Source organism: Paenibacillus sp. F024, from assembly GCF_057814255.1.
Genome location: NZ_JBVASZ010000027.1, coordinates 1 through 52,198, shown reverse-complemented (window position 1 = coordinate 52,198; position 52,198 = coordinate 1). Strand labels below are relative to the sequence as shown.

Here is a 52,198-nt window from a genome sequence, read left to right as displayed (position 1 = left end):
AAAATGTATGGACTAAAGACGCTTTTGTAAATCGCATGCGCATGAATGACGAACATCGGAAAGCCGTATGAGGGAAAACTTCACGTACGGTTTGATGAGGAGGGGCTGAAAAAAAAAAAAAAAAAAAAAATTCAGTCCTTTACTCTAGAAAACGGGAATAGCCAGCCAGACAAGGATAATCTTCGAAGATTCTGCTATAATTAGCTCCAGCTGCTCGTCCGAAAAGCTATTACCTGACGAGAACTCCATTCTGGGTTTTGGGAGCGCGAGGAATGAAAAGCCATGTGACGACGAATCACTTATATACATTTGCATGCCATGAAGATGAACAACCGCTGTGCCGAATGGAGCTGAATGCGCTGTTCGGAGCCGAACTACGGGAGGGTTGGTTCGAAAGTCCGATGAACATGGATGTAAGCCGCAGTCCTTTTGTCAAGGCGCGAATCGATATCCTTTATGAAGGCTTTAGTTTGGAAGAAATTGCGGAGCAGGTAGGGGAGCTGGAGCTCAACGGGGCTTCTTTCAAAATCTTGTTCGTCCAGACGGACGATCGTCTGGATTACGGCGGGAGACGCTTGGTGGAGCGGGACATCGGCGCCCGAATCCGTGGAAGGGCCGATGTCCGAAGACCGGAGGTGGTGTTTGGTCTGGCGAATCCGGAAGGGCGCTGGCTGTTCGGCTTGTACGCCAAAAGTGAAGCGGTATGGCTCAAGCACAAGGCCAAGCCGCAGCATTACTCTACTGCGCTCAGCACCCGCGTGGCCAGAGCGATTGCCAATATTGCGGTTCCGCAGCCGGAAGGCCGGAAGGCTGTCGACCCCTGCTGCGGCATCGGCACGGTCCTTGTTGAAGCGCTGTCGATGGGGATCGATATCGTCGGTTTTGATATCAATCCGCTGGCCGTCAGAGGCGCTCGCGTGAATCTTGCCCACTTCGGTATGCCCGATGTCGTGGCGCTGTCCGACATTGGCAGGGTCACAGGAAGCTACGATGCGGCGATGATCGATCTTCCTTATAATCTGTGCTCCCGCATCTCGGAAGAGGATCAGCTTTTGCTGCTTGGACATGCCCGAAGGCTTGCAGATACAGCGGTCATCATCTCGACGGAGACGATCGATCAACAGCTCGGGCAGGCGGGTTTTAGCATCGTTGACCGGTGCGTTTTGAACAAAGGCTCATTCGCAAGACAAGTGATTTTGTGCCGCTAGCGGAGCAGGATGCTTATACCCGCAGAAACGGACACAAATCATGGATATCGCCGCGGGGAATCGTGGAAGGAGCGCGTCATGCTGGGACTGGGTTACATGAAACAGGTATACCAAGCTTGGATCGATTATCCGTGGAGGGACGGCCTGCTGCTGGCGGACAGATACGAAATCATTCATTTTCTCGGTGAAGGAAGCTATGGCTTGACCTACTTGTGTTTGGACACGGTCAGTGATGACAAGGTGGTTGTGAAGCAGGCCAAGCCGAGTAAAGGGAAGCGGAGCACGCGACTGCTTGAGCGGGAGATGGACATGCTTGAACGGCTTCGCCATCCGAACATTCCGGGGTTCCGCGGCTCGTTTTTGCACAACAAGCACCTGTGTATGGTATTAGAGTGGGTGGAAGGTCATACGGTAGAGGACCTCATCTTTGAACAGGAGCGCGGATTTTCCGAAAGGGAAAGCCTGGAGTGGATCGTTCGTTTGATGGGGATTGTCCGGTTTGTCCATGCACAGGGCTACGTTCACCTGGATATCCGGATACCGAATGTGATCATTAGAAGCGGTCAGCCCGTGTTGATCGATTTTGGTTTGGCAAGGCACATTGGGGATGCGGAAGCTGCAGATACGGATCGGAATGAAGCATCCGGACGGTGGAGAACGCCGGAGGCCAAAAGCGACTTTTATGCCGTCGGCCATTTCCTGCTGTTTATGCTCTATTCGTCTTACGAAGAGCGGCCCGACCAGGTGGAGAAGGACTGGCAAGAGGAACTGCGCCTTACGGCGCCTACGAGAAATATTCTACGGCGGCTGCTGCAGGTCGAGCCGCCGTATGAAGATGCGTCATCGCTCATTTCCGACTTGGAGCAGGCGCTTCAAGCGTTATGAACTGGAGCGGCTTTTATTTTTATAGTATTTGTGCCCGTATTGGGAGCGGCCATAACCGGAACGGGGTGAAGAAGAATATTTGCGCGGGCGATGGTATTTGTCCGAGCTGTTGGCATAGCGGTATCCGCCGTGCTTGGGCTTACGGAGCGAATAAATAATTTTCCTCAGCAAATTTTTGAACATAGGTTTCCCTCCCTTGCTTTGTCCGGTATTACGAAGAAAATCATAGAAGGTTTCGCCCGTAAAGGTTTCATGGTAAGGGAATCAGATTCGTCTATGACGGTATGATCATGCAATTGTTGTTCATGATTTGTTCATTAATATCATGTAAATCTTGTTTATATTTGGTTATAAAGAGTAAGGGGAGAATTTTATGATGCCTCTACTCTTTTTTTGTTCGTCTACAATAGATTTGATGGTGGAAAAAGTTCCATTTTATGACTTTCAGTTCATTTTCAGCTTAAATTAATGTTTGTCATTTACAATAGCTTAATAATGATATGCCGCTGTAGAGAAGCGGGCTGATAGGAGTGTGAGAAACGATGCGTCCCTTGGCGCCTAGAGGACAGCTTAAGTCATCACGATCAGCGCAAGCCCGCGCGGTACAAAACAGAGTCATCGCATTGTCTTTGCTCATTGTTCCGTTCCTGCTTGTGTTTGGAATGGAATTTATTCAAAGGGGTACCGTGCAAGATACCTGGGCTTGGCTCATGGCCAGTCCCAAGCTTTTCGCTTTGAATGCTTTGCTTGCGTTTTTTGTATTTTTACTTATTTATTGTTTGATCGGATCGCTGGTCCTTTCTATTGGATTTAGTACTCTGCTGCTGATGCTGGTGTCACTTGTCAGCTTCTTTAAGCAGAAGCTGATCGGGGAACCTTTTTTTCCATGGGATATTTTCCTGAAAAAAGAGAGTATGAACATTCTTCCCTTAGTCACCAGTAAAGAGGCGTTGGTTCGCTTGGCGGTGATCTTTGTGATCACGGCGGGGATTTTTCTGCTGAGGATATGGATGCCGCGCTGGCCGATGAAGCTGTGGGTACGCATGACATTAGGCCTGGTGTGTGTTCTGGCGCTTTATTCCTTTGGCGTGAGGGTGCCTTGGGCGGAGAAAATCATGGCACAGGCGGGGGCTAATGAAATTGTTTGGAACCAGCAGCAAAATTACGGGGAAAACGGGATTTCATTGGCCTTTACCATGAATGTGAAAAATACGATCGTTCCCAAACCTCCAGGCTACAGTGAGCTCTCCATAGCCAGCTTGGCGGAAAGCTTGAATGAACTGGTCGGTACACCGAAGGCGTCCGCTTCGAACGACCAAAAGCCGAACGTGATCTTCATCATGAATGAAGCGTTTTGGGATCCGACGTTGCTTCCGGACGTCCAATTCAATGAAGACCCCATCCCGACGGTCCGCCGTCTGCAGAAGGAATCGACATCGGGTTACCTTTTGTCTCCTCAATTCGGGGGAGGTACAAGCAACGTGGAGTTTGAAGCGCTGACCGGACTATCGATGAGCAACCTTCCTGCAGGATCGGTGCCTTATCAACAGTATATCAGCAAGCCGATTCCAAGTATGGCCAGCTATTTCAAAAACCAGGGCTACCGGAGCGTAGCGATTCATTCTTACGAAGGCTGGTTTTGGAACCGGGAAGAAGTATATAAGCATATGGGCTTCGATGATTTCAAAAGCAAAGAGGATTTTGACAATCCGGAATATCGGGGCGCTTTCATCTCCGACGATGAGGTATCGCGCAGTATTATCAACGAAGTGGAAGCTAACGACAATCCGACGTTTATCTATGCCGTAACGATGGAGAATCACGGGCCCTATGACGACAAACGATACGGACAGACCGAGATCAAAGCGGAGGGAAATCTGACTGAACAGGCGCGGAGTACGCTGGAAACGTATGCGCAGGGAGCGCATTACGCGGACCGGAGCCTGCAGATGCTGATCGATCATTTCGAGAAGTCGGATGAACCGACGGTCATCGTTTTTTACGGGGACCATCTGCCGATGCTTGGTTATGATTATGATGTGTATGCCCAATCCGGCTTTGTGCATACGGGAAAATCCGATCAATGGTCGTTAGAGGAACAGATGCGGATTCACAGCGTGCCGTTTGTCATGTGGTCCAATATGGACCTGCCTAAGGAGCATGTGCCGATTCTGAGCTATTCCTTCTTGAACGCTTATGTGCTTGACCGGCTGGAGCTGGAGAAGCCGGCGGCCTGGGCATACAACTTTGAGCTTTCTAAGAAGGTGCCGGGTCTGCTGCGCGGCATGGTGGTTGATTCCGATCAGGATTTGTACGCCTCGCCTCCGCCTTCCGTAGCCGAAGATGTAGAAAAGTACCGAGAGCTGCAGTATGACGAATTGTTCGGCGGGCAGTATCTTGCCAAATATTTGGATTCCCATTGGTTTACCCGCAGCCATGGCCATGAACAGCTTGGCGATTTTGACCAGGTGAATATCGCTAGTGAAGAGGACGCCGCTCAATGAGCGGCGTTTCTTGTTGGTTAACGCATACGCGTTTGCGGAGGTCGGCAGTCCCTTTTCATTGGAGAAACAAGTATGCTACAATTTCCTGAAGATGACGCATGCTAATGTGGGAACGGATCTTACAGGGAACATTAGAGGCCAGGAGGAAAGCTTATGGATCTGCGAAAGTTTCGATTGGATGAGCCGGCGCATGGCACTTTCAGCGAGGAACGAGACGAGGTTGAACGGGATTATGCCAGGTTGATTCAATCCCCGGCCTTCCGCCGCCTGCAGGGCAAGTCGCAGGTGTTCGGAGCAGGCTCGGGCGATTACTATCGGACGCGGCTCACCCATTCTCTGGAAGTGTCGCAAATCGCCCGTGAAACGGCCCGCCGTATGGGCAAGCAGTACTCTTTTCTCGCGCGAAAAGAGCATCCGGGGCTGATGCTGGACCCGGCGGTGGTGGAATGCGCCTCGCTTGCGCATGATTTGGGGCATCCGCCGTTTGGGCATAAGGGCGAAGAAGTGCTGAACCAGCTGCTCATGGAGGAGCACGGTTTGAAATACGAAGGGAATGCGCAAAATTTCCGCATCCTAATGTTTTTGGAGAAGCGGGCAGGCAGCGACAGCGGACTCGATTTAACCGCCGCCGTACTGCTGGCCATTAATAAATATCCGTATGGTCTTGAAGACCCCGGCCGGCATAAAGGCGTATACTCCATGGAATGGGATGGGGGAATCGCCGAGCTCCGGGAACGGTGGAAGATGCCCGAGGGCTGCTCTACATTAGAGGCTCAATTGATGGACCTTTCCGACGATATCGCTTATTCCACCCATGATATTGAGGACGGCATTCGTGCAGGCAAAATTCAGATGAACCGGACATTCTTTGAGGATGACAGACTTGTGGAGCATCTCATTCAGGAGATCGTCAACGACCAAGGCAATCTGGAGGTTGGTTGGGATCAGGTGGATATCGGAGCGATGGTCAGACGCGTGCTGGATACATACCTGGAGCAGTGGGAGGCTATCTATGCGGAATGCGGCAAGGAGGCTTCCAGGACCCGAAGAGAGATGAAAGCCCGATGGGTCAGCACGTTTGCGGGGCGTGTCGGCATCATAGAGGATCCCAAGAAGGGGTGGAAGCGGGTTACGTTTGTACGGGACGGACAGCAGGATCTGGAGCTGCTGAGAACAATGGAGATACTAAAGAAGCTCGCCTGGGTTACGCTGATTAAAGATTTTCGCGTACAGCGGCTGCAGAAGCGCAGCGAGATCATGATCCGGCGCCTGTGGGACAGCTTTAAGGTGCCGGATCACGGCCGGCTTATTATTCCGCCGGATTGGGTGGCCAGCTACGAGCAGCATAAGGCTCAGTGGTTTTGGCCGCGTTTTGTGGCTGATTATATCTCCGGTATGACGGATGCATATGCCGAGAAAGTGTACGCCGAGCTGTTCGCCAGCAAATCCGGTTCAATTTACGAGATGGACTGATTCGTCGGTCTGCAATGGGACCTCCGCGGCATATAATGGATCGAGCGATCGAATCGCGAGACTGGGGCCAGGGAGGTAGCAGCATGATCATCGTAGCAGGGGGGAGCGTCCCCGTCGACATGGTTGGAATGACTCGGCTTGAGCGGGAGATCGCGGAGCAAAAGATGCGCAGCGAAACACCGTTCCATTATGAATCCATGGAATCGCTGCGGTTTGAGCTCAGACTGAGAGCGGCGACCGTAGATACTTCCATCGCTATGCAGAGGAGCGATGCCGTTTTCAGAACGTTCAAGAGGTCATTTTGTAACGAGGCCTTTTGGACACGTACCGAGAGTGGGGCATTTCAGCAAAATCCGTTTGTGAGGCCTTCCGATGCGATCAGAGATATTTTTATAAACGGTCATTTGTACGGCTTTGAATGCGCAACGGCGGTGATCATCGTTTTATATAAAGCTGTGCTCGAAACGATCGGTTCAGACGCCTTCGATCGGCTGTTTGCCGACATGTATTTGTACTCATGGCACCATGACAGCGACCTTCGGCTGATTACGGTCTATAGGAAACAGGAGATTTATCCGGGGGATATCGTGTACTTCAAGAACCCCGATGTAGATCCGGAGGTGATCCATTGGCAGGGAGAGAATGCCGTTAAGCTGCAGCACGACCTGTACTTTGGTCATGGGATCGGGATTACGAATGCGGATGGGATCATTGCCAGATTGAACCGTTTCCGAAAACCGGGCAGCACAGAGTCAGCCTACCTGCTGGATGAGGCGACGTATCCGAATTTTTTCTATTTGCAGCAGGCAGCGGCCTCCCCTGATCGCGCCGGGGCACTGTCGATGGATTCATCCATAGACAGGTCGGACTGTATTGTAGCGCATATCGGCCGGCGGATAGGGATTTATGCCGTATGACTTTCTCTGCTGCGCAGAGTGGGTATGTTTTTTGATATGAAGGAGCGTATCCGGTCGGATGCGGCCTTTTTTGTTCAATGATACATCTTTTTCCATGCGGGTAGCAGTCAACAAAAGCAAAAAGCTGTAATCGATTATTCTGTGGTTTATACTCCTCGTTTTCGGGTAATGATCGTTTTATGGATATCATACCCCCAAAGGAGAGGCGATGAAGGATTGTGAGCTATACCGGATCAAAGCGCTTAAAGGCACTCGTACTTACAGTATGGTGCTTGCTTCTGGCGGTGGCGATGACGGGCTGCAAAGGCTCCGGCCAAGAGAGCGTACCGCCTGCTGCAGAAGAGCGTGAGCTGCAGCAGCCGGCCAAGGACCCGATTCACGAACGGATCGAGCGGATGACGCAGGATGAGAAGATCGGACAAATGATGCTTGTCGGACTGGATGGCTATGAGATCGGGGAGAACGCCAAAGCCATGATCGGTACGTACCATGTGGGCGGATTTATATTTTATAAGGACAATATCCAAAACAGCAAGCAGTTAATAGAGCTGATTAATTCGTTGAAAACGGCCAATCAGGACAAGGGTGCGCCGCCGCTCTGGCTCAGTGTGGATGAGGAGGGAGGCCGAGTGACCCGTATGCCGCCGGAGCTTGCGAAAGTACCGGCAGCGGCAAAAATTGGAAAACCGGACAAGCCGGAGCTTGCACTGCACATCGGACAAGCCCTCGGTGAAGGACTTGCCGCGTTCGGACTGAACATGAACTTCGCGCCGGTGCTCGACGTGAACAGCAATCCCAACAACCCCGTGATTGGGGACCGGGCTTATGGCGTGAAGGGCGAACGCGTTGCGGCGATTGGCACTCAGGTGATGAAGGGGCTGCAAAAGAGTCAGGTGGTTCCGGTGGTGAAGCATTTTCCGGGCCACGGGGATACATCAGTCGATTCCCATATCGGCTTGCCGGTAGTGCCTCATGACATAGACCGGCTTAAATCGCTGGAGCTGAAGCCATTTGCCGAGGCGGTTCAAAACGGGGCGGATGCGGTGATGACCGCTCATCTTTTACTGCCCAAGCTGGACAAAGAGGTTCCTGCTACCTTCTCCAAAGCTGTGATCGCCGATTTGCTGCGCAAGGAGCTTGGATTCACAGGAGTTGTCATCACGGATGACCTTACGATGGGCGCGATTGTCGAGCATTACGATATAGGCCAGGCAGCTGTCCGGTCGGTGAGCGCGGGATGTGATGTTCTGCTCGTAGGACACGGCTTTGCCGCGGCCAAAAATGTATTTGAGGCCGTACAGCAGGCGCTTCGTGATGGTATACTGTCGGAAGAACAGATTGACCAAGGTGTCGCCCGTATTCTTCGGTTGAAGGAAAAGTATCGGTTAAGCGATGCCCAGACGCAAGTTCCTGACCTGACACCCGTTAATGACGCAATCAGGAAGGCGGTTACGGCTTTAACTCCATAGCCGGATGGCTTACTCTACAATTTAAGAAAGTTTTAAGCTGAGCCTAAGGGATTTCTAACGTTTTTTTGTTTAATATAAATAAATACAGAGAGAAAAGAAACGAATCCTCATATAGGGGGCTTTAACATGGCGGTGAATAACAAACGAAATACGGGGGCTCGGGCATTGGTGCTTTCAGGAGATCTGGGGGACGGTCATCGTCAAGCGGCCCGTGCATTGGCGGAAGTATGCAATGAAGGAACTCTGCCTTGGATGCAGGCGGAAACCGTCGATTTTTTGCAGCAAATTCATCCTCATCTTCATCCGTTCGTGAGATACGGCTTTCTCAAAGGAGTAGAGATCGCTCCGGCCGTCTACGGTTACATATATAAGAAAACCAGAGCAAGCGAAGGGCTGTCGCTCCCTTTTCAATGCTTTCTGGAGATGGGGCTGCGGCGGCTGGCCGCAATGGTGAAGGAAAAGCAGCCGGATGTCATCATATGCACATTTCCCTTGGCCGCAGCGGCCGTATCGCTTTTGAAATCAAGAACGGGCCTTCGGATACCCTTGGTAACGGTAATCACTGACCATACCGATCACAGCCTGTGGTTAAATCCGCATACAGATCTGTATTTGGTCGGATCAGAGCCTGTATCGGCAGCTTTGCGGAAACGGGGTATCCCGCAGACCGGCATACGCGTGACCGGCATTCCGGTGCGTTCCTGTTTTCATGAAGTGAAGGACCGCGGGGCTTTGAAGCGGAAATTAGGACTGAACCCGGATCTGCCGGTGGTCATGGTGATGGGCGGCGGCTGCGGCCTGATTAGTGAGGAGACCCGGGGACTGATCCGTTCGTCCGTATTGCGGCGGCACGTGCAGCTTGCTCTCATCTGCGGCAGCAATGATGCGGCCCGGTTGCAGCTGGAAAAGGAGCTGGAGCAGAACCCGACGCCGAATATCCGGATTACCGGCTTTATTGATAATATTCATGAATGGATGGCTGCGGCCGATTTGCTGGTCACCAAGCCCGGAGGCTTAACGACATCGGAAGCGACTGCTGCAGGACTGCCGATGCTGTTGTATAAGCCCATTCCGGGCCAAGAAGAGGACAATGCTTCGGTTCTGGAGAGGGCGGGGATCGCCGTGATCGCATCAAAAGAACGGAAGCTTCGGGATCAGCTTCTGGAGCTGGTGGAGAACCGCGCGGCGTTATCGGCCATGAGAGCCAGGGCCGGGCAGTTTCGGAGCAGCCGGCCCGTGGAGCAGGCATGGGATGCGATCATGAAGCTCCATCCCGCAGATCAGCTGAATAGAGAAGCCCGGCAGACGCTTGCCGTCAGGGGGGCGCAGGCCGGGACATAGCAAAAAAACGCCCCTGCTTCAGGGGCGTTAACGATGTGTGAGATTTGTGATTTATTTGCCTGCCGTTCCAGTGGCGAAGCCTTCGGCAGGGCTGAGCGGATAGAAGGTTACGCCCTTGCATTGAGGGCAAGTAGAGCTGTAGCAGTCGGCCAATTCTTCCAGCGTTTCTCCGCAAGTATCGCAGCATTTCAACGGCAGACCTTCGTAAAACTCGGTAGTACGCATCAGCATGCGAATCATTCCCTTCCTTCATGATATCTCTACTATACACTAATACAGATCAAAATGTAAGCGCTTTTTTAATATTTTATATTCCCTTTTCCAGGCAATAGGAGTCTTATAAAGAATCGCTACTTTATGGTACGGCCTTAAGGTATAATAGTTATAGATGCATATATCGGTTTACGCGTTTACCGGAGGATGAGATGCAATTTTCCAAGGTCTTTTTTACAAATATCAGCTTGCTGATTACATTGGCCTTTTTGATTAATTTAGGCTACAAGTATGTATTTAAGGAGCTTGCTTTAATCAAACGGATCCCCTCGCGTCTAAAAACGATGATACTCCTTGTCGTGCTGGTATTTGCCGGCTGGCTGACGATGATGTTTGGACTCCGCATAAATGAAACGGTAATTTACGATCTTCGCTATATGCCTCTGATTGTCGGGATTTTCTTATTTTCTAAGCCATTTCCACTATTTTTGGTTGGGACGGGCATCGGACTTGCCCGCTTTATGTTAGGCATCAATGAAGCGGCGGCGGCAGGCTTTTACAGTATGGTCCTTCTCGGCGTAACCGCGGCGCTGCTTAATGTCTGGTTTAAGAAGACGACGTCTATCTCGCAGTTAAGCCAATTGGCAACGGCCGTTTTGATTATCAACATACAGAACGCCATCAATACTCTGGTGTTGGGCGTAGTCCCTTTTTGGACCGCACTGAAGGTTACTTCCATTACCCTCCCCTTAGGTTTAGTGTTAAGCTGTTTTTTCTTATTCATCCTGCGCGATTTTTATTTGGAATTGAAGCGAACCGAACAGCTGGAAAGCACCAACTTGCTTCTTCGTGAGCAGACCAAAGAGCTTCAGCTGGCCAAGGCGGCATTGGAGGAAAAGGCGCGGCAGGTGGTGATGGCTTCTCAGATTAAATCGGAGTTTTTGGCCAACATGTCCCATGAGCTGAAAACCCCGCTGAACAGCATTATTCTGCTATCTCAGCTGCTTAGAGATCAGCATGAAGGACGCTATACCGAGGAAGAGCTGGGGTATCTCGATATTATCCATACTTCGGGTGAAGAACTGCTCCGGCAAATTAATGATATTCTCGACTTATCCAAGGTGGAAGCGGGAAAAATGGAAATTTACAAAGAGGACGTCAGCGTTCAAGAAATTCCGCAGATCCTTCAGCATCAATTCCAATGGATAGCCGACCAAAAGGGCATTGCATTTGAAATCCATATGGGTGAAAATCTGCCGGATTTGATTCGGACGGACGGCATGAGGGTGCATCAAATTATTAAAAATCTATTATCCAACGCATTCAAATTTACTTCAGAAGGAAAAGTCGTATTGAATATAAGCAGAGCTGTTGAGGATCTGAATGACCGGTCGGGGGAATGGGCGGTTTTTTCCGTATCGGATACGGGGATCGGGATCGCTGAGGAAAAGCATCGCCTCATCTTTGAATCATTCCGTCAGGCGGACGGATCCATCAGCCGCAAATACGGGGGAACCGGCCTTGGACTCTCTATAAGCCTGGAGCTTGCGAAGCTTCTCGGGGGACATCTTACTTTATCCAGCCGCGAAGGGCGCGGAAGCACGTTCACCCTGTACTTGCCCATTGAATAAAAGCCGACATGAAAAAGTGTACGGGTAAAGGATGCCGTTTCGCGGCATCCTTTTGTCATTTGTTTCTGCATGGGATGCTCCTGTGCTTAAGCGGAGAACATAAGCGAAGAACGATCTATATTCAGTAAACTTTACAAAAGTAAGTAAATTGTTATAATATATAGAATATAAAAAGATAATGGGAGTGGATTAGCATGAATCAACTCGAACAAAAACAAGAAGCGCTTGAAGTGATGTTATCCCGTCATTCTGTGCGTCAGTATGAGAAAGGTTTTGTGATACCGGAGGCCGAGCTGAATGAAATTCTTCAGGCAGCGGCCAGCGCGCCGTCCTCTTGGAATTTACAGCATTGGCGTTTTCTTGTCATCCGTGAGCAGGCCAATAAAGACCGGTTGCTTCCGATCGCCTTCGGGCAGCAGCAAGTATCCGACGCTTCGGTTGTCGTCATCGTGCTTGGAGATCTGCAGGCTAACTTGGCTGCACCTGTCGTATACGAGAAGGCCGCTCCGGAAATCCGTGAGATGATGCTGAAGCAAATTGAAGGTGCTTATGCCGGCAATCCGGTAGGGGCGCGGGACGAGGCGATCCGCAACGCTTCGCTGGCTGCCATGCAGCTCATGCTGGCCGCCAAAGCCAAAGGCTACGATAGCGTGCCAATGGGCGGCTATAATCAGGCTGCTTTGATTAAGGAGTTCAACATACCCGAGCGTTATGTGCCTGTGGTCATGCTTCCGATCGGCAAAGCTGCCAGTCCGGGACGTCCTACCGAACGCCTGCCGCTTGAAAATGTAGTCATCCGGGAAGGCTTCTAAGAAGCAAATTCCATCATGAGGCCCCGGCCTTCTGGCAAGCTGCCATGGAGGTCGGGGCCTTATCCTTTCTATTGACCATACCAGCGTTCATACTGTTCCCGAAGGTTAGTACGGGTGACCTTTTTGCGGTGAAGAGTCAAGCTGGGAGCCTGATGGTTCAGCTCCGCAATTTGCTTGTTCGTATCGGCAAGCAGCGCATCAATCTCAGGATCGCCGGGGCTTTTCTCAAGCCGATCCATGGCCGCCTCCATATTAGCGCGAATCTCCTTGCGCAGTACAAGCCAGGGCGGTTGAACGTTGGCCTGCCGCAAGATCGACGACAATATATCTTCGGTGGGAACCTTAAGCGGCTTGCCTATCCCTGGCAAACGTTCAAGACCGCCGTTGCGGACAAATTCCTCATAGGCTTCATCCGCCTTCCGCTGCAATTCCGATTGCGCGGCGGCCATCACATCCCGGTCCTCCAAGGTCTCTTTTGGCAAAGGGATGATCGGCCGCTGCGGATGCTCGTACTCATGGTCGTCCCCGTTTCCGTAAGGAACGTTTGGGGTCTTGGGCGGTCTATTGTACACCGGCGAACACTCCTTCCGCAGATTTCATTTGGTAACAGCGTAACGAAAGGAAAGCAAGGGAGTCAAGAGGAGAAAAAGGGGCTTTCGTTTATGAGGCGCTGGTGCATGGTATTACAATACAGCTCTACGGCTGTGTCATCGATTTCGTAAGCTCCGGATATCCTTGTCCATTGGTGTGAAACGTCAAGGCTTGTTATAATAATAAGGCAGGTATATCCATGCAAGTCATTGTTCCTATAGGAGGTAGTAGCTATGCAATATCATCGTATAACCGATATTAACGACCCTTATTTCCGTCAAATGCATCAATTGATGCAAAACGTGTTTCCACCGGAAGAGGTTCTCGAATATGAGCTTTGGGCAGAACCGCTTCGCGATCCCGGTATCCGCGTATTTGTCGCCATTCTGGATGGCGAGGTCGTGGGCGCTACGGAGTACCGCTATTATGAGGATCTTCAAGTGGCGATGACGGATTTTACCATCATCGGCAGGGAAGGGCTTGGTGTCGGACCGTTCTTGGCAAACCGCCGCATGGCGGATTTGCGTTCTGTCGTTTCCGCTTGCGGAGGAACCCTTTTAGGGATGTTCGCCGAAATTTACAATCCTTATTTGTCCGATCAATTGGAGTTCGGTGGAGTCAAAGCGATGAATCCGTTTGTGCGCCGTGAAGTGCTGGCTCATCTCGGCTACCGGAAGCTCGATTTTGACTACGTACACCCATCCTGGCACAATGACGGAGAAGCGGTTCACGGACTCGACCTCTGCTTTATGGCCATTGCCGATGCAGAGCTGGAGGCTGTTCCGGCATCCTTGGTATCCCGTTTTCTGGAAAAATATTATGCCGTCCTGCCGCAAAAGCCGGAGGCCTGGTATGAAATGGTACAAAAGCTCAAGCAGCGCGAGTCTGTACGGCTGCTGCCGATATAAATTTAAATGTGAAATAGCGGACTCAGGCGAGTCCGCTATTTTGATATGGCAGATTATTTTGCGTCATCCTTTAATGCCAGCTCCAGTTCATCCAGCGCTCTTTCAAGCCCATAGTTCAGCAGCAGCGTTTTGAAGCCCTTGCTCCGGTGCTCTGCTAGCCCATTTAGTCTTTTCTTGAGATCCTTTCGGATATAGACGCGGTTGGGTTCATGGGTTTCGTTGCGCTCCTTTTTCTTCAACGGGCCTTTCAGCAGCTGAAGCAATGCGCCTTGTGTTTTTATGGGCGCTGCCGGAGGTTCTTCGGCCGGAATATCCTCGGTAATATCGACGGATGCCGCGATTCCCGGCTCCGACATTGGAGTACCGGCGTTAACAGGGACCGATTGGTGTGCGGCCCGCTTCTTAAGCTTTGCGGCGGGTTCGTTACTCTCTAACACTGCCGGCAGGATCCCGCCAGCCTTAGGAGCTTCCGTTTCAGAAGAACCTTTTTTGCGTCGCGATCGCTTTGTCCGTAAGGCCTCCTTCCGGTCTGAAGCAGTCGGTTCCTGCAGTATCGTTGCCGTTTCTGTCGTAACCATGCCTTCGAGCTGTTCTTTTTCTTTTGGCGGCATTTCGTATACCTCCTTGATCAACTCAGAATAGGCGGTGCATTTCCTTATATTGTAACACAGGTATTTGTATAGAAATATAGGTATGAGCAATCAATTATTCCCTTATGATACATCCGGCTAGTCAAACCAACCGACGAAGTCGAGGCCATAAACTGAACCGACGGCCATGAGTACCGTCCATATCAGCAGACTGTTCGTCATCCACAACATCACCCAGCGGCGGGAGGAACCAAAAGAGAGCGCCAGCAAGGTGGCGATGTCGGTGCCGACAAGGGCCGGGGCCAATAAGGCGAGTCCGGGAACGCCGTATCTTTCCCAGATTTGTCTGGCGCGGAGATACTTTTTGGAGCTGCCGGCCAAATCTGAGGAAACGGTCTCAACAGAGTCTTCCGCAGCTGCGGCGCTTTCACCTGAAGCTTCCATGGCCTGTTGCCGCTTCAATGCTTTACGGGCTTTAACGCGTGCTCTCCATGCTGTAAATTCACGAAAAAACAAGGCCAGCAGCAAAAGCGGAATCCAGTTGCCGACAAACGCGACAATAGATACTCCGAATGGGTTTAATCCCCAAGCGACCCCGAGTGGTACAACAACAAACACATCCAGCCATGGTGCAGCCGCCATCAAAAACATGACGACGTAATGCCATGCCGCTCCCCCATCGTTTTGCATCATATCCATTTTTTCTTCATTCCTTTCTGTCGTGTTTTATCTGTGCCATTTGCAGCTCCCGCCAATAAAGCAGGTAAGGAACCATACCGATTAACGTCAATAATGCAATGGGAACGATCGGATTCGATTTACTTAAGGTGATCGCAGCCCTTTTTCAATTGTTGTCATCGATGATCCCTATCTTTCCCTTCCATTCCATCTGCATTTTCCAAATAAAACACTTCTTCTACGGTCATTCCAAAGGCGGCGGCAATTTTCAGCGCAAGAACAATCGATGGGGCGTAGTCGCCCTTTTCAATCATGCCGATCGTTTGCCGGGTAGCCCCAACCCTGCGGCCAAGATCCTCCTGAGACCAGTCGAATCGTGCCCGCAGCTCCTTGACTCGGGTTCGAAGCATAGGGTTATTCCTTTCCAGTAACTGTATTTATTGTTAAGTAAATATAACATATTGTAAGTTTTACTTAACATTTAGTCAATAATATTCAACAATTGTTACTTATGGGCGGTTTCCCTTTGCATGAATTTTCGGTATAGTGTCTAGTAGGAAGAAACGGGAGAGCGAGGAGAGCGGGAATGGATCGGCAGCCGCTGGTATCCGTGATTATACCGACCTATAACCGGCCGGATTTTTTGTGCGAATTGATCGAGTCACTGTGGAGACAGACATACCGGCGGCTGCAGCTTATCATTGTTAATGACTGCGGAGAAGCCGTTGATTTTGTAACAGACCTATACCCGGAGCTGGATATTACGGTTATCAGCCTGGAAAGCAACCAAAAGCATGTGCATGCGCGAAACCAAGGGCTTGCATTCGTACGGGGTGAGTATATTATGCTTTGCGACGACGACGATTTGCTGCTTCCGGGCCATGTGGAACGAATGCTCGTAGAGTTGAAAGATAGCGATATGGTTTATTCCGATGTTGAAATTTTCGATTACGTGCTGGAAGAAACGGGTGCACGCAGGGCGACGAACCGTTTTGTATTCGCCTATGCTTATGTTCCGGAAGAGATGCGCCGGTTTTCAACGTTTTTTTCATCCGGCTGCATGTATCGGAAAGCGCTGCAGGATCGTTTGGGGTTATTCGATACGGAGATGTATCATTATTGGGATTGGGATTTTTACCTGCGGACGGCGGCGCATTATCGGGTCAAAAGGGTACCGGTGGCCAGTGCGCTGTATGCATTTGCACAAAGCGGCAGCCGCAATATGTCCGGAGATTTGGAAGATATGCGTCCCTTTTTGGACAAGCTGTCGGCCAAGCACGGATTGGGGGAGCTGCCGGCCAAAAACTTTTTTCTGCTGCTGGAGGAGCCGGAGGTCAAGGCGCGTGAAGCAGCTACGGAATTGCTGTGGGATGGAGAGCCGATCGTCTCGAGATGGGCGGGCAGGCTAAAGGAGGGCTGAGAATTCATGCTGGGGATGAGTGAAAACAGGCGGCGATCTATGCCTTCAGCTGCAATGACGCAAGCGCGGGAGCTGCTGCGGAAGTACTACGGGTATCCCGATTTTCGCGAGGGACAGAAAAAAGTGATCGCCAGCGTCCTGGATGGGAGCGATACGCTGGGCATTATGCCGACCGGCGGAGGGAAATCGATCTGCTATCAGATTCCGGCGATGCTCATGAGCGGAACGACCATCGTCATATCGCCGTTGATCTCTCTGATGAAGGACCAGGTCGATGGGCTGGACAGCATCGGTGTGCCGGCGGCTTACATCAACAGCTCGCTTTCGTATGCCCAGGTCGAGCAGCGCATACGCAAAGCGGAGCGCGGGGAATACAAGCTGCTCTATGTGGCGCCGGAGCGTCTGGAGTCGGAACGGTTTCTCGAGCTGCTGTCCGGCCTGGTTGTGCCGATGGTGGCGGTCGATGAAGCGCACTGCGTATCGCAATGGGGACACGATTTCAGACCGAGCTATATGCGTATTGCCCAGCTTGTAGCGCATCTGCCCGAGAAACCGCTGCTTGCTGCTTTCACGGCGACGGCGACCGACCAGGTCCGCGAGGATATCGTCAAGCACTTGAAGCTAAAGGAGCCTCAAGTGTTCGTTACCGGATTTGCGCGGGAAAACTTATCGTTCTCTGTTGTAAAGGGAGAGAACAAGCGGGATGTACTGATGAGATATATCCGGGAGCACGCCGAGGAAGCGGGCATTGTTTACGCAGCTACGCGCAAGGAGGTTGACCAGCTGTGTGAATTTTTGAGCCGTCAGGGAATGGCGGCCGGCAGATATCATGCCGGTATGACGGATAAGGAACGGGCGGAAGCCCAGGAGCAGTTCCTGTATGACGAGGTACGCGTGATGGTGGCGAGCAATGCGTTCGGAATGGGGATCGACAAATCGAATGTGCGCTATGTCGTGCACTTCAACATGCCGAAAAACATGGAGGCTTACTATCAGGAGGCCGGCCGGGCGGGCCGTGACGGCGAACCAAGCGACTGCATGCTGTTGTTTAGTCCGCAGGACATTCATATTCAGAAGTTTCTGATCGAGCAATCCGTCGGTGATCCCGAGCGGCAGTCCCAGGAATACCGCAGGCTGCAGCAAATGGCCGATTACTGCCATACCCCGCAGTGTTTGCAGCGGTATATCGTCCGGTATTTCGGCGGCGATACGGAGAAGGACTGCGGGCAGTGCAGCAACTGTGTCAGCACGGATCTGGAGCTGACCGACATTACGCTGGAGGCGCAGCAAATTTTCTCCTGCGTGCGGCGCATGCGTGAACGGTTCGGTATGACGCTGGTCGCGTCGGTATTGAAGGGCTCGAGGAATAAGAAGGTGCTGGAGCTCGGGTTTGATAGTCTAAGCACATATGGTTTGATGAAAAGCAGAACGGAGAAGGAGATCATTGATCTGATCCAGCTGCTGACTGCCGAGGGCTACCTGCAGCTGACTGAAGGAAAATACCCGGTGCTGAAGCTGGCGGCAAAGGCGTCCGGCGTGCTTGCGGGAACGGATCAGGTCGTGCAGCGCGTCAGGAAGACCGCGGCGCCGACGGTCAAGGATGTGGAGACGGAGCTGTTCGATGAGCTGAGGCGGCTGCGCACAGAGATTGCAAAGCGAGAGGGTATTCCGCCTTATATCGTGTTCCCGGACAGCACGCTTCGCGAGATGTGCGGGGTAAAGCCGACCAACCCGGCGGCGATGCTGAAGATCAAGGGTGTCGGGGAAGCGAAGTTTTTCAAGTATGGCGCTTATTTTATCGAATTTTTCAAGCAGCGGCAGGGGCAGCAGCACTGAAAAATGTTGAATAGGTATTGTCCGGATGAGAGTTGACGGAATCAAGGAGGAGCAGCGTGGCGAAATCGAAGTTTTATGTGGTTTGGGAGGGGCGTCAACCCGGCATTTACAGGAGCTGGGCCGAATGCCAGGCACAGACGGACGGTTACCCGCAGGCGAAGTTTAAGTCCTACGAAAGCGAAGCGGAAGCCAAGGGAGCGTTCGCGGCCGGATGGAAAAAAGCGTTCGGCGCCGCATCCCGTACTCAAGCGGGCGGGTCAGCCAAGAGCGGAGGCGGACTAGAGCCGTCCGGCGTTCTGCCGACAGAGGTGGAGCTGGACAGCCTGTCTGTGGATGTCGGCTGCAGCGGCAATCCCGGTATTGTCGAATACAAGGGTGTCTATACGCGGACTGGCGAAGTGGTGTTTCAGCATCCGCCGATTTCCAAGGGGACGAATAACATGGGAGAGTTCCTTGCGATTGTTCACGGGCTTGCCTATTTGAAGAAGCAAGGAAGCGCCATGACCATCTATAGCGATTCGATGACCGCGATCAGCTGGGTACGGAAGAAAACCGCTGCCTCCACATTGGTGCGCGACGCCTCCACAAAGGAAATTTGGACGTTGGTCGATCGTGCGGAAGCATGGCTTAGACAGAATACCTACCCGAACAAAATTGTGAAGTGGAATACGAAGGCGTGGGGCGAGATCAAAGCCGATTACGGGCGAAAATAATCCAAAGACATGAAAGCGCCAAGAGCGCCTGTTCCTTCATTAAGAGGAATGGGCGCTCTTGTCTTCGTCCTACTTGTCCTGCCGGTCAATGTGTAAGCGCGGTTTGGTGTTGTGAGAGGTATCCTTGTACATTTCCTGTTCCTGGGTTTCGAGCGGCAAGCTTACCAGCTGCCACTCGGTTTGGCCCATCATCGGGTCGTACGGAAATTCGTCCCCGCGTTTTAGCGTCTCCTCGCGTCCCCATTCATTTTCATAAATGCCGTCGGTTTCGACTTCCTCGCTCGATACGGGGTCCATCCTCTTGTCTTCTGCCATGATGGCCAAAGCCCTCCCTTTTGTTAGTTTCGCTTATTAGTATGCCCGTAGTACTCCGATACCATGAAACTCTGTCATTGAATGAAAGCCAAATTGCAAAATGGCCGGTATATTGATCTCCGTCAGGGTAATAATAAGTAGCTTTCCCGTAGATTGATTAAAGGAGGCTCTACATCGTATGGTTCGTCGGCGTTATGCAAATATGGATGGAATTCTGCACAAAAAAAAGCTGATTCATATGCGCGAATGGCGCAAGGAACGTAAGGCCAAAATCAAGGATTTATCGTATAACGTTCCGCAGTGCGAGGACAAACAGCTGGAGTTTTTAAAAAATAACCGGACGGAGACGTCCATGACATGGATTGGGCACTCTACCTTTGTACTGCAGATCGGCGGGATGAATCTGATCACCGATCCGGTCTGGGCTCAGAGGATCGGCATTGAAAGGCGGCTTACATCTCCCGGGCTTCAGATGAACGAGCTGCCTTTCATCGACGCGGTGCTGCTTTCCCATAGTCATTATGATCATATGCATCTTCCTACACTGCGGGCTCTTTATAGAGCAAACGCCAGGCTGCGATTTTTCGTTCCTGAGGGACTTGGCAGAAAGCTGCGGTCAATCGGCTTTGATCGCATAACTGAGCTCAAATGGTGGGGGCAGGAAAATTTGGACGGGTTGGAGCTGCATTTTGTGCCGGCACAGCATGGGACCCGCCGCACCTTATTCGACACGAATAGCTCGCATTGGGGCGGCTGGGTGATCCGCCCCGCCGGACATGGAGGAGAGCGGAATGCGATGTATTTTGCAGGTGATACCGCATATTTTGAAGGATTTAAGCTGATCGGCGATCGTTATCCCATTCAATGGGCGCTCATGCCTATTGGCGCTTACGAGCCGGAGTGGCATATGTCAAAACAGCATGTCAATCCGGAGCAGGCCATACAGGCCTTCATCGATTGCAAAGCCGAGATGTTCGTTCCGATGCATTACGGAGCCTTCCGGATATCGGATGATACGCCGCGTGAGGCGCTGGACAGGCTGCTGGCAGAATGGGGAAGAAGGGAGCTTGCGCCGGAACGCCTCAAAGTTTTGTGTCACGGAGAGACGTTCCGGGTATGATCTTCGCACAGTTATGAACGGCTACGGCGCGCCATTTGCTGCCAAACGGAGCCTTCCGCCGTCTGGCCGCCCTCGATTCGCTCCAGCGCCATGCGTACCTGCATTCGAACTTCAAATTCCGGATCATCCTGGGCCTGACGCAGCGCTTGAAGGGCTTGATCATCGCCGACCTCGTACAGGAAGCGGGCGGCACGCCAGCGGACCAGCTTGTTGGGATCCTGCAGTGCGCCAATCATGGCCTCTTGCGCTGCGGGGTCTCCCAAATCAGACAAGGTATCGCCAGCCGTACGGCGTACGGATGATGACACATCCCGTAAAGCGCGATACAAGTAAGGGAGTACTTCAGAATCTTTCAGATCCCCCAGGTAAACCGTAGCCAAGCGGCGGACATTGGCTTGATCGTCCTCAAGCGCCTTCAGCAGCAGCGGAAGTGTGGATGCGGAAGGCTTGATCTGCTGCAAAGCGGCGTAACGCAGTTTCCAATCAGACGCATTGAGCTGCTGCTCCGTTTCTTCATAGCTTAGGATTTTACGACCGGTTTTAGCCAGCTCCCGCGCTTCTCCCTGGGCCGGCCCTTCCTGAGCCTGACCGATCAGCTGTTCCAGCTGCTCGTCACTGTATGCGGCATCCAGCTCTTGAACGACATCGTTCAATACTTCTTGAAGCTCGCCGTAACGGGTATCCCAATCGTCGAGCGAGCGTTCCTTAATCAGGTTGGGCGAGGCCGCTGCGGCACGAATGGCAGCATCGCTGAAACGCTGCGGCAGGGCGTCGCGGAGCTCCTCCAAACCGTTGGATACTCTTACCTGCAGCGGGATGCCACGAAAGTGCTGGAGCCGTACCTGGATTTCGCCGAAAGCGGCGCCTTCAGCATCTTCTGCCGGGATACCGCTCCCAGGCTGACCTGTTCCGGCTGGTGCGCCAGCGGAGGATGCATCGGAACCTGCATCACCCAAGATCGCCCGTGCCTCTGCCAAGATGCTTGGCCAATCGCCTTTGGGTGTTCGGTCCAAAGCGATGAAATCTGCCGCACGATATAAGGATTTCACTCCCTCGATCGCAAGCAGCCGCTGCAGCTTGGGTTCCGGAGCTTCTGCCGCTTTATCCCGCGTAAATGTCTGACGCACCCCGTCGGGGAGCTTTTCCGTCACATTGATTTTCATGGTATTCGGGCTTGGCGTAGGTTCAATAGATATAATGTTCATGAATGGTCCTCCTATTTCTTTTAGCTTTGACTAGCAAAAAGGACCGCGAGCCCTTAGGGACAAACCGGTCCTTGTGTTTTATTCGATTTTAATCGCTTTACTTAGTCAAGATCAAGCAAATTGCGGTGAAGGTAATGATCGTCAAGCGTCTTCGTCAAATCGAAAACGGTGTGTGCCAGATCAATGTTCTCGAACGCGTGCTCACAGGAGTCTTTATAAGCCATTTCTTCATCATAATGAGACATATAACGGCTGATCAGCTCTGGCGAATCTCCTCGCTCCTGCTCTCTGCGCAGGACGGTATCGCGGTCGGCATAGATACAGATACGAACGGCGCGGTCACCATAAAGCTTCTTTAACATTTCCGTACCGATACGGTTCAGGATAAGGTAAATGGCCCCATGCTTTTGCAGCATTTGCGCGACATCGGTATCCTTGATGCCGTATCGGTTGCCGTCAATTTCCACGACCTCAATGAATTCATGGTTTGCCTCGGCTGCCGCAAATTGCTCCCGCGACACAAAATAATAATCCTGTCCATCAACTTCGGAAGAACGTGGAGGGCGTGTCGTGTACGAGAGAACCTGTTTTATACCCAGCGTGCTGCCGGACATTTGGGCTACGGTTCTTCTTCCGGCTCCGTTGGGGCCGGTAAAAATAAAAATAAGTTCTTTATCTTTCAACTCGTACATGGAAACCCTCCTTCAAGTGAACTATAGTTTGTTAACTTATTTCTTATCCCATATTTTACATGTTATGAGAACCGAGGTAAAGCTTGAAGCGGTAAACCATCGATTTTTCCTGGTTTAGCGACCGCGCCGTCTGCCGCTGTTTTGAGGTTTCTGCTTTTGTGCCTGCCCGCGCGCGCTGCGTCCGGCCTTCTGAGATGCTTGCTTGCCCCTTGCGGACGTAAGTCCGCGTCCTTGAGCCGGGCGTTCACCCGCAGCCGAATTGCGTCCGCGTCCTTGAGCCGGGCGTTCACCCGCAGCCGAATTACGTCCGCGTCCTTGAGCCGAACGTTCACCCGCGTCCGAATTGCGTCCGCGTCCTTGAGCGGAACGTTCACCCGCGTCCGAATTGCGTCCGCGTCCTTGAGCGGAACGTTCACCCGCAGCCGAATTGCGTCCGCGTCCTTGAGCGGAACGTTCACCCGCGTCCGAATTGCGTCCGCGTCCTTGAGCCGGGCGTTCACCCGCGTCCGAATTACGTCCGCGTCCTTGAGCCGGGCGTTCACCCGCAGCCGAATTGCGTCCGCGTCCTTGAGCCGAGCGTTCACCCGCGTCCGAATTGCGTCCGCGTCCTTGAGCGGAACGTTCGCCCGCAGCCGAATTACGTCCGCGTCCTTGAGCGGAACGTTCGGCCGCCGATCGGCTGCGGCCTTCCGGTGCCGGTTCTTGGCTTTGCACTCTACCCGACTGCTTCGGCAATGTATTTTTAATGCCTTTCTCGATCAGTTCGAGATACCCGGCATCTCGTGGTGCGGCGAACGTAATCGCTTTGCCTCTTTGGCCGGCCCGGCCTGTTCGGCCGATTCGATGGATATAGCTCTCCGCATCGTGAGGAATGTCGTAATTGAATACATGCGTGACGCCTTCGACGTCCAACCCTCTGGCAGCTACATCGGTAGCAACCAAATATTGAATTTTGGCTTCGCGAAACCGTTTCATGACCTGCTCGCGCTTGGCTTGAGTAAGGTCGCCATGCAGCTCGTCGGAGGCATAACCGCGTGCGTTAAGCTCTTGATTCAGCTTGCTTGCCCGCAGCTTTGTCCGGCAAAAAATCATTGCCAAATAAGGATTTTCTTCATCGATCATTTTGCATAACGAATCAAGCTTGCCACGATCCGTGGTTCGGATAACCCATTGTTCGATGTCATCTAACGTAATTCGCTTGGCCTTGATTTCAATTTCCACAGGCTTACGCATATACTCTTTGGCCAATTCCCGGATACGCTGCGGCATCGTTGCCGAGAAAAGCAGCGTCTGCCGGCGGGACGGGGTAGCCGCTATGATCTCCTCGACCTCCGGTAAAAATCCCATATGCAGCATTTGATCGGCTTCATCCAAAACAAGGATGGAAAGCTTGTGGAGTTGAACCGTACCCCGACGCAGATGATCCAATAGTCGTCCGGGTGTTGCTACAACGATATGTATGCTTCCTTCGAGCTTTCGGATCTGCCGTTCCACATCCTGCCCGCCGTATGCCGAAAGCACACGAATGCCTTTAAGCGGTGCCCAACGTTTGACTTCTTCGGAAATTTGTATCGCAAGCTCCCGGGTAGGAGTGACGATCAAAGCCTGAACATGCGGCCGTCCGGGATCAATCGTTTCGAGAATCGGCAGTACAAAAGCAAGTGTTTTCCCCGTACCCGTCTGTGCTTGGGCAATGATATCACTGCCGGACAGCGCTGAAGGTATTGCTTCCCTTTGTATGGGAGTAGGCTCCGAAAACCCTTGTTTTTGAAGCGACTCGGCCAGGTCTTGGCTGACGCCAAGCAGAGCGAAATCATTTTTCTTCATTATAATATCTCCTCAGTGGTTAAATTATTCTACTTATTAATAATGCATTCTACAGGAAGAGCTTGCAAAAAGAAACCAAAGCCTCAAAAGAAGCCGAATCTTGTCTAAAACGGTCTGCACTTTGGCACTTTGGGCATATGGGCTTAGACCTAAGAAAACCCGGCATGAAATAGCCGGGCATCAAGGTAATGGAAAGAACTTAATATTCCCGTCCGTTGGATTCCGATTGCGTGGGAATGGTTGGAGCCGTTCCGAAGGTCGCTTCCATCATTTCCGTAAAATGCTCCTTATAGGGTTCAAGAGGACGGCCAAGCCAGCTTTGTTGTGCTAAACGGGTAAACTCATTTACGATATTCCGGTTCGCCGTAATGTAAACATCCGTAACTGTCGGCTGCAGAGATCTGATTTTTTCAGCAATTTTTTGTTTGAACAGATGGGTTAAATGCTCGTGGTGCATTTCCGTTTCGGCACCGTTGGCTCCGCTGATGAGCTGGGTTGGGTCGGCGTAATCGCTTTGAGGCGTATACGTATTGTAAAGCCCTCTGACCAGTCCGTAATTATTAGTTTCCGAGCCGTGGACTTCGCCGCCGCGCGTTCCGGTAGCCGTATTATCAATGGTAATGGCCGTATAGGCGGCGTTGTCGCCCATCATCACGATGGCGCTGCTGACGCCGTACATCGCTGCCACCTGATCAGAAAGAAATTGGTTCATTTCCAGCTTGGTTATTTTATGGGAAACGGGGGCATACTGCTGTTGTGTTTGGTATGCCCGCGACGTATCCTGCCGTGGCGCATCCCTTTTACTTCCGTAGTTATTGGCGCTGTTGTAATCATACCACGAAAAACAGCCCGTCAGCGCCGTGACGATGCCAAGTGCCAGTAAGCCTGTGAATAATCGACATGCGCGCATCAAGCTTCCCTCCTTATTGATTCATCGACGAATTCGGTCTCCGCCTGCCACACGATTGATGGTGTCCCTTTCTTTCTCTTAGGATTGATTTTAATGCGGGATTTATGCGCCCTTGAACAAAGCCAAAAAAATGCATAAAGACACCGCAAAATGGAAATAACCTAATAGGGAACCCAAGGTGAAAACTCTTGAAAATCCTGAGTTCCGAACAATTTGTGAACTTCCTGAGATTCATTGACAAAAAACAGGTCCGAATTTATAGTTAATATGGTGATTAGGTTCATTGACAAGAAATGACCTTTTTTTTGATCGAAAAATATTTGCTTTATAAGGTGGGATTGATAAGATGATTCGATGGCAAAATCTGTGGCGTTTCATCCCTCTTTTCGGGTTGATGGCACTGTTAACGGGGTGTGGAGACAATACAATTTCCACCTTGAAGCCAAGAGGTCCAGTAGCCGAAGACCAGCTGTTCTTGATGAAACTCAGCTTCGGAATTATGCTGCTGGTCGTTGTGGTCGTTTTTGTTCTTTATTTGTATGTCTTGGTCCGCTTTAGAAAGAAAAAAGGCGACAAAGACATTATTCCGAAGCAAGTCGAAGGCAGCCATACGCTGGAGATCATATGGACGGTTATTCCGATCATCTTGCTTCTGATTTTGGCAGTTCCGACAGTGCAGTACACATTCAAAGTGCTGGAAGATCACAGAGAGAATCAAGACGCGCTTCACGTAAAAGTTACGGCGCATGCGTTCTGGTGGCAGTTTGAATACCCGAGCTTGGGTATCTCCACAGCGCAGGATCTTGTTATTCCTACGAATAAAAAGATTGCTTTTGAATTAACCGCTTCCGATGTTAAGCACTCCTTCTGGGTACCGTCGCTCGGCGGTAAAATGGATACGAACCCGGGCTTGACGAACGTTTACTATTTGGAAGCGTCTGATGTAGATGTATTTAAAGGAAAGTGTGCGGAGCTTTGCGGCGCGTCTCACGCCTTGATGGACTTTAAAGTGGTATCCATGGAACAAGCGAATTTCGATCAATGGGTATCCAAGATGAAAACGCCTGCTGCTGTTCCTGCAGATGCACAGCGTGGCGAAGAGCTCTTTAAAAACAACTGCTTGGCCTGTCACGCCGTTAATGCACAAGGACTCGGCGCCGGCCCGAACTTGAACGGTTTTGCTTCCCGTGAGCTTGTTGCCGGAATTCTGCCTCATACGGACGAGAGCTTGAAAAAATGGATCTCGGATCCTCATGCTGTGAAACCGGGCAACAAAATGCCGGCCTTCAGCGAGAATGCACCGAATCCGATGGCTCCTTTGAAGGATCAGGAGATCGACGAAATCATCAAATATTTGAATTCGCTGAAGTAACGAGCATCAGGGAAAAAGGAGGTTAAAACGGTGGCGCACGCACACTCGGCAAAACGGTACACTGGGCTAATGGATTGGCTTACCACGGTGGACCATAAAAAGATCGGTATTTTATATATGATCGCAGGCGGTATCTTCTTCCTGCTTGGCGGTATTGAAGCGATCCTCATTCGGATTCAGCTGGCGTATCCCGACCAGCAAATATTTATCGGCGACACGTTTAACGAATTGACTACAATGCATGGTACAACGATGATTTTCTTCGCGGCCATGCCGCTTATCTTCGCTTTTATGAACGCCATCGTGCCGCTTCAAATCGGGGCGCGCGACGTAGCTTTCCCGTTTGTTAATGCATTGGGCTTTTGGTTGTTTTTCTTCGGGGGCGTACTCCTGAATACATCCTGGTTCTTGGGTGGCGCGCCGGCTGCCGGATGGACAGCCTATCCGCCGCTTTCGGGTATTGTAGATCCCACGGGAGCATTTAAAGGGGTCGACTTCTATGTACTGGGGATTCAGATTTCCGGTATCGGTACGCTGATCGGGGGGATCAACTTCCTTGTAACGATCATCAACATGCGTGCGCCGGGAATGACATACATGAGAATGCCGATGTTCACTTGGGCAGCTTTTATTACTTCCTTACTTATTTTGTTTGCTTTCCCTGCCATTACAGTAGGTCTTGTGGAATTGATGTTTGACCGGCTGTTCGGAGGCGCATTCTTCGATGTGAGCAAGGGCGGTAATCCGGTCCTTTGGGAGCATATTTTCTGGATTTTTGGTCATCCTGAAGTATATATCTTGATTTTGCCGGCCTTCGGTATTATCTCTGATATTGTAGCGACCTTTTCTAAGAAGCGTTTGTTCGGTTACAGCTCCATGGTATTCGCAACAGCGTTGATCGGATTCTTGGGCTTCATGGTTTGGGCCCACCATATGTTTGCCGTAGGCATTGGTCCTGTCGGAAACGCAATCTTCGGGGTCGCGACGATGGCGATCGCCATCCCGACGGGCGTTAAGATCTTCAACTGGCTCTTCACCTTATGGGGCGGACAAATCCGTTTTACGACAGCTAACATTTTCGCAACGTCCTTTATCCCTACGTTCGTTATGGGTGGGGTTACGGGGGTTATGCTTGCTGTACCGGCGGCTGACCTTCAATATCACGATACGTACTTTGTCGTAGCGCACTTCCACTATGTTATCGTCGGTGGTTTGGTTCTTGCCTTGTTTGCAGCTTCCTATTACTGGTGGCCTAAGATGTTCGGCCGCATGCTCAATGAAACGATGGGTAAAATTCATTTCTGGACCTTCTTTATCGGGTTCCATATGACGTTCTTCCCTCAGCATTTCCTTGGTCTTATGGGGATGCCTCGGCGCGTATTTACGTACCAGCCGGGCGTAGGTCTTGAACAAGGTAACTTTATCAGTACCATCGGGGCATTCCTGATGGGTATCGGAACGATTGTATTCTTGATTAACATTATTGTAACAGCCAGAAAACCGGCTGATGCGCTTGCCGATCCTTGGGACGGCCGTACCCTGGAGTGGACGATTCCTTCTCCTCCGCCGGAATATAACTTTAAGCAAACTCCGCTTGTTCGCGGTTATGATGCATTCTGGAAAGAAAAAATGGCAGGCAACAAAGAAATGACGCCGGCCGAGCCGATCGGCTCGATTCACATGCCGAATCCGTCCATTCTGCCGTTCATTATGTCCGTAGGGTTGTTTATCGCCGGTTACGGATTTATGTACCACCATTATCCGGTAGCTATTATCGGTATGGGGATCACGCTCATTGCAATGTTCTTCCGCTCTGTAATTGATGATCACGGATTCCATATCGAACCAGAAGAGTTAAATGATAAGGGGGTTAAGGCATGAGTGCAGCACATCATGAAGTAGGCGGTGCCCTGCCACCTCACGCAGAAACAGCAACTTTGGAAGGTAAAAATAAAGTTTTAGGCTTTTGGCTGTTCCTTGGCGGCGAATGCGTACTATTCGGTACGCTCTTCGCCTCCTTTATCGCACTCCGCAATCAGGTGCCGGACGGTCCGACCGCACAACAGCTGTTCCAGTTGGATCTCATTGCGCTTTCGACGTTTATTTTGCTTACGAGCTCCTTGACAAGCGTATTTGCCACCATGGCGCTGCATCGCGGACATTTCCAAAAGCTGCAGGCCTGGATGGCTGTAACGGTTTTACTTGGACTTGCATTTTTGGGTATTGAAGTATACGAGTTTATACATTACGTACATGAAGGACATACGTTCTCCAAGAGCGCCTTCGCTACCTCGTTTTATACCTTGGTAGGTTTTCACGGAGCACACGTACTGTTCGGCGTATTGTGGATCTCACTGTTGATCATTATGGGCTTCAAAAAAGGTCTTACCACGGTTACTGCGCCTAAATATTATGTTGCCGGCTTATACTGGCACTTTATCGACGTCGTTTGGGTATTCATCTTTACGGTAGTGTATCTGATGGGGAAGGTGGGTCCATAACATGAGCAACCAACACCAGACATCTACAGGTGAACGTCACCGTTTAGAAGGTCCTAAGAATCATTACCTGTCTTACATTATTTCTATCCTGCTTACGATGCTCGCTTTTGCCGTCGTCCTTTATGGCGGCTTGGATCGTACATTTATCTTTGTTTTCATTATCGGCATTGGGATTGTTCAGGTTATATTCCAATTGGCTTATTGGATGCATATGAAAGATCGCGGACATATGGTTCCGATCTTAGGGCTTGCGTTCGGTGCTTTTGTTGCAGTAACCGCAGTGGTAGCTGCAGTATATTGGATGTGGTGGTAAAGGTTTGGAGAGGCGGCTTTCTTGGAAAGCCCCTCTCTTTTGTATAACTATGCGAAAGTTTTCACGAATTCGACATAACTTCCGGTCTAACCGGGGGGAAGAAAGGAGTCGTTATCCGATATGGATCCTACCGTCTCCCATGCAGGCCATGGGAATGTCCCTACGTTCATTCAGTTGTGGAGTCCCGGTTTTTTGCTTTTTATCATTGTGCTTGGCGTTTTATATACATTAGCCGTAGGACGGTGGCGCAAAGATTTTGCCGACAGTGAGCCTGTATCGCTTAAACAGAAGCTGTGGTTCTGGGGCGGATTGGCCCTTTGGTATGCTGCTGACGGCAGCCCGATTTCCTATTATGGGCACCACTACTTGTTCAGCGTGCACATGTTCCAGCAGTCGATTTTGTATTTGATTATGCCGCCGATGTTTCTTCTGGGTACACCGGGCTGGCTCCTTAGAGCGGGCTTCAAGGGCAAGACTGCCAAACGTTTGATGAGTTGGATGAGCGCCCCGTTATTTTCTTTGTTCTTCTTCAATTTCATCTTCTCGATGTACCATATTCCGATGGTGATGGACTGGCTGATGGTTCACCCTAATATTCTTACGTTGTATAAAGCCATTTTCCTGTTCGCCGCTTTCCAAGCGTGGTTTCCGATTTTCTGCCCGCTGCCGGAATACAATACGATGTCTGACCTCAAGAAGATGGCTTACATTTTCCTTAACGGGATCCTACTGACTCCGGCCTGCGCGTTGATTATCTTCGCGAAAGACCCGTTATATCAAATGTATGCCTCCGTCTCGATACACTTTTGGGTTCTGCCGATGATCGATGATCAGCAGCTCGGCGGAGTAATTATGAAAATCGTACAAGAAATCGTCTACGGTATAGCTCTTGCCTATGTATTCTTCCGGTGGTATCGAAGAGAACGGAAAGCGGAAGAAGAGGAAGACTTGACGAATAACGTCTATTTGTCACCTGATAATGTGAACCGGGCTTAACGGTTTCGTTTGAAATCATTCGATTTCTATTGAATTGTGAATGGGTGGGATGTAATGTGAAAGTGGCAATATTGCCAACAATCAGTACAAGTTTCATTGTCATCAGCGCCATACTTGTTGCGATCGGGTGGTATCACATAATCAAAGGAAACCGGCAAAAGCATGAAAAGATGATGCTGTGGGGTGCCGGTTTTGCGCTGGCCTTCTTTCTGGTCTATGCGAGCCGTACCGTTTTCGTCGGCAATACGGCTTTTGGCGGCCCGGAGGATTTGAAGCTGGCTTATCATCTGTATTTATTTTTCCATATCACTTTGGCTACATCGGCCGGTGTATTTGGAATCGTGACCTTGGTTCTGGCGTTTAAAAAAAATTTTGCCAAGCACAGAAAAATCGGCCGTTGGACAGCCGTCATGTGGCTGTTAACGGCGCCTACCGGCGTAGCTGTCTATGTGCTGTTATACATTATGTATCCCGGTGGAGAGACGAAGCCGATGATCGATGCGATTTTCGGTTTGTAAAATCACCGAAAGAAAAAGCTTCAGCTGCCCTTCTTCTGAGCAGCCGAAGCTTTTTTCATGAAAGTGATGATACCGTTATAGTGCACTGCCGCCGAAGATAAAGCGTTTTTCCCAATGCTTTCCGGCGATGGAATCGATACGTACGCCGCCGGAAGCTTTGGAGTACGTGTGCAGGATTTTACCGTCTCCCAGATAAATGCCTACATGGGTAACGCGTTGATTCGATTTATTACTCGGGTAGGAAGACGAGCTGGTACCGCGGTATTCCATGAAGAACATCAGATCTCCCGGTTTCAGGTTCTGCCAGTTGGTCGTTGTTCCGCCTTTAGCTTTTACATAAGAGGCTTGTCCGCGCGAATCGCTCGGCAAGGTAATGCCCGCTCCTTCCTTAAAGGCTTGTCTGACAAAATCGGAGCAATCGAATGTGCTTGTATTCGAGCGGCTGGAACCAAATTCATAAGGGGTACCCATGTATTTTTTGCCGGCAGCAATCACCTTGTTCACGGTCGAACTGGTGCTGCTTGAACTATTGGAAGTGCCGGTATTGCCTGAACTGCCGGAAGTACCGGCACCGCTTGGCTGGGTGGAGGTTCCGCCGGAGCTTGAGCTTAAGGTGCGGATGTATTTACTGTTGGTGGAAACATAACCGACTTTTCCGCTGTCGTCTTGAACCTTGTACCACCAATTGTTCACTTTGCTGAGGATATCGACGGTTTCGCCTTTCTTCAAAAATCCATAGCTTTTAGAATTGACATCCGGCTGGCTCCGGAAATTGACGCTGCTGACGATAACGGCATCGGCTGCCGCATGGGCAGGTTTTGCCGGTAATGCTCCTAAACCCAAAGTAACCGTAGTGGCGAGAAGAATGGCAGTACATTGCTTTTTCAAAATCATAATCCCTCCTGCAGATTCTGGTTGTATATGTCAAGACACAGACGCAAATCGCTGCTTGGTTTTCAGCTGCATCATGTGTTCGGGACACCATTTGACAACATGTTCCCGTCAATTCACAATAGAATGAGGAAATTCAAATGGGAGAACGGTGATCAAAATGGATACTTGGGTATGGGGACCATTCATCATACAAAAAAGCATGCTGTTCGTCCTAGCTGCAGTGGCGGCGGGGTTCGGAATAGGCTGGCTCCGTTTAAAGGGAACGTCTATGTGGGCGGCATTCAGCTCGATCGGCTTGAACGCCATAGTCATTGGGGTCATTAGCTGGAAGCTAAGTGTGTTGCTTTTTGAACCGCGCAGTGTACTGACGAATCCCGTGTCGCTGCTCTATTATAACGGCGGCGATCGAGGGATCTGGCTAGCTGTGCTGCTTTCCGGCTTGTATGTATGGTACACCGTTCGAAAACAACGTTTGGACAGAGTACTATATATAGATTCGCTGCTTGTCTCCATTATTGGGGGGTATGCGGTTTACGGGGCCGTCATTTTTGCAGCAGGGGAGACTAACCGTTTGTTATGGGGGGTTACTGCGCTCATGGCGGGAGGATTGGCGGCGGTATGGATGTTGAAGAAGCCGTCGAGTCATCTGCGTCCGGTAGTGCAGAGGTTGGCGATATTTGTCATAGGCTATGCATTCATCTGGACGGCCGCAGTGAACATATGGGGTAAGCACGAGTCGGGGACAGCTCAGGCAGAAGACGCTTCCATCGGATTGAAGCTTGGACAGCAAGCTCCCGATTTTGAATTAAAGATGCTCGATGGCCAATCCGTCAAGCTCTCCGACTATCGGGGCAAAACGGTTCTGCTTAATTTCTGGGCCACATGGTGTCCTCCTTGCCGGGAAGAAATGCCGCATATGCAGCAGTTTTATACGGAGTACGAAAAGGATGGCGTGGTTATTCTTGGAGTGAATGCCACCTCGACGGAGATCAGTGTGCCCGTTGTGGATTCTTGGCTGAAGGAGTGGGGGATTACATTTCCCATCGTGCTCGATGAGAAGGGTGAGGTCATCAAGACCTATCGCGTAAACTCTTATCCCTCTACTTTTGTGATTGATGGGGACGGAGTGATTCGTCATAAGCATCCCGGACCGATGAATATGCAAATGCTGAAGGAAGCGAAGCAGAAGGCCGATAACGGAAAGTGATAAAAGATATGAATAAGGGTACTTAGAGTTTTTCATTTGCGCATGAGGTTTTGATCGTGTAACATGAGAGTATTATAAGATCCTATTGCGTTATTTATTATATTTATTTTTTATAAAAGGAAGGTAACAGCATGGCACAGACGAGTATTATCTTGCGTGTGGAATTGAATCATGATCAAGTCACGTTTGGTGACGTAGCTGCGGCTATCAGTAAAGCCGGAGGAGATATCACTTCGATTGACGTGATCCGTCCGGGCAAGGATTCTTCGGTGCGAGACATTACGGTGGATGTGGCGGAATCGGCGGAAAGTCAAGTGGTAGAGGCGTTGAAGCAGCATGACGGCATCAAGCTGATTAACGTGTCTGACCGGACATTCCTGGTACACTTAGGCGGAAAGATAACGACGCAGCCTACCCTGCCGATCAAAAATCGTGATGATTTGTCCCGGGTATACACACCTGGTGTAGCACGCGTATGTACGGCAATCCATGAAAATCCGAAGAAGGCATACTCATTGACGATCAAGCGCAATACCGTGGCTGTGGTGAGCGACGGGACAGCAGTACTCGGACTTGGCGACATCGGACCGCATGCGGCTGCTCCGGTTATGGAAGGAAAAGCGATGCTGTTCAAGCAGTTGGCGGGCGTCGATGCATTCCCGATTTGTCTGGACACGAAAGATACCGAAGAAATTATTCGTACGATTAAAGCGATCAGCCCGATCTTCGGGGGAATTAATCTGGAGGACATCAGCTCTCCTCGCTGCTTTGAAATCGAAACAAGACTGGCGGAAGAGCTGGATATTCCGATATTCCATGATGATCAGCATGGTACGGCTGTCGTCGTCATTGCAGGACTGTTGAATGCATTAAAGGTGGTAGGCAAGCGGATCGATCAAGTACGGGTCGTTGTAAACGGTATCGGTGCAGCAGGTGTCTCTATCTGCAAAATGCTGCTTGCCGCCGGCGTCACCCGGCTTGTGCCTGTAGATCGGGAAGGTGCGATCGTTCGAGGTGGAACGTATCAATACCCGATGTGGCAGTGGCTTGCAGAGCAGCCTCAGGTCGAGGCGGAGCAGGGCACTTTAAAGGACGTGCTTCGTGATGCGGATGTGTTCATCGGCGTGTCCAGAGGCGGTATCATGACGGCTGAGGATGTACAAACGATGGCGCCAGACCGGATTGTCTTCGCTATGGCTAACCCGAATCCGGAGATCGATCCGGAAGAAGCGCTGCCGCATGTGCGCGTCTTCGCTACTGGCCGAAGCGATTATCCGAACCAAATTAACAACGTGCTGGTATTCCCCGGAATTTTCCGCGGAGCCTTGGATTGCCGTGCCCGCCGCATTAATGAGCCGATGAAGCTTGCAGCATCGCGCGCCATCGCCTCGGTAGTAACGGAAGCCGAACTGAATGAGCATTACATTATCCCGAGTATCTTCAATGAGAATGTCGTTGCGAAAGTTCGTCATGCCATCATTGAAGCGGCCATCCTGACGGGTGAAGCGCGCCGGATTCCGCGGGATTTCAGATAAGAAGAACGAAAGCATAAGATCTGCAGCGCTTTAGAAATAAGCCGCTCCCTTCGTGATCAAGGGGAGCGGCTTTTTCAGCAGTCGGAGTGGTGGCATTAAGGTAAAAAGCCGACTTGGCTGACGTAAATTTGGTATTTTGCAAATGTTTGATGAAGCTGCTCCAATACTTGAAGATAGGAGGAACGGTCATACCACGCTTCAAGCCCGCACGCTTCATAGATCTGTCGGATGCCCAGCCGTTCCGTTCGTTTCCCCTGGCTGCCGTCGCCCATAAAAAAGTCGTCAAGGACGAGCCGTTGGATGCCGGTTTCCGCAAGCAGCCCGACCAAACGGTCACTGGAAGGCAGCAGGGGAGAGATGGCGGCTTGAGCAGGGATGCCGGCTTCGACGAGCCGGCGCAGCGCCTGCAGCCGGGCAGAGATGGGAGGAGCAGCGGGCGAGAATGCCCTGCGGATGTCTTCAAGATCGGTTTCAATCGTTAGGCTCACACGAACACGCTGTCCAAGTCTCGCCAGCAGATCGATATCGCGCGTGACCAACGGACTGCGTGTCTGGACAAGCAGGAAGTCCGGCGATGCATCTGAGTCGGCATCGGCCATCATTTCCAGCAGAGACCGGGTTAATCCCGTTCGGAATTCGACCGGCTGATAAGGGTCCGTACTGGAGGACATGAAGATCGTGACAGGGCCCTTGCGTTTGGCTCTTACCAGCTCTTTGGGGAGCAGCTCGGACGCCGTCGACTTTACGTCTACATAGCGGCCCCAAGGCTCCATGCGGAATTTGGCTAAGGGCATTTCCCTTACGTAGCAGTAAGAGCAGGCGAAGCTGCAGCCCACATACGGGTTAAGCGTATGGCTGTAGCCGGTCAAATAGCCGCCCGCAGGATTCAGCAGCCTCTTCGAAGCCCTTAGGGACACTTTAGGAAGCATGGACGGAACAACTCCATTCATAGCAGTCTTGCTTGAGGAGAACGAAGAAGCCCGGCTCCTTGTCACAACCAAGGAAACCGGGCAATCAGCCGTGCTGGCGGTATTATTCGGCCGAACCCGCGGGCATAACTTCCGGCGATGTCAGCTTATCGTAAAACTCCGTGAAATTGTCTTTATCTTCACTTGAGCGAAGCGCCATAGCCGCGCGCGGATGCTCATTCAGTACGCCTGCGATCATGTAAGGAATGACATAGCCCCACTCCCACTTCTCACGCATGGCGATCATGTGCTTCTCAATGATGCTGAGCACCGGACGAACATCGTATTTCGGATTTTTCAGATGGCTTACGATCAGCTCTGTCGGGCAGTTCCCCGCAGCGCGGCCCATGCCGTAGACTGAAGCATCCAAAAATTCAACGCCCTTGGCAGCGCCCATGATCGTGTTGGAGAACGCGAGCTGCATGTTGTTATGCATGTGAAGGCCCAGCTTTTTTTCAGGCAGAAGACGCTGGAACTTGGTTACGAGGTAATCGATATCCTTGTAATCCATGCTTCCGTAGGAGTCGACGACGTACACGACATCTACCGGGCTTTTGGCGATTACTTCGAACGCTTCGTTCAGATCGTTCTCCATCACATGGGTGAGCGCCATGATGTTGAGGCTTGTTTCATAGCCGTAGCCGTTGAACTTTGTCACCAGATCGAGCGCTTTGTCCACATCTTTGATATAGGTAGCAACGCGGATCAAATCAAGCTGGCTTTGCTCCCGGGGAAGAATATCGTTCTCGTCCACACGGCCGATATCGACAAGAGCGGACAGTTTCGTATCGGTTTTCTGCGAAATGACTTCCTTCAAGAAATCCTCGTTCAGGAAACGCCATGGTCCCGCTTCTGCGCCCTTCAAGAGCTTGGCGGAGTTTTTATACCCGATTTCCATATATTCGACGCCGGCTTCGCTCAGGCCATAGTACATGTCCTTTACGAATTGGACGCTGAAGTCCCAATTGTTCACTAATCCGCCGTCGCGGACCGTACAGTCGACAATGCTGTGTTTTTCCCTGCTCATGTTCATTTGCTCCTCTCCCGAATGGGGCCGTTATTTGCTTTGTGGCTTTGTGGCTTTTAAGCTTTTAAGTGGTAAAGTGTCTGTAATAATTAATAATAATACATACGGAAAGTCCTTTTGTCAATGATAACAAAATACGAAAAGGTTGACAATTTTATGAGCGGCGGTAAGTTAGGGAAAAAGAAGGATTTTCAAGCGTGATATGGAAAAATGGCATAGGAAAAAAAGTCGAAATAAGGCGGATGGAGGAGAAGGCAGATGCTGCAATATAATATTGCGTTTATTCGTAAGGGAGACCGGATATTGATGTTAAACCGGAGCAAACCGCCTCTGCTTGGGCAGTGGAATGGAGTCGGAGGCAAGCTGGAACCGGGAGAGACGCCTGCTGCCAGCGTCGTTCGGGAAATCAGGGAGGAGACGGGACTGCAGCTGACCGAGGATGCGCTTCGCTTCTCCGGGATCGTAACATGGGAAGTGGATGGAAAAGCGGCTGGAGGCATGTATGTGTTTATCGGTGAAGCGTCCACGGAAGCGTTAGCTGAAGCTCCCATTGAAACGGAAGACGGCATTTTGGCCTGGAAGGCGATCGAATGGGTCGTTCATCCGGACAATCACGGTGTGGCGGGACATGTCAAACATTTTTTGCCGCCCATGCTGGACAACAGAGCTTGTGCGGAGTATCGGTGCGTTTTTAATGACGGCAAGCTGCTGAGCTGTGAGGTCCGGCCGTTAGAAGAGGCATTGCTGTAAGAAGGCAGCGGGGGATTTCTTAAGGACGTAAGGAAGAAGCGGACGTGAACCAGCCGGAGCGATGGTCAGTCTTGGGCTCGATGGTTGAACTACAGGAATAAGCTGCACGCCTTGGGGCATGCTATCCGGTATCATTCCATTTACATGAGACCGGAAAGGAACGTGTTTATGAGCAGCGCTCCGTTATGCTTTCAATTCGATTCTCCCAAAGAGGCCATTCTTGCCCGGGATACGCTGGAGGAGATCGGTTACCGGATCAGCGGGCATTCACACTCGGACAAGCCTGTACTTCATGTGGTTGTGGATCGCCACGATTTGACGTCGGCGCTTGAAATCGCACAGGCGCATGGGGGCAGATTGGTTCAGGTAGGGGATTCCCTCGATGAGACCGAAGGCTTCGCGATGGCCTACGATATGGAAGGGCTGATCCCGATCCCCGCACATTTCGTGAACGAAGATATGTTCGACAGTGAGCCGGACGTATCCGCTTCGGCGTACGTCAATCGTTCCGGAGGAGCATACAATGATGAAAGAGAGCTGTTCGATCCGTCCGGAGACGATGTGAACGGGTTTGATGCCGGTATTCATATGTGACCGGCTTCTTCGGAACCACCGCCATCATCGGCAGGAACCGAAGCTCTTGTGCCATAACCCAGCGGATCCCTGCCCGGCAGGAGAGCCGCTGTTTTCGTTGTTGGACAAGAGCTATAACTTTTGACGCGACTAATAAAGTTGCCTCAGGCCTATTTTTATAAGCGGGGAAAACACTGTTTCTCTAGACCCACACGGGTGTCGTTTGTTATGATGATTGAGGTTTAAAGAAAGGTTATCTAGAGATACGGGATTTATCGAGGATGATGGAGGGAAGCCGCTTGTGGAAACCTATGAAAATTTAAAAGAGGGCGAGAAGGGCGCATGGGTCAGCATCGTCGCTTATATCCTGCTAGCCGCTTTTAAAATCAGCATGGGCTTTGTGACCGGTTCCGAAGCGCTTACGGCAGACGGAATAAACAATGCAACGGATATTATCGTTTCAATCGCTGTGCTGATCGGCCTGCGAATTTCAAGAAAACCACCGGATCGGGATCACCCGTACGGACATATGCGGGCGGAAACGATCGCCTCGATGGTCGCTTCCTTCATTATGGCGGTGGCTGGCCTGCAGGTCGTAATTCAAGCGGGCAAAAGCTTCATGGCAGGCGAGCGGACGGCACCTGATATGCTTGCGGCATGGATTGCCCTGGGCTGTGCGGTCATTATGTGGGGAGTTTATGTGTATAACAGCAGGCTTGCCAAGCGAATCGGGAATCAGGCGCTGATGGCCGCGGCCTATGATAACCGTTCGGATGCATTGGTGAGCATTGGGGCGGCCGTTGGGATTATCGGCTCCAGGATGGGCTTTCCGATTCTCGATGCGGCGGCAGCGTTTGTTGTAGGCATCATTATATGTAAAACGGCGTGGGATGTTTTCTCCGATGCTACGCATGCTCTGACCGACGGCTTTGATGCTCAGAGACTGCGGGTATTCCGCAATACGGTCAAAGAGACTCCTGGGGTAAAGAGAATCAAGGATATCCGCGCCAGGGTTCACGGCAGCAATGTCCTGCTGGATGTCGTCGTAGAGGTCAGCTCCGAGCTTTCTGTAGGTCAAAGCCATGAAATTAGCGATGAGATCGAAAAGAGAATGTTGGACGAGCATCGGATCGGCAACGTTCACGTGCATATTGAACCTTTTTCCGAGCAAAAGCCATAAGGCCGCCCAGGCGGGCAGCCTTATGGCTTTTGCTATGCGGATAGGTATCATGCTCACACGCTATTACGAGGAGCCTCCGTCGCTTCCGCCTGAACAGGAAGAGGCCGAGCTGCAGCTGCCGGCGTGGATATGTTCTCAGCCTAGGAACGATGTTTAAAGCATATTTTGAGCTGCAAGATTCATAGACATAAAGAGGTAAAAGGTGTACAGCTTGATGAATCCCTCACTGAGGAAAGGAGCTAACTTCCCATGGAACAAGCGGATCAGGATATTGTGCAATACTATGTTGTTAACGGACAGCTTGCCATGTCTCCCGGAAAAATGGCGGCTCAGGTAGCCCATGCGGCTACGACCATGACGCTGCACTATTTGTTAAATGACCACAGGTATCATGAGCTGTTTCAAGCGTGGCTGCACAGGGGGCAAAAGAAAGTCGTGCTCCAGGGCCAAGAGGAGCAGCTTCAGCAATTAGTAAAAGAAGGATTCCTGTCGATCCGGGATGCAGGGCTTACGGAAGCTCCGGCAGGCTCGCTAACCGTTGTCGTTTTACCGCCAATGAATAAAGAGGATGCCGGAGAGAGGATAGCCGGACTTGCGCTGTTATAGATTGTGCTTCACGTATTGGGCCGCACTCATGCCTGCCGTATATCCGGTGGTAAATGCCGCAGTAATGTTATATCCCCCGGTATATCCATGCACATCAAGGATTTCTCCGCAAAAAAACAACCCGTTCTTTCGTTTGGAGTGCATGGTTTTGGGATCGATTTCTTTCAGATGGACGCCTCCGCCGGTAACAAAAGCCTCTTCAATCGAGAGGGTGCCGGAAATTTGAATCGGAAAAGCTTTAAGCAGCGAGGCCATGGCAGACCAAGGCTGCTTGGGAATATTATCGTAGGTCGTTTCTTCTTTTAATCCCGATTTTTTCAGAATAATGGGGATCATCCGTTCCGGCAAAAATCCTTTTAGAATATTTTTGATCGCTTTCTTAGGCTCATTTCGGGCCAATTGAAGAGATCCCGCATAAACTTCTTCCACTGTCTTCTCAGGAAATAAATCGATCGTTATTTTCACCGTACTCACATCGAACTGTTTTTTCGTCTTCACAATAAACTGGCTGCAGCGAAGTGCGGTAGGGCCGGATATGCCAAAATGGGTAAACAGAAGGTCCCCCTCGTGCTCGACGATTTTTTTTCCTTTGGGATTCCAGACGGATACCGTGACGTCCCTTAACGAAAGGCCCTGCAGCTCTTTGCTCTGAATGAACGCTTCTTTGGAAACGAGCGGAACCTCTGTCGGATACAGCTCGGTGATGGTGTGTCCGGCTTCCTCGGCCCAGGCATAGCCGTCACCGGTTGAGCCTGTATGCGGCACCGATTTGCCTCCCGTGGCTAACACAACCGCCCGGCTTTTCACCTGTTCACCGCCGGACAGCTCTGCTCCCAGGACTTGGCCATCCTGATACAGCACCCTCCGCACGGGGGTGTTCACGCGAATGGCAACGCCCTGCTGCCTTACCCGGCCCACGAGCGCATCGACCACAGTTTTCGCTTTGTCACTCACCGGAAACATGCGTCCGCGGTCCTCCTCCTTGAGCCGAATCCCCATTCCCTCGAAGAAGTCGATAATGTCGCGGTTGCTGAAGGCAGCAAGAGCGCTGTGCAAAAAACGCCCGTTGCCGGGAATATGCTTGATCAGCTCGTCCAGTTCTTTGGCGTTGGTCACGTTGCAGCGTCCGCCGCCGGAGATGCCGAGCTTGCGCCCAAGCTTATCACCTTTATCGATCAGCAGCGTCCGTGCTCCTTGACCGCTGGCCGCGATGGCCGCCATCAAGCCGGAGGGTCCCCCGCCAATAATCATTACATCATAAGACATATGCAGCCGCTCCTTGCCATTATTTTCTGTAGCTTATCTTACCCCTTTTTGCTTTAAACGTCATCTTTTATAAGCCTCAACGAAAAAAAGAGGCCTGTAGGCCTCTTGAATAAGTCCATTATGCGGTTTGGGTTTGAGATTGTTGCAGCTTCCGGACGGTAATCCGGGCGATACGCAGATCGTCGGTCTCTTCGATCATAAATTCATATTGATCGCCGTAAAGCACCGTCTGACCCTTTTTAGGGGGGATTTCCACTTGGGAATAAATCCAGCCGCCAACCGTATCATAATTTTCCGACCCGATGTCCAAACCGAATACTTCGTTTAACTCCGTGATCAGCAGACGTCCGTCGATGGAATGCGTGGCTTCGTCCTTCTTCTCAATGCTCGGGCGTTCATCCGGATCGAATTCATCCTGGATTTCACCCACAATTTCCTCGAGAATATCCTCCAGCGTAACCATCCCCGAGGTTCCGCCGTATTCATCGATGAGCAGCGCGATCTGTACCTTTTTCTTCTGCATTAGCTTCAGTAAATGGCTGATCGGCATCGATTCGGGCACTTTGGTGATCGGACGGGCAAGCAGCCGAATGTCGGACAAGCCTTTGCTGGCCTTCATCAAATCCTTAATATGCACAAACCCGATGATATTGTCCTTGTCCGGATCGCACACCGGGTAACGGGTACGCATTTCCTCCAGCGCAATGGCCATATTTTCCTCGAACGTAAGGTTGGCGTACAAGCAGCCCATCTCTGTCCGCGGAATCATGATTTCGCGCGCATTCGTTTCCGTAAACTCAAATATATTATCAAAAAGCGTTAATTCCGTGTTGTCAATGAATCCGCTTTTGTGGCTTTCTTTCACCAGTATGCGTATTTCCTCATCGGTATGAGCGGATTCGTGCTCGGTCGCCGGTTCGATTCCCGCGCGCTTGAGCATCCAGTTGGATATTCCGTTCAGCAGCCATATGAAAGGAAACATCAGCTTGTAAAAAAAGATAATGGGCGCGGCAGACCATAGGGTAACGTTCTCCGATTGGCGGATAGCGTACGTTTTGGGGAACTGCTCGCCGAGTGTAATGTGCAGGATGGTAATGAGAGAAAAAGCGATTAAAAAGGAAAGCGTATGAATGACAACATCATTAAATTGAAACCAATCCTTCAGCACCGGACCGATAAATGCTGCGATGGCCGGCTCTCCCAGCCAGCCAAGTCCAAGGGAAGTCAGTGTGATCCCAAGCTGGCAGGCCGATAAATAAGCGTTCAGGTTTCCCGTAATCTTCTGTGCAAAACGGGCTCGGATATTGCCTCCTTGGGCGAGCGTTTCGAGACGGCTGCTCCTCACCTTGACCATGGCAAATTCGGCAGAAACAAAGAAGCCGTTCAACAGCACCAACACAATAATCAAAACCGCGTTAAATAATAAGGGTAACGGGTCACTACTCAATCAATCCCTATCCCCTGCATGAGGGAAGATAGGTACACCTCCTCCAAATGTTCAAAATTTGTCAAAAATATTAACAATTTATAATATGTATTATAAACGATGCGAAAGTATGCCCTCAAACAGCGGTCGTGGCAATCAGGGGTAATCTCACCGTGTACGAACTCTATTTGTATGCATTAATGGCTGATTTCACTCTGTATGCTTCGAATTTGCCGTTTTTTGTGCAAATCAGAGTGGGATTCGTTGGAAAATTCATGAAGCCTTGTATGTTATAAAATAAGATTACCCGATTTTTGAAGGGGAAAATGGAAGGCTGCGGGCCCAGATGAGAATACGGAACTTGCCTTTTATATATTTTATGGTATAATAATTAGATGCTCAAAGAGCAGCATTTCACCCCCGCATAACCCCTAACTTGAGATTTTCCTCGAGAAGAACGTTTTTTCCGCAAATCGTGATCGTCAGGAGCCCATGATTCAACATTGTTGTAATACTGATTCACACTGGCGCGGTCTTCGGAGCCGCAAGGATGGAAGAGAGGCAGGGCTTTCATTGTTTTAGTCACACAGCATTACCAGGTTTCATGAAAGGATTTAGAATATCGTTTGGGGTAAGGCGGCAGTAAAGTTTAGAAAAGGGACTCCGTTCGGGCTGATCACCGAAGGAGTTTTTTTTCATGAATTTTGTTCGCGTGAGGCCATAGGGTTCCTGCAATTTCCGGATTCATTGTCCCAAAGGGCTGATTGAATTTTATTCGGCTAAAGCATACTAAAGCTTAAGGAAGGGAGATGATTCATATGGCTAAGTCAAACAGCGGTGCCAACGCATCCAAGGAACAGAGCATACAAGCCGCCCGGAATAAGCGGAACGATAGCGCCGATCCCGCAGGCGGCGGCATCATGGACAAAAAGCTGAGCGGGCCGAACCGTCCGTCCGTCTAATTGCGGACTTAAGGGAGGAGGGCTTATATGAACGACAAGACTAAAGGTACGAAAGACGCCACGTATGATCAGGCGAGGACTGATATTTCTTATAACCGCAGGAATGATTCGGAGCTGGATCCGTTTGAAATTAATTTTCGGCCGGAGTTTGAACAAAACCGGGGGCCTAGAAAGCCGTTCGTGAATGAGCATGGGGTGCTTATCGGAGACCATGAATATCAGTCGGAGCATTCGCCGCTGGAGCAGTGGAGCCAAAACACCGATCCGGCCATCCTGTCGGGGGACGGATGGGTCCATCCCTATAAGGATATAGGCTTTCATACGGCGGAAAATAAAGAGATATTCGAAAAGGGCATTGTTCCCCAGGGCGTTCCTTTCATGCATCCCGATAAGGATGTCGCTTATCCGGCGTTCCAGAGCGGGGAAGCGGAAGAGGACAAATAGGCACAACAGCGGAGTTTTCGCGCGGTCTATTTAGAGCGCTTTGCTTTCCCACCATGCCGATGTATAATGGTGATATGAAGTTGAATAACCATTTATGGTGTGGGAAAAGGAGTTGAAGCGTAACATGTCCATGTCGTTTGAAAATTATATGAAAGATATGGTTCAGCCGATGAGAGACGAACTGACCCGGATCGGTGTGGAGGAGCTCCGCACGCCGGAGGAAGTATCGGCGGCGCTTGATGATATGAAAGGGACGGCTTTGATCGTCGTCAATTCCGTATGCGGCTGTGCGGCAGGCCAATGCCGTCCGGGCGTAGCCAAAGCGCTTCAGAATGAAGTGAAGCCGGATCGCCTGTTCACGGTATTTGCCGGCCAAGATAAGGAAGCAACGGCTAAGGCTCGTGAATATTTTGCTCCGTATCCTCCGTCTTCTCCGTCCATTGCTTTGATGAAGGACGGCGAGCTGGTGCATTTTATTCAACGTCACCAGATCGAAGACCGCTCGGCTGAGATGATCGCCAACGATTTGATCGGTGCCTTTGAAGAATACTGCAAGTAAGAAATAGCGCGTTTGACCTCAACTCCCACCAGATGATATGACATCTGGTGGGAGTTTTTACGTAATGCGGGGCGAAATGGTATACTGATAAGAAAAACAAGTGGGAGAGTGTTGACACATGAGCCTGCAGCAGGACATTATCGCTAAACTCGGAGTGAAGCCGGAGATCGATGCCGATGCGGAAATTCGCAAAAGAGTGGACTTTTTGAAGGAGTATGTGCTCAAGGCCGGGGTTGAAGGACTGCTGATCGCCATCAGCGGAGGGATCGACAGCGCGGTGGCGGCCGGCTTATGCAAGCAGGCGACCGATGAGCTTACTGCGGAGAAAGGCCGGGAATACAAGACGGTGGGCGTATTCCAGCCTTATGGGCAGCAGGAGGATATAGCCGACAGCTATGCTGTAGCCGAAGCGTTTCAATTGACGTATCGGATGGAAACGAATATTGAAGAGGCGGTCAACGAAATCGCGCTCGAGGCCGAATACGGTCTGAAATCCATCGGGGTTCACCGCCATTTGAGCCGCGCGGGCAAAGGGAATGTAAAGGCCAGAACGCGTATGGTCGTTCAATATGCGATCGCATTTGAGCTGAATCTGCTCGTTGTCGGAACGGATCATGCCTCGGAAGCCATCACAGGGTTCTTTACAAAGTACGGCGACGGCGCAGTCGATATTACCCCTCTAAGCACCTTGAACAAGCGTCAGGTACGTCAGTTGGCCGGGAAATTGGGCGTTCCGCAAAGCGTATTGGACAAGGCTCCGACAGCAGGGCTGTGGGAAGGACAGACCGACGAGAAGGAGCTTGGGATCACCTATGACGACAACAGCAACTACCTGGAGGGCAAGGCCATTGCGCCGGAAGCGCAGGCCAAGCTGGAGAAGCAGTATGCAAAGACCGAGCACAAGCGGGCCCCCATCCCTGGGATTTAAAGGCCGTTGAACCTAAAACCACCTTGCAGCCGCAAAGCATGGATAAGACTCCTGCTTTCGGTAACAAGGTGGTTTTTGCCATGCGCCCGGTTAGAAGCCCATCCGCTTCAGTACGGTTTCCGTTCGGGCGATAATATCTTCGATCTGTTCCTTGGTGGTGCACAGGGGCAGCCAATAATAGATCGTATCCCCGAGGGGGCGCAGGAACAGGCCTTCCTTCAGTCCTTCCAGATAGACGCGGAAGCCGATCCGTTCGGCAAAATCAAAGCGGATTCCGGCGTCGCGGTCTTTATACAGCTCGAAGGCGCCAACCATGCCGAGGCTGCGCACGTTGGCCACCCCGGGGAACGCTTCGAACCGCTTGAGCTGTTCTTTGAGGTGAGCCGCGGCACCTTGGACATGGTCCATAACGCGCTCCTCCTCAAAGATGCGAAGCGATTCCAGCGCCACAGCCGCGGCGAGGGGGTTGCCTGTGAAGCTGTGACCGTGCGTGAAGGTCTTCAGCTTCACGTAGTCATCATAGAATGCGTCGAAGACGGCATTCGTCGTGAGTGTGGCGGAGAGGGGAAGCACGCCCGCCGTAAGCCCTTTGGACAGGCACATAAAGTCCGGCGCGATCCCTGCGTGACCGCAAGCGAACATCCGGCCTGTCCTGCCGAATCCGACCGCTACTTCGTCAGCGATCAGATGCACTTCATATTGCGTACACAGCTTACGCAATCCCTGCAAATACGCTGCGGGGTACATGTTCATTCCCCCCGCAGCCTGAATCATCGGCTCTACGATCAGCGCAGCGAGCTCGTCCGCCGATGATTCAAAGAGCTTGCGTGCGCCCTCAAGCGCTTCGGCGACACAAGCCTCGGGGCTCGTTGCCTTGCGTACGTCAGGAGACGGTACCTGCAAAGCCGAGAACAGCAGGGGACGAAAGACATTGAAGTACTGCTCCACGCCGCCCACGCTGACCGCGCCGATCGTATCGCCATGATAGCTGTTCTCCACGAAGGCGAATTTGGTCTTGCCGGTCCGGCCGGTTTGCTGCCAATATTGAAACGACATCTTCAGCGCCACTTCCACGGAAGTGGAGCCGTTGTCGGAGTAAAACACGCGATCCAGCCCGGACGGCGTAATCTCCACCAATCTTTGGGCCAGCTCGATGCCGGGGCGGTGCGTGAGGCCGGCGAACATCACATGGTCCATTTGAGCAAGCTGACGGTTCACAGCCTCCCGGATGCGCGGATGCGCATGGCCGTGTACGTTGACCCACCATGAGGAGTTTGTATCATAGTAACGATTCCCATCCGCATCATACAGGTAGATGCCCTCCGCCTTCTCGATCAAGATGGGATCCGTATCGGCATAATCCTTCATCTGGGTAAAAGGATGCCATACATGCTGACGGTCCATGTGCAAAAGCCGCTGCTTCTCGTTTGCTTCCATAAACTTTGTCCTCCTTGAACTTCATTTCCGGATCGGATACGATTAAGCTACGAAGCCAAATCACATTGTACCACCAAGTGAAGCGGAACGCGAAACAAGAAAGGAACAGGCGTCATGATTATCGGCATCGGCACCGATTTGCTGGATATTGCGCGCGTGCGCAAGATTCTCGAGCAGCCTGCGGGCAGGCGGTTCATGGAGCGGGTACTGACAACCCGCGAGCGAGAGCTGGCTGCAGGCAGACAGGGGCGTTTGGCTGAATTTACGGCAGGCCGTTTCTCGGCCAAAGAAGCCGTGGCCAAGGCGATCGGCTGCGGCATCGGCAAAGAGCTCTCATTTCAGGACATGGAGGTACTGCCCGATCCGAAGGGCAAGCCGATTTGCCGGTTATCCGAGACGGCGCTTGAGCGGCTGCGGCATGCGGGACTCCTCCCGGAGCGCGAGACGGGTCCGGTCGCGATTCATCTAAGCATCACGCACACGGATACGACAGCTATGGCTTATGCCATCATGGAGTGCAGAGAGGGAGAGTTTGGCTAAAACCCGCTGCGTAAATAACAAACAAGCAGTCCCGAGAGAGACTGCTTGTTTGCTGCTGCATCCGTTTATTTTTTGCTGGCCAGCCAGTCGGCGAGCGCATCAATCTCCTCGGGCTTGAGCTTGCCTTGATAGCCGGGCATCCCGCTGCCGCCCCGATTAATCTGCCCCACGATCTGTTCTTTGGTCAATCGTGCCCCTGCTTGCTGCAGGTTTGTGTTTGGGCCGACCTTGCCTTCCAGATTGCCTGCGTGGCAGGACAAGCAGTTCTGCTTATAGAGCGCCTTCACCGTATCGCTTGCTCCGGCCATCGCCTGCTCCTCCGTCATGCCGCCGGAGGATTTGCCGTCGCCGCCAAACGGCGCCGGGCTATTTTGGGGCGTGCATGCCCCGAGCACGACCGCCATCATTAACGCCATTGAGAGAGCGGCCCAAGTGTTCTTACGCTTCATTCGTACCTCATCCCCCTGTTCCACATTCCGATCATCCATGCCAGAGCCATCATACTGAGTCCGCCGAACCCTCCGAGAGCAGTCTGTGCAAAACCCAGATACGACCAAGCAATGGTTACAGTTAAAACCAGCATCCATAAGCTTAGATACAGCAGCGGGCGTCCTAACCGGCGGCTAAGCCACGCATAAGCCAAAGTCAGCGCTGCGCCCTTCAACAGCGGCCACATCAACGGATCGATTCCTTTCCAGCGAGCCAGCACATAGATCCCTGCCGCAGCCAGCAGTACCGCAACAAAAAGCGCTACAAAGGCGCGGTTTAAGGTAAGGTTTCCTTCACTCCGGCGAAATCTTCTAAGCAGCAGAAGCGCCGACGCCGCCAGGGCCGTCCACATCACGACCGGCTGTAGCGGCTCAAGATCCCGCCATTGCGCAAGAAATTGCAATGCGGCCGATAGCGCCCATTGCAGGCCCCAAATATATAGAAAAGCGGTATATGGCGCTGCCTTCCGATAGGCGGCTTCCGCTTGTTTGTAGCTCATGGTTACACCTCTTAGCCGATCCCGAATTCATTTCGCGGCTGCCTGAAAAGCGCTGACTGCGCGGAAGGATAGCCTTTCCGCCGGCAGCAAATCATCAGCCAGCTCACGACTGCTCAACAGGGTACGTTCTCGCTTACTAAAGAGAGAGTACACTTTTTTCGGTAGGGAAGTCAAACGTACCGGAATACCCTGGAGAGCCGCTGTCCCTGCGGCTCAGTTCCCCGAAGTGATCCGATGGTTTTTTGCATATTCCCGCGGGGAGACTCCGGTTACTTTTTTGAAAATGCGGCTGAAATAAAATTCGTCCGTATAGCCTACACTGCCGGCGATCGATTTCAGCCGATAGTCCGACAGTACGAGAAGCTCCTTGGCCCGGTCAACGCGCAGGTGCGTCAAGTAATCAATGGGGCTGTAGCCGATATATTTTTTGAACAGCCGGGAATAGTGGCTTACGCTCAGCCCCGCCATTTGGGCCAAGCCTTCCAGCGTAAGCGGCTCCTGATAGTGGCCTATCATATAATCCTGGGTTAGTTCGATAGCGGCGGTAGTATCGCCCGCAATTTTTTGCGCGCGAAAATCGGTAACCAGCGTGAGCAGCAGCTCCTGCAGCAAAATTTTGCGGCGCATCGCCGTCATGTGCCCCCGCCGCTTCCACAGCACGTCCAGCTGCTCAAATAGATAGATCAGCTGGGGGGTATTGGTCACCGTATACATCCCCTCCAGGGGAAACCGCGTTTGAGAGGCGCTGTTGTAAACCCACTGTTCCTTATCCTCGTAACATTCCGTATAATGAAAACGGATGAAGTAATATTCCAAGGGATGCTCCGGATCGGTGGTGCGCTCCACGACCATGCCCGGTGCGAACCAAAAGAGCTTGCCGGGCTCGGCCGGGTAGTGGGTTCCGTTGATGGTGAAGGTACCCTTGCCCTTGATGATAAGCCAGACGGAATGGTGTTTAATCGGCTGAGCTTTTTGGTACCAGTCCGTCTCGCATTTTCGATGACCGACAATGAGAATGGAAATCACCAGTTTATTCAAGCGGGAGGCCAGCTCTCCGGGGGTGGGCATCGGCACCGGTCCTTTCCTTTTTTAATTTATTATATCTTTACAACGTGTGCATTGAGAAGGAGACATCATGTATAGTTTAGAACAAAAACAATATTTCAGCACAGAGCTGTTGTCCTGGTATATGCGGCATAAACGTGATCTTCCCTGGCGGCGCAGCCGTAATCCGTATCATATCTGGGTATCGGAAATTATGCTGCAGCAGACTCGCGTCGATACGGTTATTCCTTATTTTGAACGCTTCATGGACAAGTTTCCTACGGTGGAGGCGTTGGCGGAAGCGCCGGAAGAGGAGGTGCTCAAGACGTGGGAAGGACTCGGGTATTATTCCCGTGCCCGCAATCTTCAAGCCGCTGTACGGGAAGTGCAGGAGCGCTATGGCGGAACTGTACCGGATAAGAAAGAGGACGTATTCTCGCTGAAGGGTGTCGGGCCTTATACGGCCGGAGCGATTCTCAGCATCGCCTACAATCAACCGGAGCCTGCGGTAGACGGCAATGTTATGCGCGTGCTCTCGCGCTATTTTCTTATTGAAGAGGATATCATGAAAGGCGGCACCCGCGTACTGATGGAGAAGCTGGCCAAGGAGCTGATCCCCGAGGGGGCAGCCGGGGATTTCAATCAGGCGCTTATGGAGCTCGGCGCACTGGTTTGCACGCCGAAATCGCCGCACTGTCTGACTTGTCCGGTGATGGCGCATTGCGCGGGCAGAGCAGCCGGAATGGAGGGATCCCTCCCGGTTAAGAAGAAGGCCAAGCCTCCGCGTCCGGAGAGCAGAACCACGGCATTGGTCGAGGGTACCGGAGAGCATGCCGGCAAGGTTTTGATCCGTCAGCGTCCGGCGGAAGGGCTGCTCGCCCGGATGTGGGAGCTGCCGCATACGCTTGCGTCAGGCGATGCCGGTGATCCGGCCGCTGCGCATGAAGCTTTGGCCTCGCATCTGGCCGGCGACGGACTGGGCATCGACTCGCTTCGTCTGTTGATGCAGGCGGAGCACATCTTCAGCCATATCCGCTGGGAGATGGAGGTATACGTATGCCGCCCCGAGCCTTCGCCGCTGTTTCCGCAGCTGCCTGTGCCGCTGCCGTCGCATTACCGCTGGATCAGCCGCGAGGAGATGGAGCAGTATGCGTTCCCGAACGTATTCCTTCGTATTTTGAACGCCTATTTTAAGGGCTGACACCAGCCGCAAGAAAAAGAGCGGGACCTTCATGCAAGGTTATCCTGCTCTTTAATAAATTTGTTTTTTCAACGATTCACTGTCTTTGACAAGGATATACTTTTTGTCGATCGTGATAATTTCGTCCTCTTGCAGGTCCTGAAGCACCTTGGTGACCGATTCCCGGACGGTGCCTACCATATTGGCCAGCTGCTGATGCGTCAGCTTCATATTGATGAGGATGCCTCCTGATTTTGGCGTACCGTATTGTTCCGACAGCCGGCAAATCATTTTGACCGTGCGCGAGCGGACATCAAGAAAGGTCAGGTCGTAAATTTGCTCATTGGCTTTGCGAAGCCGTTCCATTGTGACTTCAAGCAGACGAAGGCACAGCTGGGGACTCTTTTCCATGAATTGTTGAAAATCGGACCGCGTCAACATATACATGGAACAATCCTCCAGGGTTTCAACGCTGGCAGAGCGCCGCAGTCCTTGCTTGATCAGCGCCATCTCTCCAAAAAAATCTCCTTCCCTGAACAGGGAGAGGATGATTTCCTTGGCATTATCGATCCGATAAATCTTGACGGCCCCGGTTTGGACCAGAAACATCTCCTCGCCCGGGTCGCCTTCACGAAACAAAACGGTATGTTTTTTAAAGTGGCGTTCGGCGAATAAAGGGGAGATTGCTTCCAGCTCATCTGCAGATAAATCCTGAAACAACGGCACGTTCTGCAGAAGAGAAATCAATCTGTTCATTATCTCACTCTTTTCTTTGCATTTTCCTTTTTTGTGCAAAATTGGGTGAAGGATTGCAGTCAAAATTATAACCTGATTCAGGCTTCTGCACCAGCTCGTAAAGCCGTTCTGAAGCATCCTTATATGTATATATCGGAATAAACCGATTTTTGATTAAGGGAGGACTTCATCCTTATGGATCTTCACATCGTGCTGTATTTTACGGCGGCATCCATCCTTCTGACGCTGGCGCCGGGACCGGACATTTTGTTTGTTGCCGCACAAAGCGTATCCAACGGCCGTAAAGCGGGGATCGTAACGGCATTGGGGTTGTGTACCGGTGTGCTGGCGCATACGTTTGCCGCGGCAGTAGGCATTTCCGCGCTGCTTTACAATTCCGCACTGCTTTTCCAGCTTGTCAAATATGCGGGAGCCGCTTATCTCCTGTATTTGGCTTGGCAGGCTCTGCGGGAAGGAGCGGGTACACTGTCGCTTGAACAGGTCCCTCGTCAAAGTGCGGGGGCGCTGTATCGTAGAGGCATTCTGATGAACGTGCTCAATCCGAAGGTTTCGCTCTTTTTTCTGGCGCTGCTGCCTCAATTTTTGACGCCGGGAGGAAGCAATCCGGCTTTGCAGATGATGGTTTTGGGCGTTATTTTTATGGTGCAGGCGATTGTGGTTTTCAGCTTGGTATCCCTGGGGGCCGGTTTTGTCGGCGGTAAACTGCGCGAGCGAGCCGGGACAACCCGATGGATTAACAGGGCCAAGGCACTTTTGTATGCGGCGATCGGGTTGCGATTGATGTTTGCAGAGAAATGAGAAGAGCGCAAAAAGACCGCCCGGAGAAAATCCGGGCGGTCTTTATTGTAGTACGCCCAGCATGGGCGTCATCTTTAGGGTGAAAGTCCTGAACGGGGGCTGGCGAGCGCCTACCGTAGCCAAGGGCAAGGGTGTCCGTCGCGAGGCGGAATCTGAAGGAAGCCGGAGGCAA

Annotated in this window: 55 protein-coding genes; 34 read left to right on the top strand and 21 right to left on the bottom strand. The window is 51.5% G+C overall.

The genetic code is table 11. The annotated features are described in order from the left end of the window. Positions 1–272 precede the first annotated feature (272 nt). Together ACZYR9_RS21555 and ACZYR9_RS21550 are read left to right on the top strand one after the other, a co-directional pair. Entirely contained in the window at positions 273–1,208 is a 936-nt protein-coding gene (locus tag ACZYR9_RS21555) for a TRM11 family SAM-dependent methyltransferase (RefSeq protein ID WP_488980520.1), read from the top strand. Between the two features lie 9 nt (positions 1,209–1,217). Then, positions 1,218–2,093, top strand: coding sequence for a serine/threonine protein kinase (locus ACZYR9_RS21550; protein ID WP_488980519.1), 876 nt, complete (start codon positions 1,218–1,220; stop codon positions 2,091–2,093). Here ACZYR9_RS21550 and ACZYR9_RS21545 read toward each other — a convergent pair. Next, positions 2,088–2,276: a hypothetical protein gene (locus ACZYR9_RS21545; protein ID WP_488980518.1), complete on the bottom strand. Its 189-nt coding sequence runs from the start codon at positions 2,274–2,276 to the stop codon at positions 2,088–2,090. The genes ACZYR9_RS21550 and ACZYR9_RS21545 overlap by 6 nt on opposite strands. 359 nt (positions 2,277–2,635) lie before the next feature. On the opposite strand from ACZYR9_RS21545, the gene ACZYR9_RS21540 reads away from it, so the two are divergent. The 5 genes from ACZYR9_RS21540 (at position 2,636) to ACZYR9_RS21520 (ending at position 9,797) form a co-directional block, all read left to right on the top strand. Beyond that, a complete protein-coding gene (locus tag ACZYR9_RS21540) occupies positions 2,636–4,597 on the top strand; it encodes an LTA synthase family protein (protein WP_488980517.1) in 1,962 nt (653 codons plus the stop codon). Between the two features lie 153 nt (positions 4,598–4,750). Beyond that, the gene (locus ACZYR9_RS21535; protein WP_488980516.1) at positions 4,751–6,070 is read left to right on the top strand and encodes a deoxyguanosinetriphosphate triphosphohydrolase family protein; all 1,320 of its coding nucleotides are present in this window, start codon (positions 4,751–4,753) and stop codon (positions 6,068–6,070) included. An 83-nt stretch (positions 6,071–6,153) separates the two neighbouring features. Further along, complete coding sequence (locus ACZYR9_RS21530; protein WP_488980515.1) at positions 6,154–6,987, top strand: protein-glutamine gamma-glutamyltransferase; 834 nt, start codon at positions 6,154–6,156, stop codon at positions 6,985–6,987. 218 nt (positions 6,988–7,205) lie between these two features. Further along, positions 7,206–8,456 (top strand): beta-N-acetylhexosaminidase, encoded by a 1,251-nt coding sequence (gene nagZ / locus ACZYR9_RS21525; RefSeq protein ID WP_488980514.1) that lies wholly within the window; start codon positions 7,206–7,208, stop codon positions 8,454–8,456. A 126-nt stretch (positions 8,457–8,582) separates the two neighbouring features. After that, positions 8,583–9,797: an MGDG synthase family glycosyltransferase gene (locus tag ACZYR9_RS21520; RefSeq protein WP_488980513.1), complete on the top strand. Its 1,215-nt coding sequence runs from the start codon at positions 8,583–8,585 to the stop codon at positions 9,795–9,797. A gap of 51 nt (positions 9,798–9,848) precedes the next feature. On the opposite strand, the gene yhfH is transcribed toward ACZYR9_RS21520, so the two are convergent. Then, complete coding sequence (gene yhfH, locus ACZYR9_RS21515) at positions 9,849–10,037, bottom strand: protein YhfH (RefSeq protein WP_488980512.1); 189 nt, start codon at positions 10,035–10,037, stop codon at positions 9,849–9,851. A gap of 185 nt (positions 10,038–10,222) precedes the next feature. Between yhfH and ACZYR9_RS21510 the strand changes: the two genes are divergently transcribed. Together ACZYR9_RS21510 and ACZYR9_RS21505 are read left to right on the top strand one after the other, a co-directional pair. Further along, positions 10,223–11,641, top strand: coding sequence for an ATP-binding protein (locus tag ACZYR9_RS21510; protein WP_488980511.1), 1,419 nt, complete (start codon positions 10,223–10,225; stop codon positions 11,639–11,641). A gap of 194 nt (positions 11,642–11,835) precedes the next feature. After that, entirely contained in the window at positions 11,836–12,453 is a 618-nt protein-coding gene (locus ACZYR9_RS21505; protein ID WP_488980510.1) for a nitroreductase family protein, read from the top strand. Between the two features lie 68 nt (positions 12,454–12,521). Here ACZYR9_RS21505 and ACZYR9_RS21500 read toward each other — a convergent pair whose 3' ends face one another. Beyond that, positions 12,522–13,025, bottom strand: coding sequence for a DnaJ family domain-containing protein (locus tag ACZYR9_RS21500; RefSeq protein ID WP_488980509.1), 504 nt, complete (start codon positions 13,023–13,025; stop codon positions 12,522–12,524). Between the two features lie 252 nt (positions 13,026–13,277). Between ACZYR9_RS21500 and ACZYR9_RS21495 the strand changes: the two genes are divergently transcribed. Then, entirely contained in the window at positions 13,278–13,952 is a 675-nt protein-coding gene (locus tag ACZYR9_RS21495) for a GNAT family N-acetyltransferase (RefSeq protein WP_488980508.1), read from the top strand. Between the two features lie 53 nt (positions 13,953–14,005). Here ACZYR9_RS21495 and ACZYR9_RS21490 read toward each other — a convergent pair whose 3' ends face one another. The 3 genes from ACZYR9_RS21490 to ACZYR9_RS21480 all read right to left on the bottom strand — a co-directional run bounded on the left by ACZYR9_RS21490 (position 14,006) and on the right by ACZYR9_RS21480 (position 15,630). Then, complete coding sequence (locus ACZYR9_RS21490) at positions 14,006–14,563, bottom strand: hypothetical protein (protein ID WP_488980507.1); 558 nt, start codon at positions 14,561–14,563, stop codon at positions 14,006–14,008. A 117-nt stretch (positions 14,564–14,680) separates the two neighbouring features. Then, positions 14,681–15,241 carry a small multi-drug export protein gene (locus ACZYR9_RS21485; RefSeq protein ID WP_488980506.1) on the bottom strand — a complete coding sequence of 187 codons (561 nt, stop codon included), beginning with the start codon at positions 15,239–15,241 and terminating at the stop codon, positions 14,681–14,683. A 155-nt stretch (positions 15,242–15,396) separates the two neighbouring features. After that, on the bottom strand, positions 15,397–15,630 hold the full coding sequence (locus ACZYR9_RS21480; protein ID WP_488980505.1) for a helix-turn-helix transcriptional regulator: 234 nt from the start codon (positions 15,628–15,630) through the stop codon (positions 15,397–15,399). 176 nt (positions 15,631–15,806) lie between these two features. Between ACZYR9_RS21480 and ACZYR9_RS21475 the strand changes: the two genes are divergently transcribed. Genes ACZYR9_RS21475 through rnhA form a run of 3 tightly spaced genes read left to right on the top strand, consistent with a single transcriptional unit; the run spans position 15,807 to position 19,189 of the window. Next, the gene (locus ACZYR9_RS21475; RefSeq protein ID WP_488980504.1) at positions 15,807–16,640 is read left to right on the top strand and encodes a glycosyltransferase family 2 protein; all 834 of its coding nucleotides are present in this window, start codon (positions 15,807–15,809) and stop codon (positions 16,638–16,640) included. Positions 16,641–16,646: 6 nt separating this feature from the next. Beyond that, positions 16,647–18,476: a DNA helicase RecQ gene (recQ, locus tag ACZYR9_RS21470; protein WP_488980503.1), complete on the top strand. Its 1,830-nt coding sequence runs from the start codon at positions 16,647–16,649 to the stop codon at positions 18,474–18,476. 56 nt (positions 18,477–18,532) lie between these two features. Then, positions 18,533–19,189: a ribonuclease H gene (rnhA, locus tag ACZYR9_RS21465; RefSeq protein WP_488980502.1), complete on the top strand. Its 657-nt coding sequence runs from the start codon at positions 18,533–18,535 to the stop codon at positions 19,187–19,189. 69 nt (positions 19,190–19,258) lie between these two features. On the opposite strand, the gene ACZYR9_RS21460 is transcribed toward rnhA, so the two are convergent. After that, on the bottom strand, positions 19,259–19,504 hold the full coding sequence (locus ACZYR9_RS21460) for a hypothetical protein (protein WP_488980501.1): 246 nt from the start codon (positions 19,502–19,504) through the stop codon (positions 19,259–19,261). 178 nt (positions 19,505–19,682) lie between these two features. Between ACZYR9_RS21460 and ACZYR9_RS21455 the strand changes: the two genes are divergently transcribed. Beyond that, positions 19,683–20,624, top strand: coding sequence for an MBL fold metallo-hydrolase (locus ACZYR9_RS21455; protein WP_488980500.1), 942 nt, complete (start codon positions 19,683–19,685; stop codon positions 20,622–20,624). An 11-nt stretch (positions 20,625–20,635) separates the two neighbouring features. Here ACZYR9_RS21455 and ACZYR9_RS21450 read toward each other — a convergent pair whose 3' ends face one another. The 4 genes from ACZYR9_RS21450 to ACZYR9_RS21435 form a co-directional block, all read right to left on the bottom strand. Beyond that, positions 20,636–21,829 (bottom strand): conserved virulence factor C family protein, encoded by a 1,194-nt coding sequence (locus ACZYR9_RS21450; protein WP_488980499.1) that lies wholly within the window; start codon positions 21,827–21,829, stop codon positions 20,636–20,638. 101 nt (positions 21,830–21,930) lie between these two features. Next, entirely contained in the window at positions 21,931–22,521 is a 591-nt protein-coding gene (locus ACZYR9_RS21445; protein ID WP_488980498.1) for a guanylate kinase, read from the bottom strand. Positions 22,522–22,635: 114 nt separating this feature from the next. After that, a complete protein-coding gene (locus ACZYR9_RS21440) occupies positions 22,636–24,348 on the bottom strand; it encodes a DEAD/DEAH box helicase (RefSeq protein ID WP_488980497.1) in 1,713 nt (570 codons plus the stop codon). Between the two features lie 199 nt (positions 24,349–24,547). Then, complete coding sequence (locus tag ACZYR9_RS21435; RefSeq protein ID WP_488980496.1) at positions 24,548–25,258, bottom strand: YhcN/YlaJ family sporulation lipoprotein; 711 nt, start codon at positions 25,256–25,258, stop codon at positions 24,548–24,550. A 346-nt stretch (positions 25,259–25,604) separates the two neighbouring features. Between ACZYR9_RS21435 and coxB the strand changes: the two genes are divergently transcribed. The 6 genes from coxB to ACZYR9_RS21405 all read left to right on the top strand — a co-directional run bounded on the left by coxB (position 25,605) and on the right by ACZYR9_RS21405 (position 30,958). Then, positions 25,605–26,630, top strand: coding sequence for a cytochrome c oxidase subunit II (gene coxB / locus ACZYR9_RS21430; RefSeq protein WP_488980495.1), 1,026 nt, complete (start codon positions 25,605–25,607; stop codon positions 26,628–26,630). 69 nt (positions 26,631–26,699) lie between these two features. Continuing rightward, on the top strand, positions 26,700–28,511 hold the full coding sequence (gene ctaD, locus ACZYR9_RS21425; protein ID WP_488980522.1) for a cytochrome c oxidase subunit I: 1,812 nt from the start codon (positions 26,700–26,702) through the stop codon (positions 28,509–28,511). Beyond that, positions 28,508–29,131 (top strand): cytochrome (ubi)quinol oxidase subunit III, encoded by a 624-nt coding sequence (locus ACZYR9_RS21420; RefSeq protein ID WP_488980494.1) that lies wholly within the window; start codon positions 28,508–28,510, stop codon positions 29,129–29,131. The genes ctaD and ACZYR9_RS21420 overlap by 4 nt, the downstream gene beginning before the upstream one ends. 1 nt (position 29,132) lies before the next feature. Beyond that, positions 29,133–29,444, top strand: coding sequence for a cytochrome C oxidase subunit IV family protein (locus ACZYR9_RS21415; RefSeq protein ID WP_488980493.1), 312 nt, complete (start codon positions 29,133–29,135; stop codon positions 29,442–29,444). A gap of 120 nt (positions 29,445–29,564) precedes the next feature. Next, positions 29,565–30,440 carry a cytochrome c oxidase assembly protein gene (locus tag ACZYR9_RS21410; RefSeq protein WP_488980492.1) on the top strand — a complete coding sequence of 292 codons (876 nt, stop codon included), beginning with the start codon at positions 29,565–29,567 and terminating at the stop codon, positions 30,438–30,440. Between the two features lie 56 nt (positions 30,441–30,496). Next, positions 30,497–30,958 carry a DUF420 domain-containing protein gene (locus tag ACZYR9_RS21405; protein WP_488980491.1) on the top strand — a complete coding sequence of 154 codons (462 nt, stop codon included), beginning with the start codon at positions 30,497–30,499 and terminating at the stop codon, positions 30,956–30,958. A 75-nt stretch (positions 30,959–31,033) separates the two neighbouring features. Here ACZYR9_RS21405 and ACZYR9_RS21400 read toward each other — a convergent pair whose 3' ends face one another. Further along, on the bottom strand, positions 31,034–31,846 hold the full coding sequence (locus ACZYR9_RS21400) for a C40 family peptidase (protein WP_488980490.1): 813 nt from the start codon (positions 31,844–31,846) through the stop codon (positions 31,034–31,036). A 163-nt stretch (positions 31,847–32,009) separates the two neighbouring features. Between ACZYR9_RS21400 and ACZYR9_RS21395 the strand changes: the two genes are divergently transcribed. Both ACZYR9_RS21395 and ACZYR9_RS21390 read left to right on the top strand, forming a co-directional pair. After that, positions 32,010–33,059: a peroxiredoxin family protein gene (locus tag ACZYR9_RS21395; RefSeq protein ID WP_488980489.1), complete on the top strand. Its 1,050-nt coding sequence runs from the start codon at positions 32,010–32,012 to the stop codon at positions 33,057–33,059. 131 nt (positions 33,060–33,190) lie between these two features. Next, positions 33,191–34,594, top strand: a complete 1,404-nt coding sequence (locus tag ACZYR9_RS21390) for an NAD-dependent malic enzyme (RefSeq protein ID WP_488980488.1) — start codon at positions 33,191–33,193, stop codon at positions 34,592–34,594. Positions 34,595–34,689: 95 nt separating this feature from the next. Here ACZYR9_RS21390 and ACZYR9_RS21385 read toward each other — a convergent pair whose 3' ends face one another. Both ACZYR9_RS21385 and ACZYR9_RS21380 read right to left on the bottom strand, forming a co-directional pair. Next, positions 34,690–35,523, bottom strand: coding sequence for an SPL family radical SAM protein (locus tag ACZYR9_RS21385; RefSeq protein WP_488980487.1), 834 nt, complete (start codon positions 35,521–35,523; stop codon positions 34,690–34,692). Positions 35,524–35,626: 103 nt separating this feature from the next. Then, entirely contained in the window at positions 35,627–36,589 is a 963-nt protein-coding gene (locus ACZYR9_RS21380) for an aldolase catalytic domain-containing protein (RefSeq protein WP_488980486.1), read from the bottom strand. Between the two features lie 258 nt (positions 36,590–36,847). Between ACZYR9_RS21380 and ACZYR9_RS21375 the strand changes: the two genes are divergently transcribed. The 5 genes from ACZYR9_RS21375 to ACZYR9_RS21355 all read left to right on the top strand — a co-directional run bounded on the left by ACZYR9_RS21375 (position 36,848) and on the right by ACZYR9_RS21355 (position 39,698). Beyond that, the gene (locus tag ACZYR9_RS21375; protein WP_488980485.1) at positions 36,848–37,339 is read left to right on the top strand and encodes an NUDIX hydrolase; all 492 of its coding nucleotides are present in this window, start codon (positions 36,848–36,850) and stop codon (positions 37,337–37,339) included. Between the two features lie 168 nt (positions 37,340–37,507). Continuing rightward, on the top strand, positions 37,508–37,933 hold the full coding sequence (locus tag ACZYR9_RS21370) for a hypothetical protein (RefSeq protein WP_488980484.1): 426 nt from the start codon (positions 37,508–37,510) through the stop codon (positions 37,931–37,933). Between the two features lie 280 nt (positions 37,934–38,213). Continuing rightward, positions 38,214–39,092 (top strand): cation diffusion facilitator family transporter, encoded by an 879-nt coding sequence (locus ACZYR9_RS21365; RefSeq protein ID WP_488980483.1) that lies wholly within the window; start codon positions 38,214–38,216, stop codon positions 39,090–39,092. 22 nt (positions 39,093–39,114) lie between these two features. Then, positions 39,115–39,249 (top strand): hypothetical protein, encoded by a 135-nt coding sequence (locus tag ACZYR9_RS21360; RefSeq protein ID WP_488980482.1) that lies wholly within the window; start codon positions 39,115–39,117, stop codon positions 39,247–39,249. A 92-nt stretch (positions 39,250–39,341) separates the two neighbouring features. Then, complete coding sequence (locus ACZYR9_RS21355) at positions 39,342–39,698, top strand: aminoacyl-tRNA hydrolase (protein ID WP_488980481.1); 357 nt, start codon at positions 39,342–39,344, stop codon at positions 39,696–39,698. Here the strand turns inward: ACZYR9_RS21355 and ACZYR9_RS21350 are convergent. Both ACZYR9_RS21350 and ACZYR9_RS21345 read right to left on the bottom strand, forming a co-directional pair. Continuing rightward, the gene (locus tag ACZYR9_RS21350) at positions 39,693–40,964 is read right to left on the bottom strand and encodes a BaiN/RdsA family NAD(P)/FAD-dependent oxidoreductase (protein WP_488980480.1); all 1,272 of its coding nucleotides are present in this window, start codon (positions 40,962–40,964) and stop codon (positions 39,693–39,695) included. The genes ACZYR9_RS21355 and ACZYR9_RS21350 overlap by 6 nt on opposite strands. Before the next feature lie 118 nt (positions 40,965–41,082). Next, on the bottom strand, positions 41,083–42,411 hold the full coding sequence (locus tag ACZYR9_RS21345; RefSeq protein ID WP_488980479.1) for a hemolysin family protein: 1,329 nt from the start codon (positions 42,409–42,411) through the stop codon (positions 41,083–41,085). Positions 42,412–43,208: 797 nt separating this feature from the next. Here ACZYR9_RS21345 and ACZYR9_RS21340 point away from each other — a divergent pair. The 4 genes from ACZYR9_RS21340 (at position 43,209) to nadE (ending at position 45,283) form a co-directional block, all read left to right on the top strand. After that, positions 43,209–43,352 carry a hypothetical protein gene (locus ACZYR9_RS21340; protein ID WP_488980478.1) on the top strand — a complete coding sequence of 48 codons (144 nt, stop codon included), beginning with the start codon at positions 43,209–43,211 and terminating at the stop codon, positions 43,350–43,352. A gap of 27 nt (positions 43,353–43,379) precedes the next feature. Next, on the top strand, positions 43,380–43,796 hold the full coding sequence (locus ACZYR9_RS21335; protein WP_488980477.1) for a DUF3905 domain-containing protein: 417 nt from the start codon (positions 43,380–43,382) through the stop codon (positions 43,794–43,796). A 124-nt stretch (positions 43,797–43,920) separates the two neighbouring features. After that, on the top strand, positions 43,921–44,355 hold the full coding sequence (locus ACZYR9_RS21330) for a BrxA/BrxB family bacilliredoxin (protein WP_488980476.1): 435 nt from the start codon (positions 43,921–43,923) through the stop codon (positions 44,353–44,355). Between the two features lie 118 nt (positions 44,356–44,473). Beyond that, positions 44,474–45,283 carry an NAD(+) synthase gene (gene nadE / locus ACZYR9_RS21325; RefSeq protein WP_488980475.1) on the top strand — a complete coding sequence of 270 codons (810 nt, stop codon included), beginning with the start codon at positions 44,474–44,476 and terminating at the stop codon, positions 45,281–45,283. A gap of 90 nt (positions 45,284–45,373) precedes the next feature. Here the strand turns inward: nadE and bioA are convergent, their stop codons facing one another. After that, positions 45,374–46,720, bottom strand: a complete 1,347-nt coding sequence (bioA, locus tag ACZYR9_RS21320; RefSeq protein WP_488980474.1) for an adenosylmethionine--8-amino-7-oxononanoate transaminase — start codon at positions 46,718–46,720, stop codon at positions 45,374–45,376. A 114-nt stretch (positions 46,721–46,834) separates the two neighbouring features. Here bioA and acpS point away from each other — a divergent pair, with 114 nt between their 5' ends. Next, positions 46,835–47,260, top strand: coding sequence for a holo-ACP synthase (acpS, locus tag ACZYR9_RS21315; RefSeq protein ID WP_488980473.1), 426 nt, complete (start codon positions 46,835–46,837; stop codon positions 47,258–47,260). A 65-nt stretch (positions 47,261–47,325) separates the two neighbouring features. Here acpS and ACZYR9_RS21310 read toward each other — a convergent pair whose 3' ends face one another. The 3 genes from ACZYR9_RS21310 to ACZYR9_RS21300 form a co-directional block, all read right to left on the bottom strand. After that, positions 47,326–47,709, bottom strand: coding sequence for a c-type cytochrome (locus tag ACZYR9_RS21310; protein WP_488980472.1), 384 nt, complete (start codon positions 47,707–47,709; stop codon positions 47,326–47,328). Further along, positions 47,706–48,248, bottom strand: coding sequence for a hypothetical protein (locus ACZYR9_RS21305; protein WP_488980471.1), 543 nt, complete (start codon positions 48,246–48,248; stop codon positions 47,706–47,708). Before ACZYR9_RS21305 ends, ACZYR9_RS21310 begins: the two co-directional genes overlap by 4 nt. A 213-nt stretch (positions 48,249–48,461) precedes the next feature. Further along, on the bottom strand, positions 48,462–49,316 hold the full coding sequence (locus ACZYR9_RS21300; RefSeq protein WP_488980521.1) for an AraC family transcriptional regulator: 855 nt from the start codon (positions 49,314–49,316) through the stop codon (positions 48,462–48,464). A 67-nt stretch (positions 49,317–49,383) separates the two neighbouring features. On the opposite strand from ACZYR9_RS21300, the gene mutY reads away from it, so the two are divergent. Next, a complete protein-coding gene (mutY, locus tag ACZYR9_RS21295; RefSeq protein WP_488980470.1) occupies positions 49,384–50,493 on the top strand; it encodes an A/G-specific adenine glycosylase in 1,110 nt (369 codons plus the stop codon). 51 nt (positions 50,494–50,544) lie between these two features. Here the strand turns inward: mutY and ACZYR9_RS21290 are convergent, their stop codons facing one another. Beyond that, positions 50,545–51,228, bottom strand: a complete 684-nt coding sequence (locus ACZYR9_RS21290; RefSeq protein ID WP_488980469.1) for a Crp/Fnr family transcriptional regulator — start codon at positions 51,226–51,228, stop codon at positions 50,545–50,547. Positions 51,229–51,402: 174 nt separating this feature from the next. On the opposite strand from ACZYR9_RS21290, the gene ACZYR9_RS21285 reads away from it, so the two are divergent. After that, complete coding sequence (locus ACZYR9_RS21285) at positions 51,403–52,026, top strand: LysE family translocator (protein WP_488980468.1); 624 nt, start codon at positions 51,403–51,405, stop codon at positions 52,024–52,026. Positions 52,027–52,198: the final 172 nt, after the last annotated feature.

What these genes read in the sequence shown, in the direction of transcription:
- ACZYR9_RS21555 (WP_488980520.1), top strand. Translation starts at nt 273, where the DNA reads ATGAAAAGCCATGTGACGACGAATCACTTATATACATTTGCATGCCAT.
- ACZYR9_RS21550 (WP_488980519.1), top strand. Translation starts at nt 1,218, where the DNA reads ATGCTTATACCCGCAGAAACGGACACAAATCATGGATATCGCCGCGGG.
- ACZYR9_RS21545 (WP_488980518.1), bottom strand. Translation starts at nt 2,276, where the DNA reads ATGTTCAAAAATTTGCTGAGGAAAATTATTTATTCGCTCCGTAAGCCC.
- ACZYR9_RS21540 (WP_488980517.1), top strand. Translation starts at nt 2,636, where the DNA reads ATGCGTCCCTTGGCGCCTAGAGGACAGCTTAAGTCATCACGATCAGCG.
- ACZYR9_RS21535 (WP_488980516.1), top strand. Translation starts at nt 4,751, where the DNA reads ATGGATCTGCGAAAGTTTCGATTGGATGAGCCGGCGCATGGCACTTTC.
- ACZYR9_RS21530 (WP_488980515.1), top strand. Translation starts at nt 6,154, where the DNA reads ATGATCATCGTAGCAGGGGGGAGCGTCCCCGTCGACATGGTTGGAATG.
- ACZYR9_RS21520 (WP_488980513.1), top strand. Translation starts at nt 8,583, where the DNA reads ATGGCGGTGAATAACAAACGAAATACGGGGGCTCGGGCATTGGTGCTT.
- yhfH (WP_488980512.1), bottom strand. Translation starts at nt 10,037, where the DNA reads ATGATTCGCATGCTGATGCGTACTACCGAGTTTTACGAAGGTCTGCCG.
- ACZYR9_RS21510 (WP_488980511.1), top strand. Translation starts at nt 10,223, where the DNA reads ATGCAATTTTCCAAGGTCTTTTTTACAAATATCAGCTTGCTGATTACA.
- ACZYR9_RS21505 (WP_488980510.1), top strand. Translation starts at nt 11,836, where the DNA reads ATGAATCAACTCGAACAAAAACAAGAAGCGCTTGAAGTGATGTTATCC.
- ACZYR9_RS21495 (WP_488980508.1), top strand. Translation starts at nt 13,278, where the DNA reads ATGCAATATCATCGTATAACCGATATTAACGACCCTTATTTCCGTCAA.
- ACZYR9_RS21490 (WP_488980507.1), bottom strand. Translation starts at nt 14,563, where the DNA reads ATGCCGCCAAAAGAAAAAGAACAGCTCGAAGGCATGGTTACGACAGAA.
- ACZYR9_RS21485 (WP_488980506.1), bottom strand. Translation starts at nt 15,241, where the DNA reads ATGGATATGATGCAAAACGATGGGGGAGCGGCATGGCATTACGTCGTC.
- ACZYR9_RS21480 (WP_488980505.1), bottom strand. Translation starts at nt 15,630, where the DNA reads ATGCTTCGAACCCGAGTCAAGGAGCTGCGGGCACGATTCGACTGGTCT.
- ACZYR9_RS21475 (WP_488980504.1), top strand. Translation starts at nt 15,807, where the DNA reads ATGGATCGGCAGCCGCTGGTATCCGTGATTATACCGACCTATAACCGG.
- recQ (WP_488980503.1), top strand. Translation starts at nt 16,647, where the DNA reads ATGCTGGGGATGAGTGAAAACAGGCGGCGATCTATGCCTTCAGCTGCA.
- ACZYR9_RS21460 (WP_488980501.1), bottom strand. Translation starts at nt 19,504, where the DNA reads ATGGCAGAAGACAAGAGGATGGACCCCGTATCGAGCGAGGAAGTCGAA.
- ACZYR9_RS21455 (WP_488980500.1), top strand. Translation starts at nt 19,683, where the DNA reads ATGGTTCGTCGGCGTTATGCAAATATGGATGGAATTCTGCACAAAAAA.
- ACZYR9_RS21450 (WP_488980499.1), bottom strand. Translation starts at nt 21,829, where the DNA reads ATGAACATTATATCTATTGAACCTACGCCAAGCCCGAATACCATGAAA.
- ACZYR9_RS21445 (WP_488980498.1), bottom strand. Translation starts at nt 22,521, where the DNA reads ATGTACGAGTTGAAAGATAAAGAACTTATTTTTATTTTTACCGGCCCC.
- ACZYR9_RS21440 (WP_488980497.1), bottom strand. Translation starts at nt 24,348, where the DNA reads ATGAAGAAAAATGATTTCGCTCTGCTTGGCGTCAGCCAAGACCTGGCC.
- ACZYR9_RS21435 (WP_488980496.1), bottom strand. Translation starts at nt 25,258, where the DNA reads ATGCGCGCATGTCGATTATTCACAGGCTTACTGGCACTTGGCATCGTC.
- coxB (WP_488980495.1), top strand. Translation starts at nt 25,605, where the DNA reads ATGATTCGATGGCAAAATCTGTGGCGTTTCATCCCTCTTTTCGGGTTG.
- ctaD (WP_488980522.1), top strand. Translation starts at nt 26,700, where the DNA reads ATGGATTGGCTTACCACGGTGGACCATAAAAAGATCGGTATTTTATAT.
- ACZYR9_RS21420 (WP_488980494.1), top strand. Translation starts at nt 28,508, where the DNA reads ATGAGTGCAGCACATCATGAAGTAGGCGGTGCCCTGCCACCTCACGCA.
- ACZYR9_RS21415 (WP_488980493.1), top strand. Translation starts at nt 29,133, where the DNA reads ATGAGCAACCAACACCAGACATCTACAGGTGAACGTCACCGTTTAGAA.
- ACZYR9_RS21410 (WP_488980492.1), top strand. Translation starts at nt 29,565, where the DNA reads ATGGATCCTACCGTCTCCCATGCAGGCCATGGGAATGTCCCTACGTTC.
- ACZYR9_RS21395 (WP_488980489.1), top strand. Translation starts at nt 32,010, where the DNA reads ATGGATACTTGGGTATGGGGACCATTCATCATACAAAAAAGCATGCTG.
- ACZYR9_RS21390 (WP_488980488.1), top strand. Translation starts at nt 33,191, where the DNA reads ATGGCACAGACGAGTATTATCTTGCGTGTGGAATTGAATCATGATCAA.
- ACZYR9_RS21385 (WP_488980487.1), bottom strand. Translation starts at nt 35,523, where the DNA reads ATGCTTCCTAAAGTGTCCCTAAGGGCTTCGAAGAGGCTGCTGAATCCT.
- ACZYR9_RS21380 (WP_488980486.1), bottom strand. Translation starts at nt 36,589, where the DNA reads ATGAGCAGGGAAAAACACAGCATTGTCGACTGTACGGTCCGCGACGGC.
- ACZYR9_RS21375 (WP_488980485.1), top strand. Translation starts at nt 36,848, where the DNA reads ATGCTGCAATATAATATTGCGTTTATTCGTAAGGGAGACCGGATATTG.
- ACZYR9_RS21370 (WP_488980484.1), top strand. Translation starts at nt 37,508, where the DNA reads ATGAGCAGCGCTCCGTTATGCTTTCAATTCGATTCTCCCAAAGAGGCC.
- ACZYR9_RS21360 (WP_488980482.1), top strand. Translation starts at nt 39,115, where the DNA reads ATGGCTTTTGCTATGCGGATAGGTATCATGCTCACACGCTATTACGAG.
- ACZYR9_RS21355 (WP_488980481.1), top strand. Translation starts at nt 39,342, where the DNA reads ATGGAACAAGCGGATCAGGATATTGTGCAATACTATGTTGTTAACGGA.
- ACZYR9_RS21350 (WP_488980480.1), bottom strand. Translation starts at nt 40,964, where the DNA reads ATGTCTTATGATGTAATGATTATTGGCGGGGGACCCTCCGGCTTGATG.
- ACZYR9_RS21340 (WP_488980478.1), top strand. Translation starts at nt 43,209, where the DNA reads ATGGCTAAGTCAAACAGCGGTGCCAACGCATCCAAGGAACAGAGCATA.
- ACZYR9_RS21335 (WP_488980477.1), top strand. Translation starts at nt 43,380, where the DNA reads ATGAACGACAAGACTAAAGGTACGAAAGACGCCACGTATGATCAGGCG.
- ACZYR9_RS21330 (WP_488980476.1), top strand. Translation starts at nt 43,921, where the DNA reads ATGTCCATGTCGTTTGAAAATTATATGAAAGATATGGTTCAGCCGATG.
- nadE (WP_488980475.1), top strand. Translation starts at nt 44,474, where the DNA reads ATGAGCCTGCAGCAGGACATTATCGCTAAACTCGGAGTGAAGCCGGAG.
- bioA (WP_488980474.1), bottom strand. Translation starts at nt 46,720, where the DNA reads ATGGAAGCAAACGAGAAGCAGCGGCTTTTGCACATGGACCGTCAGCAT.
- acpS (WP_488980473.1), top strand. Translation starts at nt 46,835, where the DNA reads ATGATTATCGGCATCGGCACCGATTTGCTGGATATTGCGCGCGTGCGC.
- ACZYR9_RS21310 (WP_488980472.1), bottom strand. Translation starts at nt 47,709, where the DNA reads ATGAAGCGTAAGAACACTTGGGCCGCTCTCTCAATGGCGTTAATGATG.
- ACZYR9_RS21305 (WP_488980471.1), bottom strand. Translation starts at nt 48,248, where the DNA reads ATGAGCTACAAACAAGCGGAAGCCGCCTATCGGAAGGCAGCGCCATAT.
- ACZYR9_RS21300 (WP_488980521.1), bottom strand. Translation starts at nt 49,316, where the DNA reads ATGCCCACCCCCGGAGAGCTGGCCTCCCGCTTGAATAAACTGGTGATT.
- mutY (WP_488980470.1), top strand. Translation starts at nt 49,384, where the DNA reads ATGTATAGTTTAGAACAAAAACAATATTTCAGCACAGAGCTGTTGTCC.
- ACZYR9_RS21290 (WP_488980469.1), bottom strand. Translation starts at nt 51,228, where the DNA reads ATGAACAGATTGATTTCTCTTCTGCAGAACGTGCCGTTGTTTCAGGAT.
- ACZYR9_RS21285 (WP_488980468.1), top strand. Translation starts at nt 51,403, where the DNA reads ATGGATCTTCACATCGTGCTGTATTTTACGGCGGCATCCATCCTTCTG.